Origin of the sequence: Methanocorpusculum labreanum Z (assembly GCF_000015765.1) — an archaeon.
Taxonomy (GTDB): Archaea; Halobacteriota; Methanomicrobia; order Methanomicrobiales; family Methanocorpusculaceae; genus Methanocorpusculum; species Methanocorpusculum labreanum.
The window spans coordinates 1,136,573-1,194,243 of record NC_008942.1 but is presented as its reverse complement, the minus strand read 5'-3'; the positions used below and the strand labels follow the sequence as shown (position 1 = coordinate 1,194,243).

At 53.6% G+C, this 57,671-nt stretch carries 48 protein-coding genes and 2 tRNA genes (2 of these 50 running past the window's edge); 37 read left to right on the top strand and 13 right to left on the bottom strand.

Translation table 11 applies throughout. The features are described 5' to 3' along the window. On the bottom strand, nt 1-606 hold the 5' portion of the coding sequence (locus tag MLAB_RS06175; protein ID WP_281034019.1) for a C45 family autoproteolytic acyltransferase/hydolase. Its footprint begins 417 nt before the window's first position; the window shows 606 of its 1,023 coding nt (coding positions 1-606); it begins with the start codon at nt 604-606; its stop codon lies beyond the left edge, outside the window. 555 nt (nt 607-1,161) lie between these two features. Between MLAB_RS06175 and mutS the strand changes: the two genes are divergently transcribed. Then, entirely contained in the window at nt 1,162-3,756 is a 2,595-nt protein-coding gene (gene mutS, locus MLAB_RS06170; RefSeq protein WP_011833541.1) for a DNA mismatch repair protein MutS, read from the top strand. Next, entirely contained in the window at nt 3,753-5,519 is a 1,767-nt protein-coding gene (gene mutL, locus MLAB_RS06165) for a DNA mismatch repair endonuclease MutL (RefSeq protein WP_011833540.1), read from the top strand. Before mutS ends, mutL begins: the two co-directional genes overlap by 4 nt. A 252-nt stretch (nt 5,520-5,771) precedes the next feature. Here mutL and MLAB_RS09975 read toward each other — a convergent pair whose 3' ends face one another. The 3 genes from MLAB_RS09975 to MLAB_RS06150 all read right to left on the bottom strand — a co-directional run bounded on the left by MLAB_RS09975 (nt 5,772) and on the right by MLAB_RS06150 (nt 8,093). Beyond that, nucleotides 5,772-5,990, bottom strand: coding sequence for a hypothetical protein (locus MLAB_RS09975; protein ID WP_048062070.1), 219 nt, complete (start codon nt 5,988-5,990; stop codon nt 5,772-5,774). 100 nt (nt 5,991-6,090) lie between these two features. Continuing rightward, nucleotides 6,091-7,482 carry an MATE family efflux transporter gene (locus tag MLAB_RS06155; protein WP_011833538.1) on the bottom strand — a complete coding sequence of 464 codons (1,392 nt, stop codon included), beginning with the start codon at nt 7,480-7,482 and terminating at the stop codon, nt 6,091-6,093. A 134-nt stretch (nt 7,483-7,616) separates the two neighbouring features. Beyond that, entirely contained in the window at nt 7,617-8,093 is a 477-nt protein-coding gene (locus MLAB_RS06150) for a phosphate-starvation-inducible PsiE family protein (protein ID WP_011833537.1), read from the bottom strand. 136 nt (nt 8,094-8,229) lie between these two features. On the opposite strand from MLAB_RS06150, the gene MLAB_RS06145 reads away from it, so the two are divergent. The 7 genes from MLAB_RS06145 (at nt 8,230) to MLAB_RS06115 (ending at nt 18,797) form a co-directional block, all read left to right on the top strand. Further along, a tRNA-Lys gene (locus MLAB_RS06145) sits at nt 8,230-8,303 on the top strand. Nucleotides 8,304-8,520: 217 nt separating this feature from the next. Then, a complete protein-coding gene (locus tag MLAB_RS06140; RefSeq protein ID WP_011833536.1) occupies nt 8,521-8,769 on the top strand; it encodes a DNA-directed RNA polymerase subunit H in 249 nt (82 codons plus the stop codon). Nucleotides 8,770-8,784: 15 nt separating this feature from the next. After that, entirely contained in the window at nt 8,785-10,335 is a 1,551-nt protein-coding gene (locus MLAB_RS06135) for a DNA-directed RNA polymerase subunit B'' (protein WP_011833535.1), read from the top strand. Between the two features lies 1 nt (nt 10,336). After that, nucleotides 10,337-12,250, top strand: a complete 1,914-nt coding sequence (locus MLAB_RS06130) for a DNA-directed RNA polymerase subunit B' (protein WP_011833534.1) — start codon at nt 10,337-10,339, stop codon at nt 12,248-12,250. After that, nucleotides 12,247-14,916, top strand: a complete 2,670-nt coding sequence (locus MLAB_RS06125; protein ID WP_011833533.1) for a DNA-directed RNA polymerase subunit A' — start codon at nt 12,247-12,249, stop codon at nt 14,914-14,916. The genes MLAB_RS06130 and MLAB_RS06125 overlap by 4 nt, the downstream gene beginning before the upstream one ends. Before the next feature lies 1 nt (nt 14,917). Next, nucleotides 14,918-16,432, top strand: coding sequence for a DNA-directed RNA polymerase subunit A'' (gene rpoA2, locus MLAB_RS06120; protein WP_011833532.1), 1,515 nt, complete (start codon nt 14,918-14,920; stop codon nt 16,430-16,432). 13 nt (nt 16,433-16,445) lie between these two features. Then, entirely contained in the window at nt 16,446-18,797 is a 2,352-nt protein-coding gene (locus MLAB_RS06115) for a DUF3656 domain-containing U32 family peptidase (RefSeq protein ID WP_011833531.1), read from the top strand. 21 nt (nt 18,798-18,818) lie between these two features. Here the strand turns inward: MLAB_RS06115 and MLAB_RS06110 are convergent, their stop codons facing one another. The 3 genes from MLAB_RS06110 to glyS form a co-directional block, all read right to left on the bottom strand. Next, a complete protein-coding gene (locus MLAB_RS06110; RefSeq protein WP_048062069.1) occupies nt 18,819-19,115 on the bottom strand; it encodes a hypothetical protein in 297 nt (98 codons plus the stop codon). Nucleotides 19,116-19,231: 116 nt separating this feature from the next. After that, nucleotides 19,232-21,523: a DEAD/DEAH box helicase gene (locus tag MLAB_RS06105; RefSeq protein ID WP_011833529.1), complete on the bottom strand. Its 2,292-nt coding sequence runs from the start codon at nt 21,521-21,523 to the stop codon at nt 19,232-19,234. Then, nucleotides 21,520-23,250, bottom strand: a complete 1,731-nt coding sequence (gene glyS / locus MLAB_RS06100; protein WP_011833528.1) for a glycine--tRNA ligase — start codon at nt 23,248-23,250, stop codon at nt 21,520-21,522. Before glyS ends, MLAB_RS06105 begins: the two co-directional genes overlap by 4 nt. 254 nt (nt 23,251-23,504) lie before the next feature. On the opposite strand from glyS, the gene MLAB_RS06095 reads away from it, so the two are divergent. From MLAB_RS06095 to MLAB_RS06075, 5 genes are all read left to right on the top strand, one after another. Next, nucleotides 23,505-24,116: a hypothetical protein gene (locus MLAB_RS06095; RefSeq protein ID WP_011833527.1), complete on the top strand. Its 612-nt coding sequence runs from the start codon at nt 23,505-23,507 to the stop codon at nt 24,114-24,116. A 37-nt stretch (nt 24,117-24,153) separates the two neighbouring features. Further along, entirely contained in the window at nt 24,154-24,813 is a 660-nt protein-coding gene (locus MLAB_RS06090; protein WP_011833526.1) for a metal-dependent hydrolase, read from the top strand. Between the two features lie 65 nt (nt 24,814-24,878). Further along, on the top strand, nt 24,879-26,006 hold the full coding sequence (locus tag MLAB_RS06085) for a FecCD family ABC transporter permease (protein ID WP_011833525.1): 1,128 nt from the start codon (nt 24,879-24,881) through the stop codon (nt 26,004-26,006). Next, a complete protein-coding gene (locus tag MLAB_RS06080; protein WP_011833524.1) occupies nt 26,003-26,770 on the top strand; it encodes an ABC transporter ATP-binding protein in 768 nt (255 codons plus the stop codon). Before MLAB_RS06085 ends, MLAB_RS06080 begins: the two co-directional genes overlap by 4 nt. A gap of 8 nt (nt 26,771-26,778) precedes the next feature. Further along, nucleotides 26,779-27,780 (top strand): ABC transporter substrate-binding protein, encoded by a 1,002-nt coding sequence (locus MLAB_RS06075; protein WP_011833523.1) that lies wholly within the window; start codon nt 26,779-26,781, stop codon nt 27,778-27,780. Nucleotides 27,781-28,124: 344 nt separating this feature from the next. Here the strand turns inward: MLAB_RS06075 and amrS are convergent, their stop codons facing one another. The 3 genes from amrS to MLAB_RS06060 all read right to left on the bottom strand — a co-directional run bounded on the left by amrS (nt 28,125) and on the right by MLAB_RS06060 (nt 30,358). Continuing rightward, a complete protein-coding gene (gene amrS / locus MLAB_RS06070; RefSeq protein WP_011833522.1) occupies nt 28,125-29,141 on the bottom strand; it encodes an AmmeMemoRadiSam system radical SAM enzyme in 1,017 nt (338 codons plus the stop codon). A gap of 39 nt (nt 29,142-29,180) precedes the next feature. After that, nucleotides 29,181-29,897 carry a peptidylprolyl isomerase gene (locus tag MLAB_RS06065; RefSeq protein WP_011833521.1) on the bottom strand — a complete coding sequence of 239 codons (717 nt, stop codon included), beginning with the start codon at nt 29,895-29,897 and terminating at the stop codon, nt 29,181-29,183. A 77-nt stretch (nt 29,898-29,974) separates the two neighbouring features. Further along, entirely contained in the window at nt 29,975-30,358 is a 384-nt protein-coding gene (locus tag MLAB_RS06060; protein WP_011833520.1) for a hypothetical protein, read from the bottom strand. 92 nt (nt 30,359-30,450) lie between these two features. Between MLAB_RS06060 and cyaB the strand changes: the two genes are divergently transcribed. Together cyaB and MLAB_RS06050 are read left to right on the top strand one after the other, a co-directional pair. Beyond that, nucleotides 30,451-31,008, top strand: coding sequence for a class IV adenylate cyclase (gene cyaB / locus MLAB_RS06055; protein ID WP_048062068.1), 558 nt, complete (start codon nt 30,451-30,453; stop codon nt 31,006-31,008). A gap of 11 nt (nt 31,009-31,019) precedes the next feature. Beyond that, nucleotides 31,020-31,574, top strand: a complete 555-nt coding sequence (locus MLAB_RS06050; protein ID WP_011833518.1) for a uracil-DNA glycosylase family protein — start codon at nt 31,020-31,022, stop codon at nt 31,572-31,574. Here the strand turns inward: MLAB_RS06050 and MLAB_RS06045 are convergent. Then, nucleotides 31,561-32,238: a metallophosphoesterase family protein gene (locus MLAB_RS06045; protein ID WP_011833517.1), complete on the bottom strand. Its 678-nt coding sequence runs from the start codon at nt 32,236-32,238 to the stop codon at nt 31,561-31,563. The two genes, MLAB_RS06050 and MLAB_RS06045, sit on opposite strands and share 14 nt — an antisense overlap. Before the next feature lie 106 nt (nt 32,239-32,344). Here MLAB_RS06045 and MLAB_RS06040 point away from each other — a divergent pair, with 106 nt between their 5' ends. From MLAB_RS06040 to MLAB_RS05945, 20 genes are all read left to right on the top strand, one after another. Continuing rightward, the gene (locus MLAB_RS06040; protein ID WP_011833516.1) at nt 32,345-35,119 is read left to right on the top strand and encodes a M1 family metallopeptidase; all 2,775 of its coding nucleotides are present in this window, start codon (nt 32,345-32,347) and stop codon (nt 35,117-35,119) included. A gap of 427 nt (nt 35,120-35,546) precedes the next feature. Beyond that, entirely contained in the window at nt 35,547-35,963 is a 417-nt protein-coding gene (locus MLAB_RS06035) for an S-adenosylmethionine decarboxylase family protein (protein ID WP_011833515.1), read from the top strand. A 299-nt stretch (nt 35,964-36,262) separates the two neighbouring features. Further along, entirely contained in the window at nt 36,263-36,562 is a 300-nt protein-coding gene (gene gatC, locus MLAB_RS06030; protein ID WP_011833514.1) for an Asp-tRNA(Asn)/Glu-tRNA(Gln) amidotransferase subunit GatC, read from the top strand. A 1-nt stretch (nt 36,563) separates the two neighbouring features. Beyond that, nucleotides 36,564-37,838: an Asp-tRNA(Asn)/Glu-tRNA(Gln) amidotransferase subunit GatA gene (gene gatA, locus MLAB_RS06025; RefSeq protein WP_011833513.1), complete on the top strand. Its 1,275-nt coding sequence runs from the start codon at nt 36,564-36,566 to the stop codon at nt 37,836-37,838. Beyond that, nucleotides 37,839-39,272 (top strand): Asp-tRNA(Asn)/Glu-tRNA(Gln) amidotransferase subunit GatB, encoded by a 1,434-nt coding sequence (gatB, locus tag MLAB_RS06020; protein ID WP_011833512.1) that lies wholly within the window; start codon nt 37,839-37,841, stop codon nt 39,270-39,272. Nucleotides 39,273-39,274: 2 nt separating this feature from the next. Beyond that, nucleotides 39,275-42,082, top strand: a complete 2,808-nt coding sequence (locus MLAB_RS06015) for a DNA topoisomerase I (protein ID WP_011833511.1) — start codon at nt 39,275-39,277, stop codon at nt 42,080-42,082. Next, a complete protein-coding gene (locus tag MLAB_RS06010) occupies nt 42,079-42,759 on the top strand; it encodes a phosphoglycerol geranylgeranyltransferase (RefSeq protein ID WP_011833510.1) in 681 nt (226 codons plus the stop codon). Before MLAB_RS06015 ends, MLAB_RS06010 begins: the two co-directional genes overlap by 4 nt. Continuing rightward, complete coding sequence (locus MLAB_RS06005) at nt 42,759-43,505, top strand: RNA methyltransferase (RefSeq protein WP_011833509.1); 747 nt, start codon at nt 42,759-42,761, stop codon at nt 43,503-43,505. Before MLAB_RS06010 ends, MLAB_RS06005 begins: the two co-directional genes overlap by 1 nt. Before the next feature lie 66 nt (nt 43,506-43,571). Next, nucleotides 43,572-43,643 (top strand) — tRNA-Gly (locus MLAB_RS06000). A gap of 45 nt (nt 43,644-43,688) precedes the next feature. Next, nucleotides 43,689-44,132, top strand: coding sequence for a hydrogenase 3 maturation endopeptidase HyCI (locus MLAB_RS05995; protein WP_011833508.1), 444 nt, complete (start codon nt 43,689-43,691; stop codon nt 44,130-44,132). Nucleotides 44,133-44,185: 53 nt separating this feature from the next. After that, on the top strand, nt 44,186-45,088 hold the full coding sequence (locus MLAB_RS05990; RefSeq protein ID WP_011833507.1) for an aldolase: 903 nt from the start codon (nt 44,186-44,188) through the stop codon (nt 45,086-45,088). 132 nt (nt 45,089-45,220) lie between these two features. Further along, the gene (gene pyrG / locus MLAB_RS05985) at nt 45,221-46,804 is read left to right on the top strand and encodes a glutamine hydrolyzing CTP synthase (protein ID WP_011833506.1); all 1,584 of its coding nucleotides are present in this window, start codon (nt 45,221-45,223) and stop codon (nt 46,802-46,804) included. Nucleotide 46,805: 1 nt separating this feature from the next. Then, nucleotides 46,806-48,332, top strand: coding sequence for a glutamine-hydrolyzing GMP synthase (gene guaA, locus MLAB_RS05980; protein ID WP_011833505.1), 1,527 nt, complete (start codon nt 46,806-46,808; stop codon nt 48,330-48,332). 83 nt (nt 48,333-48,415) lie between these two features. Beyond that, on the top strand, nt 48,416-49,054 hold the full coding sequence (locus tag MLAB_RS05975; protein ID WP_011833504.1) for a flavodoxin family protein: 639 nt from the start codon (nt 48,416-48,418) through the stop codon (nt 49,052-49,054). Nucleotides 49,055-49,077: 23 nt separating this feature from the next. Next, the gene (locus tag MLAB_RS05970) at nt 49,078-49,617 is read left to right on the top strand and encodes a flavodoxin family protein (RefSeq protein WP_011833503.1); all 540 of its coding nucleotides are present in this window, start codon (nt 49,078-49,080) and stop codon (nt 49,615-49,617) included. 97 nt (nt 49,618-49,714) lie between these two features. Next, nucleotides 49,715-50,404 (top strand): putative quinol monooxygenase, encoded by a 690-nt coding sequence (locus tag MLAB_RS09615; RefSeq protein ID WP_083755060.1) that lies wholly within the window; start codon nt 49,715-49,717, stop codon nt 50,402-50,404. 199 nt (nt 50,405-50,603) lie between these two features. Then, nucleotides 50,604-51,731: an aspartate aminotransferase family protein gene (locus tag MLAB_RS05960; protein ID WP_011833501.1), complete on the top strand. Its 1,128-nt coding sequence runs from the start codon at nt 50,604-50,606 to the stop codon at nt 51,729-51,731. Continuing rightward, a complete protein-coding gene (gene hisC, locus MLAB_RS05955; protein ID WP_011833500.1) occupies nt 51,709-52,764 on the top strand; it encodes a histidinol-phosphate transaminase in 1,056 nt (351 codons plus the stop codon). The genes MLAB_RS05960 and hisC overlap by 23 nt, the downstream gene beginning before the upstream one ends. Beyond that, complete coding sequence (locus tag MLAB_RS05950) at nt 52,761-53,273, top strand: adenylate kinase family protein (protein WP_011833499.1); 513 nt, start codon at nt 52,761-52,763, stop codon at nt 53,271-53,273. Before hisC ends, MLAB_RS05950 begins: the two co-directional genes overlap by 4 nt. Further along, nucleotides 53,270-53,908, top strand: coding sequence for a CDP-alcohol phosphatidyltransferase family protein (locus tag MLAB_RS05945; protein WP_011833498.1), 639 nt, complete (start codon nt 53,270-53,272; stop codon nt 53,906-53,908). Before MLAB_RS05950 ends, MLAB_RS05945 begins: the two co-directional genes overlap by 4 nt. A 90-nt stretch (nt 53,909-53,998) precedes the next feature. Here the strand turns inward: MLAB_RS05945 and MLAB_RS05940 are convergent, their stop codons facing one another. Both MLAB_RS05940 and MLAB_RS05935 read right to left on the bottom strand, forming a co-directional pair. Further along, nucleotides 53,999-54,418, bottom strand: coding sequence for a hypothetical protein (locus MLAB_RS05940; RefSeq protein WP_143702786.1), 420 nt, complete (start codon nt 54,416-54,418; stop codon nt 53,999-54,001). Between the two features lie 37 nt (nt 54,419-54,455). Continuing rightward, on the bottom strand, nt 54,456-56,888 hold the full coding sequence (locus MLAB_RS05935) for a CDC48 family AAA ATPase (protein ID WP_011833496.1): 2,433 nt from the start codon (nt 56,886-56,888) through the stop codon (nt 54,456-54,458). Between the two features lie 217 nt (nt 56,889-57,105). Between MLAB_RS05935 and MLAB_RS05930 the strand changes: the two genes are divergently transcribed. Further along, on the top strand, nt 57,106-57,671 hold the 5' portion of the coding sequence (locus MLAB_RS05930; RefSeq protein WP_011833495.1) for an SIMPL domain-containing protein. It continues 166 nt past the right edge of the window; 566 of the gene's 732 nt are visible here — the first part of the coding sequence; it begins with the start codon at nt 57,106-57,108; its stop codon lies off the right edge, out of view.

Here is a 57,671-nt window from a genome sequence, read left to right as displayed (position 1 = left end):
AAGCGCCCGGATGCCTGCGTCGAGTCCGTCAAGGTCGGAGAAGTCGAGCATCAGACCGAAGAAGGCGGCGAGGATCTCCTGCCGGTTTTCCGGTGCGGAAATTCCCTGGCCGGAGGCATCGTCGGAGATGTAGAGCCCTTTGCTGTTCATGAGGGTCTCGGGGGCCGCGGCGGCCGGCGAGAATGTGGCAACGCTGTTGCTTCCATCGGTCGGGTTGTAGACGGCAAGGACGTAATACTGGTTGAACGGTTCGAGTTCGTCGGAGGTGTCCCAGTTCCGCGAGACGACGACGGATCCGTTGACGGTGTATTCATCCCAGACGGCGAGGTAGGAGCAGGCGTACGGCGTTGTCAGGTAGAGGATCGGGCCGTAGTAGAGGACATATGCGTCATCTTCTGTGAGGCCGGTGACCTCGGCCATCCCGCGATAGATCTCCTTTATCCGTTCGGGCAGGAACGGTTCGTTGTCCCGGACCAGGGACCTGATCTCGTCGATGGTGTAGCCTCTGGACTGGAGTTCGGTTGTTATCATCGCGTATTCGGCGAGCAGTTCGTCTTTCATGAGCCCGCCATACTGCCGCCCCATCTCCCGGTAGGTTCCGTTCAGGACGATGACAGTGTAGTTCCCGGCAAGATACCGGTCGCCGTTTTCATATGAGGATACAAACTGCAGGGAGGAGTTTTCGACAGTCGCCGTCTGGCTGATTAAGGGGGCAATGCACCCGGAAACGAGGATCGCCGCAAAGAGTCCGGCAATGAGGAAAGTTGTGGTATATTTCGTGGAAATGATCGCACCTTCTGTGGATAATTTGCAGTATTTTCTTTCATGGTATTTACGGGTTTTGTTAGCGGGCTGCCCAATAGGGCAGCCTCAGCTGAGCAAGGCTTTGCCTTGCGAGGGCGGGTTGGACGCTGAAAGCGGACAACCTTAGCCGAGCAAACCGAAGGTTTGAGAGAGCGGGCTACCCCACAGTCGCAAGTCTCTTGCAGAGACTTGCTCCGTTAAGGGCACTTCTATCCCGCAGACTTGGTCAGCCCTTCGGCCTTCCCGCGTCAGTCGCAAGTTTTCGCTTCACTCAAACTTGCTCCGCTGAGGTTGCCCCATCGGGTCAACCCGCGTTCCAAATCATTCATACCCTTTCGCAAACAACATATCATCAGTATGGTCTCTCCCAAAAAACTCACTCCCGCCATGGAACAGGTCAAAACATTCAAGGAAAAATACCCTGACTGTATCCTTTTCATGCGGATGGGTGACTTTTACGAGACCTTCTTCGAAGACGCCGAGATCTGTGCCCGCGAACTCGACATCGTCCAGACCTCCCGCTCCAAAGACCCCGAAGGAAACCCGATCCCTCTAGCAGGCATCCCCTACCACGCAGTCGACCTTTACCTTCCCCGAATGATCCGCAAAGGCTACAAAGTCGCCGTCTGCGAACAGGTCGAGGACCCGAAACTTGCAAAAGGCGTCGTAAAGCGGGACGTCGTCAGAGTCGTCACTCCCGGAACGGCGATCGACGCCGACGTCATCCCCGGTCCTACCGCCCGCTACCTCATGGCGCTGTGTTCCGACGCCAAAAAAACCGTCATGGGTCTTGCCTTCCTCGACATCTCCACCGGCGAATTCTTCGTCCGGGAGATCCCCTTCGAGCCGGGATTTTCCGCCCTCGCCACCGAAATAGAACAGTACAATCCTCTTGAGATCCTCGTCCCGCAGGGCATCTCCGCGGACCTCATCTCTTTCCTCGCCTCAACATGTAAGGTCCTCACTCCCGGCCGCTCCGGTCTCTTCGTTGACGGCACCGCCGAACTCACCGCCGCATTTTGCGTCTCCTCCTTAGACGGATTCGATGTCAGTTCCGCAGAATGCATCAATGCTGCCGCAGCCGCTCTCCGCTATGCAAAAGAGACCCAGAAAACAAGTCTCCCCCACATCCGCGGATTCTCCAGAAAATACGCAAACGACGCGATGATCCTGGACGCGATCACGCTCCGGAATCTCGAGATCCTCAATCCCCTCCGAGGCGACCGGAATGATACGACCCTCTTCGGCTTCCTCAACCGGACCAAGACCCCCATGGGGAGCCGTGTTCTGCGAAGCACCATCACCCGGCCGCTGACCTCGCCGGAAAAGATAAATCATCGTCTCGACGCCGTCGGGTTCTTCACCCGGCGCCCCGTCCTCCTCTCCGGGACCAGGACCATCCTCTCCAGGTTCACCGACATCGAACGGATCGCCGGCAGGATCGCCTACGGAAACGCCTCGCCGCGTGATCTTCTCGCTCTCGCCTCGAGTCTGGCCGCCGTTCCCGAACTCACCGCCGAACTCTGCGGCGCCGAAGGTCTCCTCAAAGACGAACTCGAACAGATCCCCTCCTTTGACGGCGTCGCCGATCTGATCCTTTCAGCGATCGTCGACGAGCCGCCTCTCGTCTACAAAAACGGCGGCGTCATCAGGGAAGGATACAGCAGCGACCTTGATCAAATCAGAAACATCGTCACCAACGGCCGCGACTGGATCGCCGAACTCCAGCAGACCGAACGGGAACGCACCGGGATCCGTTCGCTCAAGATCGCCTACAACAACGTGTTCGGCTACTACATCGAGATCACGAAGGCAAACCTCCATCTCGTCCCAGACACCTACGAACGCAAACAGACCACCGCAAACGGCGAGCGGTTCACGATCCCCGCCCTTCGCGAACGCGAAGCGGTGATGGCCCAGGCCGACGACCGCGTTCTCGCTCTCGAGATCTCGCTCTTCGAATCCCTTCTGACGCATCTCTCGGAGTTCGTCCCGGCTCTCCAGCAGGCGTCCCGTTCGATCGGCACGATCGACATGATCGCCGCGTTCGCAGACCTCTCCCTTTCCGGAAACTACGTCCGCCCCGAACTCGTTCCCGGAACGGAACTCCTCATCCGTGACGGCCGTCACCCGATCGTCGAAAACACCGTTCCCGGAGGCTATGTCCCTAACGACACCGAGATGAGTTCGATCGGCCAGCAGATCCTGATCCTCACCGGCGCAAACATGGCCGGTAAATCCACCTACATGCGAAGCGTCGCTCTCATCTGTATCATGGCCCAGACCGGCTGCTTCGTTCCGGCATCCTTTGCCCGGATCGGGATCGTCGACCGGGTCTTCACCAGGGTCGGGGCATCCGACGACCTCGCCGGCGGGCAGAGCACGTTCATGGTCGAGATGCTCGAACTCGCCAACATCCTCAACAATGCGACCGATCAAAGCCTCATCCTCTTAGATGAGATAGGGAGGGGCACGAGCACCGTTGACGGGTATGCGATCGCCCGGGCCGTGCTCGAATATCTCCACGGAAAAGGAGGGGCGGGTCCCCGCACGCTGTTTGCGACCCACTTCCACCAGCTGATCGGGATGGAGTCCGAGCTTCGCCGCGTGAGAAACTATCACTTCGCCGTGAAAGAGGACCAGCACGACATCACGTTCCTTCGAAAACTCATCCCCGGTGCGACGGACAGAAGCTACGGTATCCATGTCGCAAAGATCGCCGGCGTCCCGAAAAAAGTCCTGGTCCGTGCATCGGACCTCCTGAGAGAAGCTCTCACGCAGGATGCATCCTCCGGCGGGACGAAATACTACACGCAGATGCTTCTAACGGACGCCGAGCCGGCTCCGTCCGCCGTCGAAGAGCGGATCCGCGACGCCGATCCGAACATGATGACCCCTATGCAGGCGCTTATGTTCATCAACGAACTCAAGGCCCTGCTGGAGAAGAAATGAGCCGGGTCAAAATCCTCGACGAGGAGACGATCAGCCACATCGCGGCGGGCGAAGTGGTCGAGCGTGCGGCGTCCGTCGTGAAAGAGCTCGTCGAAAACGCCGTGGATGCGGACGCCCAAATCATCCGGATCGGCATATCGGCCGACAAAACCGGGATAACCAAAATCTCCGTCACGGACGACGGGATCGGGATGGACTTCGACGACGCTCTTCTGGCATTCCGCCAGCACGCAACAAGCAAGATATCCCGCCCTGAGGATCTCGATGGGATCACCACGCTCGGGTTCCGCGGCGAGGCTCTTGCAAGCATCGCGGCGATCTCGAAGGTGACCTTCACGACAAAGGAACGCGGCTCCCCTTCGCCCGAAGCGGCCCGCGTGGTGATCCACGGCGGCGAGCTGATCTCTCACTCGGCTGTTGGTGCGCCGGAAGGAACGAGCGTTCTTATCGACGCTCTCTTTTACAACACTCCCGCCCGGCGCAAGTTCCAGAAGTCCGTTCCAACGGAGTTGTCCCACGTCTACGACATGGTCGAGCGGATCGCCCTTTCGAACAGGAACATCTCGTTTGTTCTGCTGTACAACGGCAAAGAGCGGTTCCAGACCTTTGGGACAGGCTCGTATCCGGACGTGATCGCCGCGGTGTTCGGCTCCACCTTTTCCAAAGAGCTGACCCCGGTCTCCGGCAGTTTCGGGCCGGTGAAAATCGACGGCTGGATCACGCGTCCCGGCTCGGAGATGAAGACGACCCAGACGCGGTTTTATCTCTCGATAAACGGCCGGCAGGTGACGTCCCGCCAGCTGCAGTGGGCGATCCGCGAAGGATACGGCACGCTTCTGCCAAAGGGCATGTACCCTGCGGCGTTTCTTGATATCGTCCTCGATCCCCGGGACGTGGATGTGAACGTGCATCCGACAAAGCGGGAGGTCCGCCTCTCCCGCGAGAGGGAAGTGATGCGGTGCGTTCAGGATGCGGTCTATACATCGCTGCATGAAGAGCGGGTCTTTTCCACCGCCCCCATGCCTACCCTCGCCCGCGAGACTATCACGACCCTTCCGGTAGAGATCGTCGGCGAGCCGGTGCCTGTATATGCCGGGAAGCAGGAGATGCATGAGGCAAGACAGGCCCCTCTCAAACAGACGGAGAAGCAGCTTCGGCGGACCGAGTCTGCGGATCTGCCGGAGACCGATCTGTTCGTCCCGGAAGTCCTCGGGCAGATCGGGGACACCTACATTCTTGCGAAGAATGAATCCGGCGACCTTATCGTCGTGGATCAGCATGCGGCCCACGAGCGGATCATGTACGATCAGCTGCTCGCCCGCTCCTCGTCAGCGGAGGCCGGGCAGGAACTGATCGTCCCCCAGCCGATCACTCTCTCGAAAAAGGAGACCGCCGCCCTTCCCGATTTGCTGGATGTCCTCGCCGCCGCGGGATACCTTCTAGAACCGTTTGGAAAAGACGTCTGGATGGTCCGCTCCGTCCCCGTCGTCTCCTCAACGCTCGGCGACCCGGACACCATCCATGCGATCCTGGACGCGGCGCTGGACGGGGTGGGGAACACCGACGAGGTCCTTGATCGGGTGCTGAAGACCGCTGCGTGCCGTGCTGTTGTGAAGGGGAACACGCCGCTGACGATCGAACAGATGCAGCGTCTCTTACGCCAGCTTATGGCGACAAAATCCCCGTACACCTGCCCTCACGGTCGCCCTACGACGATCGTTCTCTCGAAATCGCGGTTGGCCGGGATGTTTCTGAGAACATAATCCGATCAAAAATCGTTATTGATTTAAATAGGATTTACGAGGTGTTATCCTCAATCCAATTCGGGAAGGGAATTACAGGGTGTGGAGACAAGAGATTATTTAACCGCGAATCTCCGCGAATTAACGCGAATCGCATTTTTCTTGCGCCTTCGTGCTCTGCTCCGGCTGATCGCCTACGCAGGAATCTCACGCCGTCTGGAAAAAATGCTGGGGAAAAACCGGCGTGCCGGTTTTTCTCTTCGTAAAACTTCTCTATGCATATAATCGAAAAAATAATGAAACAACAGAAAAACCCGCATGCGGGTTTTTCCGATAGCATTTTTCAAGAGAGGGTGCGATTCCTGCGTAGGCGATAAGCCGAAGCAGAGCACCCGAACGTAAGGAAAATGCGATTCGCGTTAATTCGCGGAGATTCGCGGTTGGTTTTTCTCTTGCGTCCACATTAATGCCGTACACGAAATCGAAGTGCATCTCGTACGTCAGTTTATCTCGGTCAAGATCACAACACCGCGTAAGTCCTATTAAAAAAAGGTTCACCGGGCCGTGCAGCATTCTGCACCCCGATCGTTTTTCAGTTTTCTGCAGGCGTTTCGTCGCTGTCGATTCTCAGCTTCTTCGTCTTCCAGCCTCCGCGCATATAGAAGAACAGATCGAAACAGAACATCACGACCGTTCCGCACACGACGGCATACCAGATATACTGGATAGAATACCCGCTGAAGGCGAAGAACGCGGCAAGACCGACCTGCACGATTAGCTGGCCGGCGATCGCCGAGTACATCCCCGGCCGCGTCATGCCGGCGCCGTTCATTGCAAAACCCATGGTCATGGCGATCGCCACGAGGAAGTAGGACAGCGGCACGATCTGCATAAACATCGTCCCGTCGGCAAGCGATTCTCCGGTCGCTCCGAAGAACTTCAGGAACTCCGTCGCAAAGACCAGATACAGTGCCGCAACACCGATCATGAATACCGCATTGGCTGTCGCGGCATACCTGACCGTTTTTACCGCCCGCTCGACTTTTCCCGCTCCGAGATTCTGACCCACCATCACGGCGACCCCCGTACAAAGTCCCATCACGATGATCAGGCCCATCATATCCAGCCTGAGGCAGATACCGTATGCCGCCACCGCGGCCGTCCCGTACACGGCGATGATCGTCGTCATCGAGAGGAACGCCACGCTTCGAATACCGCTCTGGATTGCTGACGGTATCGCGATCACGACGATGTCCTTGATCAGCTTCGGCTCGAACGTCCACTTCTTCGGGAACTTGATAGGACTGTTCTTCTTCGACGGCAGAAGATACATCACGCCGATCAGAAGCATCACGCCTATCGCTCTTGAGAGAAGCGACGCATACGCCGAACCGGCGATCCCGCATGCCGGCAGGCCCCCAAGACCCATAATCAGGGTCGGGTTCAGGATAATATTCACTACATTGACCCCAAGCATCACATACATGGGTGTTCTTGAATCTCCCGTACTTTGGAACACCGTCGTCAGCGTAATCAGGATCACCATTACAAAGAGGCCCATAAGCATCGGCGTAAGGAACCTCGCCCCCTCTGCCGCGACATCGGGATACGCTCCCATCAGCAAAAGCAGATTCTCCGAAAAGAACAAACCTATCACTGCAAGGATCGCGGAAAACCCAAGCGCCAGATACAGGGAATGAAGCAGGATGACCTGAATACGTTCAAACTTCTCCGAGCCGTAGGCTCGTGAAACAAATGCGGCAGTGGCCGTCACGATGCCGAAAATCACCGTGGTCAGGACCATTAAAACCATAATGCTCATGGTCCCGCCCGCGATGGACACATCCCCCAGTTTCCCGATGAAATACATGTCCACGACTTCCAGCACGCTTTGAAGAAGATTACTGATGATAATCGGAAGCGCCACTATCAAAAGGGCTTTTCCGACCGGTCCTTCAGTAAGGATATTGCTGGATTCTTTCATCGTCACAGTATCATACTTAAGGAACCGGTACGATAATAAAGCTTAATATAACACACCAAAAATAAGTTGATACTTATGTTTGAATTTCGGATTTTTTTAATGAAAAAAAGAATAATTTGAAAATTTGAGGGGGATTACTCCAGGCTTTCTTCCTTCTCGTTTTTCCCATCTTTTGCTGTCAAAAAGGTGGCAACATCCCGATCCTCACGCCCGAGATAGATCATGGCGACCGTAAGGCCGAGGATCACGATCGTCGTCCCGATGATATCGATAAACGTCAGATCGGTTACCAGAAGTCTTCTTACCATCGTCGTGACGCCCGCTATCAGAATCGGTCTGATCAGTACGCGCCCTGCCCGCACATACGACTGGACCATATCGATTAAGGTCGCGATAACGATGATCAGAAGAATGCCCTGCAGCACGTTCGTGAGGGATCCTTGCGTGGGGCTTTCCAGCGCAATACGGATCAGACCAAGGGTCTCGATCGTTCCGAGAATGGCTGTAATTATCAAAAGAGCTGCAATAAGGACGTATATTGCGATCGTCACCAGGCTGCATCCTTTCACCAGAATCCGCTGGGTCCGTGGGAACATATCCATATCTGCCATAATTTAAGTAGAATACTGTTCTATTTGTAAGTAATAAAACAGTTCCATCGTTCGAACAGGGCATGGATGATGCAAATAGTCAGCTTTATATGTGCGGACATCATTCTATTACCGCTGTTTCCTAGATGAAACACAAGGGCCAGTAGATCAGTCAGGCAGATCGTCGGACTTTTAATCCGCAGGTCGGGGGTTCAACTCCCTCCTGGCCCGCTTCACGCCTTCGGGTTTTTTGACAAGGAAAAATGCTTATAGCATGCCTTATCTCATTTTATTCGATGCGTGTATATCATCCATCACACACCACCGGCGAATGTATTCCCATTGGGCCATTCACAAGCCAAAGAACCAGACTTTTAAAAATTGAACCAGCTACCTGAAAGAATCAGCAGCAAGACCCCGTATTCACACGAATCTGATTAGGAGCTACATGACAAGACTCAATGTATTACTGCATGAGATGGTCCCCGACCATCAGATCATGACTGACGAAGACGTCAAAAATCTTCTCACAACCTTCGACATCACGGAAGATCACCTTCCAAAAATCTATCATGATGACCCGGCTGTAAAAGCCTGCGGCGCAAAACCCGGAAACGTCATTATGATCGTAAGAAAGAGCCAGACAGCAGGCGAAGCCACATCCTACCGCCTTGTCGTTAGAAGGCCGAAAAAATAACCGGAGGCAGAAATCATGATCGACAGAAGTGTATTATCAGGCGCGTACTTTTCCCAGGAACACGTTGCACGCCACCAGCTGGACTCCTATAACAATTTTGTCCAGTTTAACCTCCAGAAAGTCGTAGACGAACAGCGTATCGTCGAGACCGAAATCGTCAACAGAGGAAAGAACCAGGAGGCCGTGTGGGTCGAACTGGGAAAAATCCGTGTTGAAAAACCCATCGTCAGGGAAGCAGACGGTTCGCAGAGCAAGCTCTATCCGGCCGAAGCCCGCCTAAGAAACCTTTCCTATGCGGCCCCGATGATCCTTGAAATGACCCTCCACCAGGGAGACAAAGTCTATCCGGTCCAGGAAACGACCATCGGTCAGCTCCCGGTCATGATCGGCAGTCAGGTCTGTAACCTCTGCGGTCTGTCCCAGGAAGAGAGAACCGAGCAGGGCGAGGATCCGAGCGATCCCGGAGGATACTTCATCGTCAACGGAACCGAGCGTGTATTAATGACGCTCGAAGATCTTGCCAGCAACAAGATCATGACCGAGTTCACCGAGAGATACAACGAGCAGATCCATGTATCCAAAGTGTTCTCCCAGTTCCGCGGCTACCGCGCTCTCGTCGTTGTCGAGAAGAACAAGAAGAACCTCCTCGACGTCTCCTTCCCGAGCGTTGCCGGCCACCTGCGGTTTGCGGACCTCATGCGTGCGCTTGGTCTCGAGTCCGATGAAGAGATCGTATCGGCCGTCTCCCTCTCAGAAGACGTCCTCACCTACATGATGCAGAACCTCGAAGAAAGCGAATGCGCCACCGTCGAGGAGGGTGTCATGTATGTCGGTAAGAAGCTTGCGCCCAACCAGACCAAGGATTACCAGAGAAAACGCGCCGAGTTCGTTTTGGACAGCTACCTTCTCCCGCACTTAAACTACGCCATCCCCGGCTCCTTAAAACCCGGAGACGAAGGCTACGAAGTGTATGCAAAGGATGTCCGGATCGCCAAAGCCGAATTCCTCGGCAGAATGGCAGAGGCATGTTTCGACCTCGCACTCAACAAGAGGAGAATCGACGACAAAGATCACTACTCCAACAAGCGCCTGAAACTTGCAGGTGACCTGATGGAGGATCTGTTCCGTATCTCGTTAAACAGACTTACCCGCGATGTCAAGTATCAGCTTGAACGCGCGAGCATGAGACACAGAGAACTCGCGATCGGAACCGTCGTCCGTGCGGATGTCTTGACCGAACGCCTGATTCACCCGCTTGCAACCGGAAACTGGGTCGGCGGAAGGACTGGTGTCTCCCAGCTTATGGACCGCGTCGACCACATGTCGGTCATTTCCCACCTGCGAAGAGTTATCTCTCCGCTGTCCAGATCCCAGCCCCACTTCGAGGCCCGTGATCTGCACCCAACCCAGTGGGGGCGCATCTGTCCGTCCGAAACTCCGGAAGGACCAAACTGCGGTTTAGTGAAGAACTTTGCCCAGCTTGTCGAGATCAGTAAAGGAACCGATGAGGACGAGGTCCTCCGTGTAATACAGGGCATGAAGATCCAGCCGATCAGGAGCGAATAAAATGGAAAAGAAAATGGCACGTGTATTCGTGGACGGTGCTTTGATTGGCAAAGTCGACGATGCCTACGGCTTCACCAGAAACTTCAGACAGATGCGCAGATCGGGGCACGTCTCGACCGAAGTCAATATTTCATACAAAGATTACAGTAACGAGATCGTCATCAATACCGACCGCGGACGGGCCCGCAGACCCCTGATCGTCGTCGAAAACGGCGTCCCGGCAGTCACCCCCGAAGATATCGAGATCGTCAGATCCGGTGCTGAAGACTTTATGGCACTGGTATCTCAGGGTAAGATCGAGTTCATCGATGCGGAAGAGGAGGATGACCTCTTTATCGCGGTGCAGGAATCCGATCTGACTCCAGAACACACCCACCTTGAGATCGATCCGTCCCTTATCCTCGGTATAGGAGCAGCACACGTTCCGTTCCCGGAACACAACGCATCGCCGCGTGTTACGATGGGTGCGGGTATGATCAAACAGGCACTGGGTTTTGCCCAGGCAAACATGAAGCTTAGGCCCGATACCCGCGGTCATATGCTTCACTACGCCCAGGTCCCGATGGTGCACACGCAGGCAGCCGAACTTATCGGTTCCGACAACCGCCCGCAGGGTCAGAACTTCTGTGTGGCCATCATCTCCTACGAAGGATACAATATTGAAGATGCACTCATCTTCAACAAAGCCTCGGTCGAACGCGGAGTAGGCCGTTCCCACTTCTTCAGAACCTATGAAGGAGAGGAACGCAGATATCCCGGAGGACAGGTCGACAGGATCGAGCTGCCCGAAGAGGATGTCCAGGGTTCCCATGGAATCGGTTCCTACGCAAACCTCGATGTTGATGGAATCATCAACCCCGAGACCGTCGTCAATGAAAAGGATGTTCTCATCGGCAAGACCTCTCCGCCGCGTTTCCTCGAGGAACCGACCGGAGAACTCATCGCCGTTGAAAAACGCCGCGACACGTCCATCACGATGAGAAGTAACGAGACCGGTATTGTAGACACCGTCATCATCACCGAGTCCGAGAACTCCTCCCGCCTCGTCAAAGTCAGAACACGTGATCTCCGTATCCCGGAGATCGGCGACAAGTTCGCATCCCGTCACGGTCAGAAAGGTGTCTGCGGTCTTATCACTCCGCAGGAAAACATGCCTTTCACCGCTGCAGGTATCGCGCCCGATCTCGTCATCAACCCGCACGCAGTCCCGTCCCGTATGACCATCGGTCATATGCTCGAGATGATCGGCGGCAAAGCCGGAGCACTCGAAGGTTCCCGCGTGAATGCAACTTCCTTCCGAAAGACCCAGGTCGAGAAGATCTTCGACTCGTCCTTCGCACAGAACCGTCTCTTAAACGACAAAGAGATCGGCAAAGACGTGAAGTCGAGCACCCTCACCCGTGAGCAGGTCTTACGACACCAGCTTGCCGAGGCAGGATTCGCCCACACCGGCCGTGAAGTCATGTACGACGGTATCACCGGCCGCAGATTCCAGGCCGACATTTACATCGGTGTTATCTACTACCAGAAACTCTACCACATGGTATCTACCAAGATGCATGCACGGTCCAGAGGTCCGGTCCAGGTCCTTACCCGTCAGCCGACCGAAGGACGTGCCCGTGAGGGAGGTCTTCGTTTCGGTGAAATGGAACGTGATGTGATGATCGGTCACGGTGCCGCAATGGCTCTCAAAGAGCGTCTCCTTGACGAATCCGATGCAGTAAAGCAGTACGTCTGCGCACGCTGCGGAATGGTCGCCATGTATGATGCCAAGCAGAAGATGACCCGCTGTCTCGCCTGCGGCGCAGAAACAGATATTTATGAAGTCGAAATGAGTTACGCATTCAAACTTCTCCTTGATGAGATGAAGAGTATGGGTATAGCTCCCAGACTGAGACTGGAGGATATGGTATGACCTCGCCAAAGAGAATCGGCAAGATCGAGTTCGGTATCCTTTCCCCGAAAGCGATCCGCGACATGAGTGTCTGTAAGGTCATCTGGCCGGACACCTACGACGACGACGGATTCCCCTACCCGAAAGGTCTCATGGACCCGAGTCTCGGTGTTATCGATCCGGGACTTCGCTGCAAGACCTGCGGTCAGAAGCAGGGCGACTGTCCGGGCCACTTCGGTCACATCGATCTCGCAAAACCGGTCATCCATGTCGGATACACCCGCCTGATCAGAAAACTTCTCCGTGTCACCTGCCGTGACTGCGGCCGGCTTCTTCTCGACAAAGAAGAGATCGAACGCTTCTCCGCACTTGAAGACGATCCCTACTCTGCCGAAACCATTGGCGAGAAGGATATCAAGAAGGAGCGTATCTGCCCCTACTGCGGTGATCAGCAGTTCAAGATCAACTTCGAGAAGCCGACCTCATTCGTTGAGATCGTTACCGAGATGGGCGAGGACGGAAAAGTCCACAAGTCGGAACGCAAACTGACCTCCGCCGACATCCGTGAACGCCTCGAAAAGATCCCGGACGACGACCTCCGTCTTCTCGGTATCGACCCCGAAGTCGCAAGACCCGAATGGACCGTTCTTACTGTCCTTCCTGTCCCGCCGGTAACGGTCCGTCCGTCCATTATCCTTGAAAACGGTCAGAGATCCGAGGATGATCTGACCCACAAGCTTGTGGATATCATCAGGATCAACCAGCGCTTTAAGGAAAACCAGGACGCAGGTGCCCCGCAGCTCATTATTGAGGATCTGTGGGAACTTCTCCAGTACCACGTCACCACCTACCTCGACAACGAGGTCGCAGGATGCCCGCCGGCAAGACACCGGTCCGGCAGACCGCTCAAGACACTCTCTCAGCGTCTGAAAGGAAAAGACGGCCGTTTCCGCGGATCATTATCCGGTAAACGTGTCAACTTCTCCGCACGTACGGTCATCTCCCCCGATCCGAACCTTTCGATCGGTGAAGTCGGTATCCCGCTTGCGATCGCAAACGAGATGTCTGTTCCCGTAAGAGTGACCAAGCAAAACCTTGAGGATATGCGTGCTCTGATCCGGATCGGCCCGCACAGACCGACCCTTCGCGACCCCTGCGGTGCGAACTATGTCAACAGACCCGACGGCCGCCGTATCAGACTGATCGCCGGCGAAGAAGGAAACTGCGACACGGTTGCGGAAATGATCGAGCCCGGATGGAAGATCGACAGACAGCTGCGTGACGGAGATATCGTTCTCTTCAACCGTCAGCCGTCTCTGCACCGTATGTCCATCATGTCCCACCACATCAAAGTCATGAACGGCAGAACGTTCCGCCTTAACCCGGCAGTATGTCCCCCGTACAACGCAGACTTTGATGGAGATGAAATGAACCTGCACGTTCCTCAGACCGAGGAAGCACGCGCAGAAGCAGAGCTTCTCGTCGCCGTTCAGGAAAACATTCTCTCGCCGCGTTTCGGCGGTCCGATCATCGGCGGTCTTCACGACCACATCTCCGGTATCTTCCTGCTTACAAACCAGCTGAAGTGGTACACGAAGTCCGAGTTCCTCTATCTCCTGAAATATACCGCAATGGAACACCTTCCCGAACCGGGCAAGGTCGAAAACGGTATTCCCTACTGGAGCAACAAACAGGCATTCTCGATGATCCTGCCGAAAGACGTCAACATGTTCTACAAAGCGACCTGCTGCCGGAACTGCGACCCCTGTACGAAGAACACGTTCTGTCCGAACGATGCATTCGTCAGGATCGTCGACGGAGAACTCATCAGCGGAACCATCGACAAGAAGTCTGTCGGAGCAATGGACGGCGCTATCCTTAACAGGATCATCCGTCTCCACGGCACGCAGCGTGCAAAAGAGTACATCGACGATCTGACCAAGCTCTCGATCCGTGCGATCATGCTGTACGGATTCTCCTACGGAATCAACGACACCGATCTCGGTAAAGAAGAGTACAAGCAGATTCGCGATGTGCTCGACACTGCAGAACACGATGTCGCCAACCGTATCAATATCTTCGAGCAGGGACACTTAGAGCCCATGCCCGGAAGAACCCCCGAAGAGACCCTTGAAATGCAGGTCATGAAAGAGCTGGGTAAAGCCCGTGACCGGACCGGTGATATCGCATCCCGTCACTTAGGTTTCGAAAACTCCGCTGTGGTCATGGCCGTTTCCGGAGCTCGCGGTTCGATGCTGAACATCGCACAGATGGCCGGTTGTATCGGTCAGCAGGCAGTGCGTGGTGAGCGTATCGTTCGTGGATACGAAGATCGCACCCTCCCGCACTTCAAACGCAGCGACAAAGGGGCCGACGCACACGGTTTCGTCAGAAACTCCTACAAGTCCGGTCTGAACCCGACCGAGTTCTTCTTCCATGCAATCGGAGGTCGTGAAGGTCTTGTGGATACTGCGGTTCGTACGTCCCAGTCCGGTTACCTCCAGCGTCGTATGATCAACGCACTGCAGGATCTCAAAGTCGCGTATGACGGCACTGTCCGCAGTACCGGCGGAAAGATCATTCAGTTCGTCTACGGAGAAGACGGTACAGACCCCGCCAAGTCAGCTTCCGGTCTGCCGGTCGATGTGAAAGGTATTGCTGAATCCGTTCTCAAGGAGGAGATCTAACATGGTTCCAAACAATGACGAGTTCGACGAGGAGTTCGATACCTTCGAGGAAGTTATCGAAGAAACTCCCGTAACGACCTCAAAGAAATCCCTCGCAGAAAAGGTCGAAGCGGTTCTTGAAACGGAATCTGCCGAGGAAACCCCCGCCGAGTCCGCAGAAAAGAAAACCCGGTCGAAGAAGGCCAAGAAGACCGAAGAGGCCGCAGAAGAGCCCGTGTCACCGATCGCCGCCGAGCTGCACAGCTGGGGTCTTCCAAAGACTCTCTTCCAGCAGTTGAAGACCTGGCTAGAGAGCAAATCCGAAGAGGATCTCGAGGCTATCGATCTCGCCCGCATGAAGTCCCGTGTCCGGAGACTCGTGGATGAGAACATGCCGGTCTCAACGACCACGGAACTCACGAAGATCCTTATCTCGAAGTATGATGCAGGCAAGGAGGTAACCGACGCCAACTTCGAAAACATCGTTGACAGAATCAACACCGAGTACGAACGCACCCGCGTTCAGCCCTGCGAAGCGGTCGGTATCAACGCAGCCCACTCCATAGGTGAACCGGGTACGCAGATGACGATGCGTACGTTCCACTACGCGGGTGTGGCGGAAATCAACGTTACCCTCGGTCTGCCGCGTCTTATCGAAATCATGGACGCGAGAAAAGAGCCGTCCACGCCGACCATGACCATCTTCTTAGATAAGGACTACCGCGAGAGCCGTGATAAGGCCCGTGAGGTCTCCTGGAAGATCGAAGCCGCACCCCTTCACGAGTTCGGCGACATCGAGACCGACATCGCAGAGATGTGCGTTCTCGTTCAGGTCAACAAAGAAGTCTGCAAGAAACGTAAGATCGCCGTATCCGAAGTTCTTGCCCGTGCTCCGCAGAAGATCAAAGACAAGCGTCACTACCGCGACTTCGAGGTCGAGGTCGATGAGGCGAACGGCGTCTTGAAGTTCCTCCCGAAAAACGAGGACTCCTATCAGAATCTCTTCCAGCTCGCAGAACATGTCCGTCAGGTCATCGTTCAGGGTATCGATGATATCAAGAGGGTCGTCGTTCGAAAGGAAAACGACGAGTACATCCTCCATACGGAAGGTTCCAACCTGAAAGATGTCTTCGAGATTGACGGCGTCGACTGTACGAGGACCCGTACAAACAACATCTCCGAGATCGCAAGCACGCTCGGTGTCGAGGCCGCACGTTCCGCCATCATCTACGAAGCATTCACCACCCTGAAAGAACAGGGTATCTCGGTCGATCTCCGCCACATCATGCTTGTCTCAGACATCATGTGCATGGACGGCGAGGTCAAACAGATCGGTCGTCACGGTATTGCCGGCGAGAAGGAATCGGTCCTTTCCCGTGCAAGCTTCGAAGTTACGGTCAACCACCTGCTGGATGCGGCCGTGGCTCACGAATATGATGAACTTTCAGGTGTCACGGAAAACGTTATTGTCGGTCAGCCGATTCTTCTCGGTACCGGCGATGTCAAACTGATGGTCCGCCGCGTGGCACCTCAGTAATCTTTTTTTTATCATGGTTATTCCTGAACTCTTATCTCCTGCGGGTTCGCCCGATGCTTTGAAAGCCGCTGTATTTGCCGGGTGCGATGCTGTTTATCTCGGCGGGAAATCATTTGGTGCACGCCAGTATGCGGCGAACTTCTCAAACGAAGAATTGAAAAGTGCAGTTCTGTTCGCCCATCAGTACGGCGTCAAAGTCTATGTGACCGTCAACACGCTCGCATACGATGATGATATGCCGGGAATCGCCGGGTATCTCCGGTTCCTCTCGGATATCGGCGTCGATGCGATCCTGGTACAGGATGTCGGTCTTCTCTCTCTTGCAAGAGAGATCGTGCCGGATCTTCCGCTGCACGCAAGCACGCAGATGACGATCCATAACGCGGCAGGTGTTCGGTTCGCCGCCGAACACGGCGTCTCGCGTGTGGTGCTCGCCCGCGAACTTCCGTTCGATGACGTGAACAGAATAGCCGAAGCTGCCAAAGAGGTCGGCGTCGAGCTGGAGATCTTCATTCACGGAGCGATCTGCTATGCATATTCAGGCCAGTGTCTCTTTTCGTCCGTGATCGGCGGACGAAGCGGGAATCAGGGGGCCTGTGCCCAGCCGTGCCGAAAACCCTACTCTCTCCTAGCCGATGGAGAGACCCTGCCGACCCAGGGAGATTATCATCTCTCCCCGCGTGATCTGTGTCTGTATCCCTATCTTGAAGAGATCTGCAGTCTCGGGGTCGCGGCGGTCAAGATCGAAGGAAGGATGAAGACACCTGAGTATGTAGGAATCGTCACCGATGCCTACCGCCGGGGTCTTGATACGATCGCCGCAGGCGAAGAGTTCGTTCCCGATAACGAAACGATGGAGGATCTTGCCTTTGCGTTCAACCGCGGGTTTACGAAAGGATATCTTTTCGGCGACAAGTGGGGGACCTTCATCAATGCGAAAAAGCCCGACAACCGCGGTGTCTATGCAGGATTTGTGTCCGGGCTGGACGAGTCCCGCGGCAAGGTGATCGTGAAAATCGAAGGCCCGGTCCCTGATACGGGAGACGGTCTGGTGTTCAAGATCGCCGGCCGCGAGACTGGGTTCGCACTAAATAAAGAGCCGTATATCTTCCCGGAAGGGGACGCCTATAAGATCCCTGCTCCGGCTGACGTTGTCTTAGGCAGCGAACTCTGGATTACCCGCCGGATGAAGACCGAACGAAAAGCGGCCGCGATCCTTTCAAAACCTTCCGCCGGCAGAATCCCACTCGACATCGTCGTCTCGGTCGACAAAGCGGGGCGTCTGACCGTCTCTTCGGATGGTGTGGAGGTCAAAACCGAGATGCCGATGCTTGAGGCGCTGAACAAACCCGTGTCCAAAGAGTCGGTCGAAACCCAGATGCGAAAGACCGGCGGGACTCCGTTCTTTATTCAAACGCTTTCGATGCAGTACGACGGCACGATGTTTTTGCCGATGAGCGTTATCACGGATCTTCGCCGGAAGTTTCTGGATGCGGCGGCTCTGGCCCGAAAACCGGTCCGGACCACCCGTCCATATGCGGAAAAAGGCACGGCGGTCCCGGCGCGGACGACGCCGATCGTTCAGGTCTATACCGACAGCGTTGTCGGGGCAAAGGCCGCCCACTCGGCCGGAGCAGGACAGGTCGTCTACGAAGGATTTGAGGAGATCTACGATCTTCCAATCATCTATAAACTCCCGCGGATCGTTCAGGAACACGAATTTGCTTCCGCTTTTTCAAAGATCCCCCCCGGAGCCGCCGGCGTGATGGTCGACGGTGTCGGGGCTGCCGAGAGTATCAAGGGCGTGCCGAAATACGGCGGGTCGGGTCTGAACATCACGAATGCCCGTTCGGCCGTTACGTATGGAAAGAGCTGCCGTCAGGTCTGTCTTTCGCCGGAACTCTCTGGAAAACAGATCAGAACGCTGATGGAGCATCTTTCTGCATATGCTCATCCGCCGAAGACCGAGGTGATCGTTCAGGGAAGTCTTGAGGTGATGATCTCCGAGAACTGTATTCCTGCAATGGTCCAGGGATGCCGGAGCTGCAGTCAGTCCTGGGCGCTGAAGGATAAAACGAACAGGATATTCCGGGTCAGGACCGATTCCCAGTGCCGGGGTCATATCCTGAACTCGTCTGAGACCTGCCTGATCGAGTATGTCGGCAAACTCGCGTCGGCCGGTGTCTCCGTCATCTCGATCGATGCACGCGGCCGAAGTCCCGAGTATATCCGGCGGATGACGGCAATATACACGGCGGTCGTCGACGGAACCGGCGACCCGAAAGAACTCAAGGAACAGATAAAAGATATCGCTTCCGGCGGCATCACGGCAGGGCATTACCTGCGCGGCGTCGTCAGAGAATAACACTATTTTATTTTTGCCTGATCAGATTATTCTTCTGAAGGCTATTCTACCCTCATTTGGACAGTTTTTCCCGTCGAGAAAGTCGTTCCCCTGCTTGGTGATCCTGTATTCGCCGTCGGCGGGTCTTGTTCCGTAGACATAGCTTCCGCCAAGATATCCCTTTCTCTTTAGATAATCGACCTCCCTGTCAAGATCGACCTCGGGAACGCAAAACTTGTTTGCAAGATGCCCGCAGGAACAGACATGTGAATGCCCTTCGGTGTATGCGTACGCCCGATAAAATCGCAGGATCTCGAGTCTTAATGCATAGCTGTCCATACGGCAATAGGTAAACATGTGGTGTTTTTCTATAATTAATCTATGGAACGGGGTAAAAATGGGAAAAATGCTCTCTTCCTAGAGGAAATTCTGATGGTCTGGGAAATATTGGAGGTTTACCTTTCGCGCCACTCGATGTCGGGCGTCTGTAAAACGGCATTTGCCGTTTTTTCTCCAACACCCTTCACACGGAGAAGATCTTCTTTCGAAGCCGACAGGATGCTTCGAAGAGAGCCGAACTCCCGCAGGAGATCGCGTGCGGCTTTCGGCCCGATCTCGGGAAATGCGGTCAGAATATACTCGACTGCCGCTTTGCCGGATCGTCCGGTCTTCGATTTATGGAGACCCCGCGGTGAACCTGGGCCCCCAGCCTCCCGTTTTGCGAACGCATGGATCATCTCTGCGGTTTCAACCGCATCTTTTGTAAACAAAATCGAGACATCGAAGTCTGCGGCGATCGATGCAAGCGCGTTTCGGATCGCATTCGGGTGAAGATTTCGCAGATTATAGAGGTCGGCGATGCTTCCCCCCTCGATGATCAGGATCGGACGGATCGATGACTCGGCGAGATCCTTCATCTGCCCAAAAAGATCCCGGTCGATCAGCGTATCCACGAAGTCCTGAATCGTTTTTCGTTCGATCAGGATCCGGTCACCGACCGCGTAATCGCCGACGGATAGCTGCGCCAGCGTGATCTTTACGCCGAGATTGCTGAGATGCTCGGCGACCCGCGAATGAGTCTCACGGTTGTCGACGGTGACGGCCGGCCGCTCGTCGTTTTCATCGGAGACTGCCCGTATTACCGCATCCGCAAGGGTCAGCTGTCCCTCTGCCGGGGCATATGCCGCTTCGCCTGCGGGAGGCACCCTCGCCGACTGCGGGACGGGAACGTTTCCGGTCCTCATCGCTTTTACGCCTTTCTGCATCTGCTTTTCGCGGGTATTGCTCACCCACCGGTAGGTCTCGTCCGTCGTCCCGCGGGTCACGAGCACGATGATCTTTCCGGTGGAGTTCCTGCCGGTCCGCCCTTTTCGCTGGATACTGCGGATCTCGGAGGGTACGGCCTCATAGAAGATCACCAGATCCGTCGACGGGATATCGAGTCCCTCTTCGCCGACCGAGGTCGCGACCAAAACGGTGTATTCACCTTCGCGGAACTGGCGGATCGCTTCGATCTGCTCTTTCTGCGAAAGGCCCTTCTCCGTATCGCGGGATGCCTGCCCAACGAACCGTTTTGCCGGAATGCCGGCTTTTGCCAGATGATCGACGAGCATCGAAACACCGTCACGGTAGGTCGCAAACACGATGATCCGGGAATCGGGAGCCGTGATCAGTTGTTCCTGAATGACTCTGACGACTTCATCGGCTTTCGGGTGCAGCTCTTTCGTCCAGTTCTGGCAAAGAGCAAGAAGCCGCTTGAACCGGGCATCCTCATAGATCCGTTTTGCGGCTTTGCTTCCGGCGCCTCCCGCCCCTTCGGTTTCGAGACGGAGAAGGTAGGCCTTGAAGGCGGTTGTTCCCTGCGACTCGGCAAGCGTGACTCCGTGCCGGAGCTTCATCAGCTCGGCATGGATCGAGATCGCCGCATAGGCCGAAGGATCCTTCTCCTGCATCCGGGTCTGGATCTGGGCCATGAGTGCGTTGAGCGCTTTCATCGAAAGGGCCTCGCGTTTCGGCACGCGGTAGTTGAGGGCCGCAAGACTCGTGAGCCGGTCATCGATCATCGTATTCAGAACCGAGACCGCAAGCCAGAGATCTTCTGGGAGATCGACCGTCCGATATTCGATCTCGCGTTCATGGACATACGGCCGGACGTCCGGGTCCGACTCGGTCCGGCTCTCCACGACCGAGATCGAAAGATGCTGACAGATCTCGGCGACCTGCTCAGGGTCCGAACCAGGCGATGCCGTCATGCCGAGAAGAAGCGGGTCAGTTGCCTCGGCATTGTAGCGTTCGGCGATGAAGACATAGGCATAGTTTCCAACCGTCCGGTGGCATTCATCGACGACCAGAAGAGAGACGTCTTTGAGGTCGTATCTCTCTGCGATCAGATCGTTTTTGATGACCTCCGGCGTTGAAATGCAGAACCGTGCTTTTTTCCACTGATCGATACGCTTTGCCGGCGGCGTCGTGCCGGTGAACATGATGATCTCATCTGTGTCGATCAGAAGATTTTTTGAAAAATAGCGGAGATGCTGCTCGACCAAAGGTTTGGTCGGCGCAAGCATCAGGATTTTTCCGACAGGGATCCGCTCGGCAGCCACAAGCAAAGCGACCGCGGTCTTTCCCATACCGGTCGGGAGAACGACGAGCGTGTTTCCCGAAAGGGCATGTTTTGCAATATTCGTCTGGTATGCCCGTTCTTCCAGCGTGTTTTCAGGGATGTTTTTTCTGCTGATATAACTCATAACGAGGATGTATCGAAGGGAAGTTTTCCTTTGAGAAGATCGGGAAGAGCTTTGAGAACGGCTGCGGCGGGACCCCTTATCTGCTGCATAGAATCACGATCCCTTAAGGTCACGGAAGCGTCGTCTTTGGTGTCGTAGTCGACGGTAATACAGTACGGTGTTCCGATCTCGTCCTGTCTTCTGTATCTTCGTCCGATCGCTCCGGCATCGTCGTATTCGGTCTGGATGCCTTCGTTCTGCAGTTCGAGGACAAGGTTCTTTGCGATTTCGTCGAGTCCGTCGCGGGCCATCAGCGGAAGGACGGCGACCTGGATCGGGGCAACGCCTTTCTTGAACCGCATGACCGTGCGTGCTTCTCCGTCGGCAACGTCCTCGGCATAGGCGTGCTCAAGCACCATGTAACACATCCTGTCGATACCGTAGGAAGGTTCGATCACATGGGGCATGACATCTTCGCCGAAGACATCGACGATCTCGTCTTTCACGGTGTACATCTCGGGGCCGACAAGGATCTCCTCTCCGTCTATTGTAAGATGGATACCGTCTGCTTCCGGGGTCGCGGTGAGCATCTGTTCGGAGATCGGCTTTGCCTTTCCTTTGAATGCCGGACCGAGCTTGCCGAAGTTCGGCACGATCGCTTTGTGGTGGACCTTCTTTGCTTCCGGATACTGGACAAAGACGGTGTTTTTCTGACCCGAGACCCGTGAATGGGCTTTCAGATCATAATCAGTCCGGTCGGCGATACCGACGATCTCGACCCACCCGAATCTGTCTGAAAGCGCCTCGGCGTCCCAGCAGTCGGTCGCGTAGTGGGCACGCTCATCAGGCATGTGCTGCCGGAATCTGATCTTGTCGGGGTTGAATCCGACCGTGCAGAGAATGTCGTGGGTCATCGCGACGTAGTAGGCAACGTATTCGTTTGCGATGATCCCTTCGTCGACGGCTTCCCGCATGGATTTGACGACAGCCGGCGTTTCCTTCTCCTGCTGGGCAATGCCCCACAGCGGCATTTTATAGTCCGCATATCTGGAGAAGTTCGGGTGATCCTTTTCTTCGGGGTGGACGAAGATCTCGGCTTCGGCCTGGGTGAATTCCCGGAGGCGGATCATTCCCTGACGGGGGGAGATCTCGTTTCTGTAGGATTTTCCGACCTGCACTGCGCCGAACGGGAGGTGGTCGCGATAGAATCTGAGAAGTCTTGGGAAGTCGACGAACATTCCCTGGGCTGTTTCCGGACGGAGGTAGCCTTTTCTCTGGCCTCCGGGTCCTATCGAGGTGGTGAACATGAGGTTGAAGTCGAAGACTTCCACTTCACCGAGAACTTTTCCGCAGGCCGGGCATTCTTTGTCGACGAGGACGTTCTGGAGTTCCTCTTTTGACATGGTTCCCGCATGGGGGATGCCGAATGCTTCGGCGACGTGGTCGGCCCGCAGGAACTCCTGACAGTGGGGACACTGGAACATTTTATCCGAGAATCCGCCGACGTGTCCGGAGGCGACGTAGATCGGCTCGATACCAACGGTCGGGCATTCGATCTCGTAGTATCCCTCCTGTACTACGTAAAAACGACGCCAGGTCGCTTCGATCCGGCGTTTCAGCATCGCTCCGAGGGGCCCGTAGTCGATGAAGCCGGCTACGGATCCGTATATTTCAGACGAGGGCCAGACAAAACCTCTTCTGCGTGCAAGTTCGATGACCTTTTCATAGGTGTCTTCATATTCTGCCATGGGGATATCTGGATATTTATGGGCTTTGAATCCATATAGAATATACTGTGTTTTCCCGCGTATCCGCTGTATTCTCAATTATAAAATGGCCTGGCCCGATGTCCGTTCTGGAATGGGAGTATCATACCGTTTTCGCGGGTATTAATAATTTGCATCTTCCAATCATGCCCCCTCGATTTTCCGTTTCATTCCATAATCATTATATGGATGCAGATACATGTTGAAGGGATAGTCAATATGGAGGGATACTAAATATGGCACCAAAAAAGAGACAAAAAGATTTGATGCAGTTATTTTCCAATCTGACGCAGAAAACGAAGATTGTCGAACCGATGAAGACGCTTCACGGGACGCTGCGCGACCAGGATGCGGTTGAGCGTGAAATCGCTCTGATTATGCGGGAAATCCAGGAACGCGGTTTTTTCAAGACAAAACTCGAGCCGATCCAGCTCGCGCGCCTGATAACGTCGTTTTATGCGGGGAAGAACGATACGGAGATCGCCAGAGAACTCGGCGACGAGAAACTATCCAAGACCGTGGCACGTGCCAGGGTACAGCTGAAACTGTTTAGAGAACTGGATTTCAATATGCCGTTCGATCAGGATCAGATGAAGACCCTGATGAGTACTGAAATGACCATGAAGGAGATCTCCGAGGTGCTGGGGATCTCTCCGACCACCCTGCGTGAATACCGTCACGTGATCGAGCAGAAAGAGGATACCACGCTCGATCCCTACCTCGAACGCATCAAAGACGTTATGGAGGACCGCGATCTGACGGAAAAAATGACGTCCGGTCTCCAGGAAGATACGCTCGGCGAGTCCATCGACGTTGCCGAGTCGACGGATATGACCGAACTCAACTAACCCTATTTTTTTATTTGCCGAAGACGATTATCTACGCATGCAGATACGATACGCCGGCCACTCCTGTTTCATCATCGAAGGCTCGAAGAAACTTTTATTCGATCCCATGCCGCTCGAAGATCCCGCGGCAGTTGAGGCCGATCTCACCCTGATATCCCACGCGCACGCCGATCATATCGGTGATGCTTTTGCTCGTTTCTCCCTCACGATCGCGGTCCACGAACTGTCCGGCTATCTGAAATCGCTCGGCGTCAAAACGATCGGGATGAACATCGGCGGCTCGGTCGAATGGGAGGGGATCACGGTTCGAATGGTCCCGGCAACGCATTCGTCCTCGATCCGCCAGAAAGACGGCACAAGTCTCTATATGGGGCAGGCCTGCGGATTCGTCGTCGAGATGGACGGGCATGTAATATATTACGCTGGCGACACCGGGCTTTTCTCCGATATGAAACTCATTCGCGAACTCTACCACCCGGACATCGCGATCCTTCCTGCCGGCGGCCGCTATACGATGGGACCCGAAGAGTGTATGATGGCCGCGGCATGGATTGGGGCGAAGACGGTCATTCCGATGCATGTGAATACGTATCCGGAGATCGAGCAGGATATGCCGGCGTTTAAGCGGGCCATCGAGCTGACGACCGTGATGCATGTCGAAATTATGCAGCCGGACGATGTGCTCGAACTGCCGTAAAAATCCAGGTCCGGGTATAAAACCTATCATTTTATTTAAATAGAAAAACCAATCACTACATATTTATGACAAATGTGAAGATTGGTAACACCAGATCCGCACACATTTATCACACTATTCAGAAACGAAAACTGCTTGTTCTGATCACGCTTTCCGTCCTCCTCGTCCTCATCTCAATTCTTGCGGTTGGGATCGGGTCGGTGTACATCCCGCCGGGCGATGTGCTTGCTGTATTCGGACACGCTCTGTTCCCCGGCTCCATAGCCTCTCCCGACGACGGAATGGCCGACCTGATCGTGATGAACTACCGTCTGCCGCGAATCCTCCTCGCGATCCTTGCGGGTGTTGCTTTGGCAACCGCCGGGGCAGTCATGCAGGGTCTTCTCAGAAACCCGCTTGTCAGTCCCTTCACTCTCGGCCTTTCCTCCGCTTCATCGTTCGGGGCTGCCCTTATCATCGTGCTCGGCCCGGCGATCTTCGGCTCGCTTTTTACCGGAAGCATCATCCTTGCCGGTGTTACGTTTTCCGTCAAATCCGTTCTTCTCATCTTTTCGGCTTTCATCTTCGGCTGGCTGAGCGTGGTCCTCGTCTACCTCATCTCCCGGACGAAATACACCTCCCAGGCGATCATGATCCTCGCCGGTGTCGTGATCGGCTATCTGTTTCAGGCAGGCCTGCTCGGCCTCAAGTATGTATCCAACGACGATGCTCTCCGCGATATCGTCACCTGGCTGATGGGCGGGATGTGGGGCGCCACCTGGCAGGCGATCGCATTCCTTTTGCCGGTCGTTCTGATCTGTTTCTTCCTCGTCGAACGGCGGGCCTGGGATCTCAACACGCTCTCGAGCGGCGATGATGTTGCGAAAAATCTCGGCATCAACGTCCAGCGGTTCAGGATCTCCGGTCTTTTGATCGTCAGCTTCGCAGCGTCCGCCTGCCTTGCGTTTACCGGCATCATCGGGTTCGTCGGCCTTATGGCCCCGCACCTCTGCCGGATGCTTATCGGAAACGACTACCGGTATCTTCTGCCGGCCTCGGCTCTGCTCGGCGCTCTGATCCTTCTCGTCTCCGACACGATTGCCCGGGTCATCCTTGCCCCGATCGAGATCCCGGTCGGGATCATCATGTACATCCTCGGCGGCCTCTTCTTCCTCTTCTTGATCACCAGAGGTCACGGGAGGTATCTGGCATGAACATCTCGGTCTCGTCAGTGAGCCAGAAGTACGGCAGTCACGTGGTCCTGAAAGACGTCAGCTTCGAGTCGAAATCGGGCGAGGTCATCGCCCTTCTCGGGCCGAACGGTTCGGGAAAGTCAACGCTGATCAAAACGATCGCCGATATACTGACGCCTTCGTCCGGCTTGATCACGATCGACGGGGTCGATGTGCAGAAGATCGACAGAATCGACCGTGCGAAGATGATCGGCTATGTCCCGCAGTATTTCCACTACACGCCCTTTACGACCGTGCTCGACACCGTTCTGATCGGGCGGCGTCCGTATATGAGCTGGTCCGTGTCAGACGACGATCTCTCCGCGGTGGATGAGGCGATGACGACAATGAATATCGCCGATCTCTCCGACCGGTTCGTGAACGAGCTCTCCGGCGGTCAGCGGCAGCGGGTGTTCATCGCCCGGGCTCTTGCCCAGGATCCGAACTTTTTCCTGTTCGACGAGCCGACGAGTTCTCTCGATCTCCGGCATCAGCTGGAGACGGTTGCGACGATGCGGGAGATCGTGAGAAGAGAAAACTCCGGGATGATCATTGCTCTGCATGATCTGAATCTGGCGCTTCGGTATACAGATAAGGTTCTGCTGCTCAAAGACGGAGAGATGTACGACTACGGGACTCCGGAGGATGTCCTGACGACCGAATCGGTCCGCGACGTTTACGGCGTGGATGCCGAGTTTGTTGAAAATGCGAAAGGGAAATTTATTCTTTCCTACGCTCCATCATAGAGGTTAATATGAAAAAACTGCTGATTGTGTCGGGTGTCATTCTGACAATGCTTTGTATCGTTTTCGCCGCAGGCTGTATTTCCGAGGACCCGCAGGGTTCGATCGTTATTATGAATTCGGACGGGTCGACCGTCACGCTGAACCACACGGCCGAGCGGATCGTTCTGCTGAACTCGAATGCGGGCGAGATCCTGTATCTCCTGGGCGATGCCGATAAAGTTGTGGGTATTTCCCAGTCGATCGCAAACAACGCGGAGCAGGTGAAGATGTATCCGAACGCAACGGTGGTCGGAGCCTGGAACGAGCCGGATGTGGAGTATCTGATTTCGCTCGATGCCGATCTGGTGATTGGGTATGCGACGTCGAAGCCGAAGAATGCCGAGGTTTTGGCGTCTGCAGGGATTCCTATCGTGTATATCGACTGCACGAAACCGAATACGATGACGCAGGATATTGTTGAGATCGGGAAGATCTCGGGCAATACGGAAAAGGCTCAGCAAATCGCGGAGTATTATAATGAGGTGATTACCGAGGTCGAGTCAAGGGTCACTCCGATCTCTTGGGCCCCCACGGTCTATGCGGAAAGTTACACGGCTTACTGGGGACAGGGAACGGATACGGGCATGGGCCAGCTGATCACGATTGCCGGCGGGAGCAATATCATGAACGATGCCGGTTCGAAAAAGCTCTCCGACGAGTGGGTGGTTTCATCCAGTCCGGAGATCATCGTGAAGCTGGTGAACAATATGAACGATCCAAAGGCCGCGTATAACGAGATTGTATCAAGGACCGGATTCAATACTATCAGTGCGGTCGAGAATGACAAGGTCTGGCTTCTCAGAAACGATCTTACCTACGGGCCGAGATCCTGTGCCGCGGCGGTCGCTCTTGCGAAAATGATCCATCCGGAAGTCTTCGAGGATATGAGCGTGGAGAGTGTCCTGACCGAGTTCAACATTCGCTTTGGAACGGACTTCGATGTCACGGGCCTGACCTATCCGGCGTTGTAAGATTTCCTAGGGAATCTATTTTTTTAGTGATTTTTTAGAGAAGGGCGTCTATTTGGATGTGGATGCATAAGAAAAACAACCGCGAATCTCCGCGAATAAACACGAATCGCATTTTCCTTGCGTTCGGCTGCTCTGCTCCGGCTTATCGCCTACGCAGAATCGCACCCTCTCTTGAAAAATGCTGTTGGAAAAACCCGCGTGCGGGTTTTTCTTTTTGTTTGTTATTATTTTTCTGATTTCGGGGTGCGGGGACGCGACTCCGGCGCGGAGCGTCCCGCGGTGGAATATCCCAATTTCAATCTATAAAAGACTCCCTTTTCTAAAAAAATCTCGGGTGAGAGATCTTACAGATCCGCCAGCGAAAAAACGCCCTCTATCTTTCGCCCGCACTTTTTACAGTGTCCCCCCTCAAGCCCCGGTTCGCTCGACGAAAACCCGTTTCTCTCGATCAGCACCGCTCCGCACTTTGGGCAAAACGTCTTCGACCCCGGATCATGGGGCATATTTCCCACATACGGATAATACAGACCGTGCGCCTTTGCCTGATGATAGATCCGATCCAGCGTCGAAAACGGCGTTCGGGGAACGTTCTGCATATGGTACATCGGCATAAACGCCGTGAAATGATGCGGGACTGCCGGCCCGAGATTGGCCGTCACCCAGTCCAGCATCGAATCGATCTCTTCTACACTGTCATTATATCCCGGGATCACGAGCGTCACCAGTTCCAGATGGAGACCAAGCTCTTTGGAAAGCAGGATCGTATCAAGAACAGGCTTCAGCCGTGCCCCGCAGACATCCTTATAAAATTCATCCGTGAATCCTTTCAGATCGATACGAATCGCTCCAAGATACGGGGCAAGTTCTAAAAGAGCCTCTTTTGACATATATCCGTTCGTGATAAAAGCCGAAGTAAGCCCGTGTTCCTTCGCGAGTTTTGCCGTATCATACACATACTCGAATGAGATCGTCGGCTCGTTGTAGGTGAACGAGATGCTTGCTGCTCCAAGCCTTACCGCCTCTTTGACGACTGCTTCCGGAGAAACAAACTCCGCAGGGGCACTCGTCGTCTGCGAAAGCGTATAATTCTGGCAATGCTTACACCTAAAATTGCAGCCGAAACCGCTCACAGAAAACGTCGTCGTCCCCGGCAGAAAATGATACAAAGGCTTTTTTTCGATCGGGTCGAGATTTGCCGCCGTCAAAAGACCATACGAGTCAGCATACAAAACACCGTCCGTATTCTCCCGCACGCCGCAGAATCCTCTCTCGCCATTTGCAATCTTGCATCTGCGGGCGCAGACCCCGCAGGAAATCTTGTCACCGGAAACTTTCCAGAGACGTGCAGGATATCGGGTCATTGACGAATAATAGGATTCGTCAGAAAAAAAGAGTATGGGTTATTCAGCTGCCTGCTCTTCAGCAGGGGCGCTCTCTTCTTCGGTCTTGTAGTTCGGGCGTGGGAAAGACTCGACGAACTTCACGTTTTCGATCTCCGGGAAGATCGCGAATGCTTCCTGGGAAACCATATACTGGGTCATAAGCCAGTTCTGGTTGTACATTGCCATCATTGCGGGGATCTCGATGGAGACAAAGGTCTTGTCTTCAGCATCGACTTTCATATCGCGGCCGGTGAGGAGCTTGATAATGCCGGCGAGTTTCTCGGCGCCGTCCTCGACAACACCTTCGATGGTGTAGACGTAGGAAACTTCCTGACCTGCAAGCGGGTGGTTGAAATCGACGATGTATCTGTTACCGACTTTGTTCACAACGACACCTTCGCGTCCTTCGATCGTTACACGCTCGAAGACTTCGGGTTTCTTCTCGAAGGTTTTTTTGTCGAAGGCTTTCATCTCTTCGGTTTTGTGCTCGCCGAATGCCTTTGCTGCCGGAAGAACGAGGGTGTATTCCGTGCCGATCTCTTTGCCGGCAAGATCCTCGTCAACACCCGGAAGGACATGACCTGCGCCGACTTTAACGACAGCAGGGCCGTAGAGTGCTTTTTCGCGGAAGATTCCTGCGGTCTTTGCAACTTCAGCGTCGGTTGTATCGAAGGGGACACCGTTTACAGATCCGGTGTAGCTGAGTTTAATATATGTACCATTTTCGATAGCCATACGAATTCCTTAATATATGTGCCTTCATTGCTTATGAGAGTTGGGGAATGCTTTGAGGTATATGCGATAAAAAAAGGTTAGATCTTGGTGTACGTATCGCCGTACTGATCCGTCAGAATCTTTCCGTCGGCAGATAACGTGTGGGGGTAGACCTTTGATGTGTCTGTTGTGTAGGCAAAGACATATTTTCCGTTGTCGTTGCCCCAGAAAATATCGAGCTTCTTTGCTTCGGTTGAACCGGCCTCCGCCATCATCGCATATCCGGTGTTGTCGTCTTTTATTTCATAGAGGAGGTAGACTTCTTTACCGTCCACAGTATAGGACTGGGTGCTCTGCCATGTCCCGACGATCGGATCGGTCGTCGTCGTGTTGTTTACCGCCGGAACATCAGGACTAATACATCCTGCACAGGCGACAAAGAGGACCGCGAGAAGGCCGAGTAAAACTATCAGCTTTTTCATGTAACGTTTATCTTACTTTTATCGTATAATAAGTTCCCGCCGTGTCAAATATGCAAATGCTTATGACATTTCCTCGTGCACATAATATTTCAATGGCTCTGGAAATAGAGATAAAAGTCAAGGTCCCCTCGCTTGATCCGATCCGGGAAAAACTCATCGCAAGCGGAGCGGAACTGATAGCCGACCAGGTAGAGCATGATCTGTATTATAATGCTCCCCACCGGGATTTTGCCGTGACCGACGAAGCGCTCAGGATCCGGTACCTGACCAACCAGATCTGCGGGAAAGCCATGCCGCCGAACGTGACCTACAAGGGTCCAAAAGTCGGCCGCGAGGGTTTCAAATCCAGAGAAGAACTCATCGTTGACCTCTCCTCGGCCGAAGAATACTGCACGATCCTCGAGCGGCTCGGATTTTGTCTGACCGCCGAGGTCGTCAAACACCGGGAGATGTATCAGTGCGAGAATGCGCTCGTCACGCTGGACACGCTGCCTGGGATTGGGACCTTCTCGGAGATCGAAGCCTCCTTCGACCTTTCCGAGGACGAGGCGATCGCAGTTATCAATAAAACGGCAGAGATGGCAGGAATCGTCGGCGAACGTCTGACAAAATCCTATCTCGAGATCCTGCTGGACTCCAGAAAAACCTGAATATCAAAAACATGACCCCTCAGCCGCCTGAGATATTCGTCGATCCTGCATCCGTGTACGTCGTGATGATCAACGAAGTTGTCCCAAAAGATCCCAAAGAGGATTTTTACGGAAGCGCAGGGGCCTCGTATGCAGAGTCGGCGATCGCGTTGTTCCGGCAGGCGGGCGTTGATGTTTCCTCTGTTTCGGATCTCCTCGACCGCGGGATCTATCTTACAAACGCGGTAAAATATCCTAAAACCGGATACGCCGTGGAACTATCCGCGATAAAACGCAGTCTGCCGCTGCTGGAGGAAGAGCTTTCCCGCTTCCCCAATCTCCGCGTTGTCATGCTCATGGGCGATACGGCAAAAAAGTCGTTCAATACGATCGCAAAAAAGCAGACCGGTAAAAACTGCATCCCGTCCGGTGCGACCTACAAACTGCGGGCCGGCGAGTTCTATTTTGGAAACGTGCGGGTTATCCCATCGTATATCATGACCGGCGGGAATCTTCTGATCGAGAAATCCAAGACCCAAATGATCACTGAAGATATAAAAAAGATGATGGAGATTATTCTTTCGTGACTTCTATTGGGTCGCTGATGTTTTTCAGCACGATTTTTGGTTCGTCCTCATCATCATCCAGTGTGATGAGTGCATAATTCCCATCGTATGCCGGCCCGGGGTTCACGCAGATGCGCTTTTCCAGTTCGCAGATGCCTTTCTGCTCGTGGATATGTCCGCAGCAGATGATGTCGAAATCCTTTACGATTTTTGCGATCGGAAATGCGCCGACATGTACGTCCGGGGCGACCTCGTCAAGAGCCCCGAACGGCGGCGCATGGGTGATAAGGATGTTCCACCGGTTCTTTCCGGTTTTCGCGGCGACCTCCTTGGTGATTGCCGTAAGCTCCTCTTCGGTGTGTTCAAACGGCGTGGAAAACGGCGTGGCGTTCGAGCCGCCGATCCCCGAGATGGTCAGTTTTCCAAGATCGATGCTTTTTCTGTGAATGGGGATTGCGTCGGATGCCTCGAGCACGGTGAGGATATTACGATTGTCACAGTTCCCGGGAACGACGAACGTCGGCGCAGGAATGTCTTCCATAAAGGGTATAACGCCGTCGAGCGTCTGGCCGAGATCGGTGACGTCTCCGCCGATGAAGACATAGTCCGGGTTTTCTCTATTGAAGATCTCATAGACGGTATCGAACTTCCCGTGAATATCGGTGATGAATACAATCTCTGTCATTGGTTGTATATATCCGCGTCATAGGATATCAACTTTGCAAATGGGTCAAATCCTTCGCCGTCGGATTTTATCTGATATCACGCCCAATGGAAATAACAGTATAATTATGGCAGATACCTACCGATACCACCCGGCCGAGTTTCCCGAACCGCTCGTACAGGTCAAACACATCACCGCCACATTCGATATAACCGAAGAACGCGTCGGAGTCTCCGCCGAAACCACCTTCCTCGTCCGTACCGACAAGCTCAGCGAAATCGTCCTGAACGCCAGGGATCTGGAAATACAAAGCATCCGGCAGAATACCCGGCCGGTCCATTACATCTATGAAAACGACCTCATCACCGTAACTCTCCAGCGTCCCTTGTCCAGAGGAGCTGAATTCAAACTCGTCACCTACACTATCTGCCATCCCACTTCTCACATCCTTGAAGGAATCTACTTCGACGTCACCCCGCCGGGTCTGCCCCGGACCATGATAACCCAGTGCCAGCAGTGGGGATTCCAGCGGATGGCCCCCTGCCTGGACGACATGCGGGCCAAATGCACCTGGACCACGACGATCATCGCCGATTCCCGGTACACGAATCTCATTTCAAACGGCAATGTGATCCGCGAACGGATGCGGTACGACGAAACACGCGACACTATCACCTACCAGAATAACGAACCCATGCCGCCCTACCTGTTTTTCCTCGGGGTCGGAACATGGGACACGTTTTCCCGAGACTTCATCTACCCGGACGGCAAAACTGTGCGGCTCGGACTCCTCGCCCCAAAGGACTCGGACCCGTCATCCGCCAAAAATGCTCTCGGCATCATGGCCGACTGTATTTTATGGACCTATCTCTACACCGGCCCGGAACGCTACGAGTCCATCGATCTGAGAAACGAGATCTACCGGCTCTGCAAAGTCCGGGATGCTTTAGCCCGCGAAGCAGAGCCTGCGGAACTGGAAGAGGCGATCGATCCGGTCCAGCGGCAAATCAGCGCTCTCATGAAGCGTCTCGTCTGCGGGTATCAGTACCCGTATGAAGTCTACCGGGAGATCGCCATGCAGAACTCCGATTTCGGCGGCATGGAAAACACCGGCAATACTACGATCATCGCAAGCCGGATCATGCCGGATATGGAGATAACGGATGCATCGTATGAGTATCTGATCGGCGTCAAGCAGCACGAGTTCTATCATAATCTGAACGGATCGAGCGTCACCGGCGACACGCCGTTTTCCATCTGGCTCAACGAGGCCGTGACGGTAATGATCGAAGACGAGTATCTTGCTTTCCTCTTTGGAACCGAGTATGTCCGGCTTCAGAACATCCTGCAGATGTACACCCCAGGGACAGGCACCTTTTCTCTCGACACCGGCGTTGTCGCGATGCCGATTGAACCGTCAGGCTTCAACGACCCTAACGATCTCATCAGCTCCGTGACCTATGTCAAAGCTCCGGAGTTTACCCGGATGATCGAGACGATGCTTGGAAAGCGGGCCTTTGCCTGGGCGCTCGATCTGTATCACAAACGGTTCGCCGGGAAAAACGCCTCTCCCCGCGACTGGCTTCATGCGATGGAGGATGTCGGCCGGACCGACTTTTCCTTCATGGCGGACAGGTGGCTCAAACAGACCGGCTACCCTATCGTCTCCGCATCTGCGAAGTATGACGCCGAAAACGATGTCGCCGAGATATTCGTCTCGCAGAAGATCCCTTCCGGCAAAAATCCCTGGATTTTTCCATTCACTGGACGCTTGATCAACGACAAAGGCGAGATCGTTGCCGAGTTCATCAAGAAGATCGACTCTGAAAGGCTCACGTTTCAGGTCCCGTGCACGGGAGCTTTTTCATTTGCCGTCTGGAACCTGAATCATGCCGCCTATCTGCGTATGGAAACCACTGCCTCCGACGACGAACTCTATCTCCAGCTTAAGTACGACACGGACATCGTTGTCACGTTTTTGACCCACTGCACGCTGTTCGAGCGTGAGATGGTGAAACTCTGCCGCGATGAGGCCGCCGAGGTTTCGCCGCGTCTGGTGGACGAGTACATTGGTTTGCTCTCCAACGCGGCCGTGATGGAACGCGTGGGCGCACTTCCTCTTACTCTCTTTGAGTCGGTGAGCGATCCCGAATACATGTACTCCTATACAAAACTCTACGAAGCAAAACGGCGGTTCATGTCGGCGGTCGCCTCTTCGCATCGGGATCGGCTGCATGTCCTTCTTTCGGCCTACTCCTCATCACCTGCGAAGACGAACTCTCCTGCGAAGCTTGCCAGGATTTTCAAGACCCGAAGCGTGAAAAATCTCATTTTATCTCTGCTTGCAACACTGGATACGCCTGATATCCATGCGATGCTGAAGGAACGATACGAAAAAGCGGTGTGTGCGACGGACCGGATGGCGGCACTTTCGTTGTATCTTTCGAGCAGTGCCCAAGACAGGATCACGATGCTGGAGGCCGAACTTGCCCGCGCCAAGGATAATCCGATCGCATTCGAAAACTTCACAGCAGCCGTGTCGACAACGAGTTCCCCTGACACTGTTTTGTATCTGAAAACCATCGAGGCCTCCTCCGCCTTCGACCCTGAGCAGGCCGGTGTGAGCCGTGCCCTGTATCTGCGGTTTTCCCAGAACAGAAAGATCTCTATCGAGACGGCGGCAGGAAGAGAGTTTCTGGAAAGCTCCATCCTGCGTCTTGCACCCGTGAACGAGTATGTGACGACCGGAATGCTTTCTGCCTTCTCGCATGTGAACAGGTATGCGGACGAGGTGAAGCTGCCTCTTGTTTCGATCCTTGAAAATCTCCGGGATACAATCGACGAGAGCAAGGCGCCTTCCGTTCACCGCACGATTCTGCAGATCCTTGGAAAGATCAGCTGACCATTTTCGGGTTGTCCTCCCCTTCTCTATTTTCAGGGCGTTCTCCGCGCATTTTTCCAGGGCGCACCGGCTGAAATGACGTGATTTTTTTATTCGCGTTTAATCGTGCCGATTTCGATTTTGTGCCCTATTATTGGGCAAATTTCAATTTCATGCGAAAATGGGTCTTAGATAGCCAAAATGAGAAAAATACGTCAGCAGATGGCGAATCGGGCAATTATGCGCGGACTTTTTTCTGGGAAAAGTTTAAATGCTGACCTGCTAACCTATTATTATCCAACGTGTGCTGTAAAGAGTAAATAAGCCGTGTTCCAAAACCCAATATAACCGGTGCTAAACCTCATAGATGAAGCCCCAGGCGACGGAGTCTGAGGCGGTATGCAGCCCGACAGGGAGGCAGGCACGCCACGCTGGAAGGACTTTATCTATGAAACAGATGACAGCAAACCACCTGACCGATGCAGAGGTCATTGCAGAGTTTAAGAAAGACGATTGCTGGGGTCTTTGCACCTCTATCGACCTGAAAGAGTGCGACCCGGCAACAATCCGTGACGCAGAGAAGATCCACCAGTTCGTTCTCGAACTGGCGGACCTGATCGACATGAAACGCTTCGGCGAACCGCAGATCATTCACTTCGGACCAAACGAGAGAGTCGCCGGGTATTCGATGACCCAGCTCATTGAGACCTCTCTCCTCTCGGCACACTTCGCCAACGACACCAACGCAGCCTATATCGATATCTTCAGCTGCAAAGAGTATGCCCCCTCGGTTGCCGCAGAGTTCTGCCGCAAGTTCTTCGGTGCGAAGAGAATGAACAACACCGTGTTCTTCCGCTCCATCTAAGTGCGCTCTCTGCCCCCTCAAAATATTTTTTTTATTTCTTTTATGTTCTGGTCTTTTTTCGGGGACCTCTCTTCCTGCTGCATGCCGGTATCATCGCAATCACAATATCCGTCAACGTCCTGCGCGATATAATCGTCCCCTGGATATCCGTTTTTTTCGCTGTCTTCCAAACCGCACTATAATATGAGCCATGCGCTTTTGGTTTTGCCTGGAAGCTTTGGTGTGAATAATCTGCGTTGTTCCCCCTGTTTTTCATGCCTGAGTGACAATCCTTATAACCCCATAAGCACTCACCACAAATGTACCAATTCGAAAAAGGACATTTCATCATGGTCAAAGAAAACGAAGTACTCCATATCGCCGAGCTAGCGGATATCGGCATTTCATCCGCAGAACTGGGTAAGTTTACCGAACAGTTCAACGCAATCCTTGAATATTTCGACATTCTCGATACGTTAGAGGCATCGGAACCTCTGATGCGTTCCCTTGTGAACGTCTTCCGTGAAGATGAGGTAAAGCCCTCCATTTCCCAAGAGGATGCACTTCGAAACTCTCACAACCCCGAAGACGGATATGTACGTGCCCCCAAGGTGATCTGAGATGACCGATATCTATAATGCATATATCAATACGACCGAAGTGAAAGGAAACGGTTCGGGCATTCTTTCCGGCATCCGCGTCTCCATAAAAGACAATATCTCTACAAAAGACATCGAGACGACCTGCGCCTCCAAAATACTCAAAGGATACATCCCTCCCTATGATGCCCACGTCATCACCCGCCTGAAGGCGCAGGGGGCAGTTATTGCCGGAAAGACCAATATGGATGAGTTTGGTATGGGATCGACCACGGAAAACAGCGCTTTTGGCGCCGCTTTGAATCCGCATGACGTGACCAGAGTTACCGGCGGAAGTTCCGGTGGTTCTGCCGCGGCGGTTGCCGGCGGTCTCGTCTCAATGGCTCTTGGAAGCGACACGGGGGGCTCGGTCCGCTGTCCGGCCGCATGGTGCGGTGTTGTCGGTCTGAAACCTTCGTACGGCAGAGTCAGCAGATTCGGTCTGATCGCCTATGCCAACTCTTTTGAGCAGATCGGCCCGATGACGACCAATGTCCGCGACGCGGCAAAACTGTTCTCCGTGATCGCGGGTCACGACATAAAGGATTCCACGTCCGTGAACAAACCCTATGACGGAAACGTCGTTCCCGAGATCAGCGGAAAAACGATCGGCATTCCAAAGGAGTACTTCGGCGAAGGCGTCGACGCCGGCGTTGCGGCCGAGGTCCGTAAAGCGATCGGCAAGCTCGAGGAGCTTGGTGCGAATATCGTGGATGTATCGCTTCCCTCGATGAAGTATGCACTTCCCGCCTACTATGTGACCTGCACCTGCGAAGCGAGTTCGAATCTCGGCAGGTTCGACGGGGTCAGGTTCGGTCCGGAGCCGGAGATGAACCTTCCCTGGCACGATGCCTACACCAAAGTCCGCGAGGCAGGTTTCGGTGCTGAAGTCCGGCGCCGGATCCTTCTTGGGACCTTCGCTCTTTCCGCCGGATACTACGGAAAATACTACGTCAAGGCCCAGCACGCAAAGCAGCTCATCGCAAAGGATTTCGCAGCGGCTTTAGAGACCTGCGATATGCTCGCCGGCCCGACCATGCCCAACATTGCGCCCAAGATCGGCGAACTGACCGCCGATCCTCTGCAGATGTATCAGGCGGATATCCTGACAGTCCCCGTAAATATCGCCGGGATCCCTGCGATCTCGGTCCCCTGCGGCATCGCCCACAAAATGCCGGTCGGTCTCCAGCTGATGGGAAGAATGTTCGGCGAGGAGACGATCCTGAATGCCGCTCTTGCCTATGAGGAGGCGGTTTAAATGGCGGATGAGGATTTCACCGTCATCATCGGTCTGGAAGTTCACTGTCAGCTGGATACCGCGTCCAAGCTTTTCTGCGGATGTTCGGCCGATTTCCGCGCCGATGCCCCGAACACGCATGTCTGTCCGGTCTGTCTCGGCCTCCCGGGCGCGATGCCCGTCCTGAACAAAAAGGCGATCGAGTATGCGCTGAAGGTTGGAAAGGCGCTTAACTGCCGGATTCCGGAAGAAGGCGAGTTCTGCAGAAAGAACTACTTCTACCCCGATCTGGTCAAGGCATATCAGATCACGATGGGCGACAACCCGCTGGCTCTCGGCGGCTACATCGAGATCGAGGACGACGCAGGCAACCCCAAAGTCGTCAACTTAACGCGGATCCACGTCGAAGAAGATCCAGGTCGTCTTGTTCACATGGGGAACAAGGAACGCGGGCACTACACCCTCGTTGACTATAACAGATCAGGTATCCCCTTAATCGAAATGGTCACCGAGCCGGAACTCTCCTCTCCCAAAGAGGCACGCCGTCTCTTAAACAAACTGCGGGCGACGCTCGAGTATCTCGACGTCTTCGATCCGGAAAAGGAAGGAAGCATCCGTGTCGATGCGAACATCTCGATCAAAGGACACGAGCGTGTCGAGATCAAGAACATCTCCTCCTACAAAGGCGTGGAGAAAGCGCTGACCTTCGAGATCACGAGACAGAAAAATCTGATCAGAAGAGGCGGCACGATCTCCCGCGAGACCCGTCACTTCCAGGAAGGAAAAGGCACGACCACCTCTGCACGTTCGAAAGAGGTCGCGAATGATTACCGGTACTTCCCCGAACCGGATCTGCCTGTGATCAGGGTTTCCGACTGGGTGGAAAAGATCGCGCTCCCGGAGCTGCCGGATGCACGCCGCGACCGGTTCATGTCACAGTACGGCATCGCCGTAAACCATGCGAGAACCCTTACGGGTGACCTGCATCTTGCGGAGTTCTACGAACTCGTTGCACCGGTCGGAGCCCAGATCACGGCATCCTGGGTCGCCGACATTCTGATCGGCGAACTCAACTACCGCGACATGCCGCTGTCGAAGGTAACCTCCCATGCGGATCAGTTCAAAGAGCTCGTCATCCTTGTCCGGGACAAGACGATCACCGACAAAGCCGGCGTCGATGTCCTGCGTGTCTGGCTCGATTCCCTGAATGCGGACGGTTCGGCCGAATCCCCGGCTGGAATCGTTGCACGCCTAGGGCTCATCCGCGAAGCGGGAGAAAGCTTCCGCGGCATCGTTGAAAAGATCCTCGCCGCAAACCCGCAGGCGATAGCCGATCATAAAGCAGGTAAGAAAGGCGCGTTGAACTTTATCGTCGGTCAGGTTATGAAGGAAACCAAAGGGAAGTCCGATCCCCGTGAAATCCACGCGATGATTGCTGAAATCCTCGGAGAGTAAGTATGCATCTCATCATCGCCGAAAAGAATATTGTTGCCGAGCGAATCGCAGCATTTCTTGCAGGCAAAGCGAAGGTCCAGGTCACACGGGACGGTGCCGCGGCGCATTACGTCTTCGACGACACCGTGGTCATGGGTCTTCGCGGTCACGTGGTCGAGGTCGACTTCGTGGAAGGCTACAACAACTGGCGAAGCGTCGAACATCCTCCAAGATCTCTGATCAATGCGGACATCGTCAAGAAGCCGACGGAAAAAAAGATCGTCGGCCTTATGCAGAAGTTTGGGAAGAAAGCGACCCGCGTGACGATCGCAACCGATTATGATACCGAAGGAGAACTGATCGGCAAGGAGGCGTTCGAACTCATCCGTGCGGCCAATCCCAAGGTCCCGATCGACCGTGCCAGATTCTCCGCGATCACGAAAGACGAGATCGTCAAATCCATCAAGGAAGCGACGTCTCTCGACTTCAATCTCGCCTCCGCGGGCGAATCCCGTCAGATCATCGATCTCGTGTGGGGAGCTTCGCTTACCCGTTTTCTTTCGATAACCGCCCACCGCGGAGCAGACAGCATTCTTTCCGTCGGACGCGTGCAGAGTCCGACCCTTGCTATGATCGTTGACCGCGAACGCGAAATCGAAGCGTTCGTTCCAACCAAATACTGGATGCTTTCGCTGGCAACGGAGAAATCCGGGATCGGCGTCGAGGCACGCCATGTACACGGAAGATTCACTGACTCCGCCGAAGCAAAGGCCGCATACGACGCGACCGTCGAACCCCTTCGGGTAACGGACGTCATCACCGGCCATAAGGTCGACCGTGCGCCGACTCCTCTGGACACGACTGCTTTGATCGTCGGCGCGAGCAGGCTTGGCATTTCTGCATCGTATGCGATGAATCGTGCCGAAGATCTCTATATGCGCGGATTCATTTCGTATCCGAGAACCGACAACACCGCTTATCCGAAGAGTCTGAAAATCTCCGAGCAGCTGGCAATCTTTGCCCACGGCGCATTCTCGAAAGAGGCCGGATACGTGAAGGATCATCTGCGTTCCGTTCCAACACGCGGCAAAAAAGAGACGACCGACCACCCGCCGATCTATCCTACCTCGCTTGCAAACCGCGAGGAGATCGGGGACGACGTGTCCTGGAAACTCTACGAGTTCATCGTGCGGAGATTCTTTGCGACGATATGTATCGATGCGGAGTGGGAGACGATGAAGGTGAATCTGCTTGCAGGCAGTGAACCCTACACGATCACGGGCGGCAGGATCCTCGAGGCCGGCTGGCGCGGTATCTATCCATACAGCAAAGCGGAGGAGAATCTCCTTCCGGCGTTCACACTGGGAGAGACCCTCCCGCTTCTTGCAAAAACGTCCGATGAAAAGGAGACGCAGCCGCCCGCACGTTACTCCCAGAGCCGGCTTATTCAGAGGATGGAGGAGCTGGGGCTTGGGACGAAAAGTACCCGCCATGAGGTCATCAGCAAACTTTCCGGCAGAAAGTACATCGAAGGCAACCCGATGAAGCCGACGATCGTCGGCCGGGCAGTGACCGAGTCGCTCGAAGAGTTCGCCGGCACGATCACGGAGCCGACGATGACCAAGACGCTTGAAGAGCACATGGGAGACATTGCCGCCGGGACCAAGACGATCAACGCGGTCCTTTCCGAATCGAGAAAAATGCTTACCGGCATCTTCGACGATCTGGAGAAGAACGAGGCCGCGATCGGCAGAGATCTGATGGAGCGGACCCGCGAAGAGCAGACCATCGGCCCCTGTCCCGTCTGCGGCAAGCCCCTTCGGATAAAACGGGTCGGCAGCTCCCAGTTTATCGGCTGCTCCGGGTATCCCGACTGTACTTTCAATACGGGTCTGCCGCCGGCGACCTGGGGGAATGCCATCAAGATGGATGAGGTGTGCGGGATTCACGGGCTGAACCATGTCCAGCTGCTTCGAAAAGGAGCTCCCGCCTGGAAGATCGGCTGCCCGCTCTGTTCTCACATAAAATCCAATACCGAATCCTTCCTGCTGATGCCCGGCATGACGGCGGAAGGCGTGCAGAAGCTGAATGCCGTTCACATCTATACGTTATCCGAACTGATCTCCCGAGGTCCCGAGGAACTTTCGAAGAGTCTGGGCCTTTCCAAGTCCGAGGCGGAGAAGCTTATCCGGGAAGCCGGATCCGTTCTGGCTCTCTTAAAGAAACGGACCGAACTGAAAAAGTTCGTATCGTCTCATGTCGCTCCCAAGAGGGGCCGCGGCCACTCCAAAGTTAGTGCTGCCCTGATCTCGCTTGGGGTCGTCGATGTGGAAGCTCTGTCCCGGGCGGATCCCAAAGATCTTCTCGAAACAAAACTCAGCGAGGCGGAGGCCGCATCGCTCGTGGCCGAGGCGAAGAGCATGGTCAATATCTCCCGCATGAAGGAGTACGGCGTTCCGGCGATCACGCTGAAGAAGTACGTCAATGCGGGATTCGATGACCCGGAAAAGTTCATCTCGGTCCATCCAGCGGGTCTGTCGCTTGCGACCGGCGTGTCGGTCACAACGATCTGCAATCACCAGAAACTGGTTGCAGAAAAGCTCTGCCGGCCGTGTCCGGAGAAGATCAGCAAAGCTGCTTTCGAGGAGGGTATTGCTCCCCTTAGAAAAAAAGCCGAGCCCGAACTTCTGACCCCGCTGGCACTTGCGGGCGTTTACAGTCCTGATCTGCTGGTAAAGGCCGATGCGAAGACACTTGCAAAAGTTACCGGTATCGATGAAAAACAGATTGTTAATCTGCAAAAGTATGCACAAAAGGTGTTAGAAAAATGAACTGGCAAACCTGGCGCCACATCACGAAGCTTGACCCCGACAAGGTCATAACCAAAGAAGAGATCGCAGAGATCGCGGCAAGCGAAACGGACGCTCTCATGCTTTCCGGGACTCTCGACGTTACTCCTGAAAACCTCGCCGAGCTGTATGACAATGTTCGGGATGCGGGTCTCCCGCTCACCGTCGAACCGGCGGATCCCTCCTGTGCGAGATTCGAAGGGATCGACTATGTGTTCGTTCCAAGCGTGTTCAATGCGGGTCATCCGGCATTCATCACCGGACTGCACAAAGAGTGGGCACAGCATGCGGATATCCTGTGGGACAAAGTCGTCCAGGAAGCGTATGTGGTTTTGAACCCGAACTCGTCCGTGGGCAAACTCACCCGTGCCAAATGCGACCTCACCCCGGCAGAGGTGGCGGCCTATGGTATCGTTGCTGAGAAATACTACTCGATGCCTGTGTTGTACATCGAGTACAGCGGGATGTACGGCGATCCGGCGGTCACTCGTGCCGTTTCCGAAGCCCTTTCAACGACCCGCGTCTTTTACGGCGGAGGGATCAACTCCGGCGCAAAAGCTGCAGAAATGGGTCAGTATGCCGACACGATCGTTGTCGGAAACGCGGTCTACGAGGCCGGCCCTGCTGTTTTGAAAGAGACGGTGAAGGCGGTCAAATAATGCCCCAGATCGACATCGTGCTAGTGGAACCTCTGTACGAAGGGAACATCGGCTTTGCCGCCCGGGTAATGAAGAACTTCGGTTTTCACAACATGGTCCTCGTCAACCCGCCTAAACTCACGATGGAATGTACAGCCCGCTCATCCCACGCGAAGGATGTTCTGGAGAATGCCGAACGAATTTCCCTTGAAGAGGTCTTTGCACGAAGCGATCTCTGTATCGCGACGACCGGCGGCCTTTCCAAATCCGTCTCAAATCCGATGAGGATGCCGTATTATTCGGTCGCCGAGCTTCGCGAGATGATCGAGGGGATCGACGGCAGGATCTCGATCCTGTTCGGTAGGGAAAACTGGGGACTGAACAATGAAGAAATCGCCAAGTGTGATATCGTCTGCACGATTCCGACCAGCGATGAATATCCTATCATGAACATCTCTCATGCGATCGGTATCGTCTGCTATGAACTCGCTCATCTTCAGCGCGGCGAGTATCTTCTCGCAAACAAGACTGAGATGAATGCTTTGTATGCCCACATCGAACGGTTCCTCGAAGGCATCCAGCATCCGATCGAAAAACGCGAGACGACGGTCCTTCTGGCAAGAAGAGTGCTTGGAAGAACGAGACTTACGGTCCGCGAAGCAAGCACGTTACATGGTATCATGCGCAGAACCGAGTGGCATCTCAAACACCCCGGTCAGGCCTACGATGCCGAAGACCGTGAATACTGGCCTGGAGACGAGGATTAATCCTCCCTCTCCGTGACAACGAATCGTAATCCTTTTAATGTTTATACGTCCTTGTAATTAGTGCAAGCATCGATAGTGTAGTGGTTATCACTAGGCGTTGCCAACGCCTAAACTCGGGTTCGAGTCCCGGTCGATGCATCTGTTTTTGGCATCTAAAACTGGTATGTTGTTACGAAGGTTGGTATGAAAGTAGTTCTTCTCGGCGTCGGCAATTCTCTTCACTCCGACGACGGCGCCGGCCCCCGTCTTGCGGAAATGTTTTTGGATTCACATGATGTCACGTCGTTCAACTGCGGGACCGCCCCTGAGAATTTCACCGGTCTTGTGCGAAAGTTGAACCCTGATCTTCTTCTCATCGCCGACGCTGCAGATATGGGCCTTCCTGCGGGTTCAGTCAGGATCATTCCGCCGGAAAAGATCCGCGACACCGCAATTGGAACCCATATGCTTCCTTTGTATCATCTGGTCGATTTCCTGGCCGAGTCATCGCGCGAAATCTCTATCATCGGAATCCAGCCGGCCAGTCTTTCTTGGGGCGACCGGCTGAGCGACCCTGTAGCTTCGTCATTAATCGAAACAAAGATGTTGATTGACGAAAACAATCTTCGGAATATCCCTGTTTTGTAAATTCAGGTAAAGATAAAGTTAATCTCTGTCGAACTACAGAGAGTAATACAATCATGTCCGATATAAAGGTCCCCCTCGACGTTCCCAAAGCCATGCGGGAAGCATATATTGCCAATTACGATCTAATTACTGCCGGATCGGGTCGCCTGATGCTCTTTGCCGGAGATCAGAAAATAGAACATCTGAACGATGATTTCTACGGCGCCGGCATCCCCGAAGATGACGCCGATCCCGAACACCTCTTCCGCATTGCCTCCAAGGCAAACATCGGCGTTCTGGCAGCTCAGCTCGGTCTTGTTGTCAGATACGCGATGGATTATCCGGAAGTCCCCTATCTGGTGAAGATGAACTCCAAGTCGCATCTGGTGAACGTGTCTCAAAAGGATCCGGTCTCCCCGCAGCTCTGGAGCGTCGAACAGGTTGTCGAGATCGCTCAGGAGCATGGCATCAAGATCGCGGGTATCGGGTATACGATATATCTCGGCAGCGAAAAGGAGGCCGACATGCTCGCAGAGGCAGCCCAGCTCATCAACGAGGCTCACTTCTACGGTCTTGTAACCGTTCTCTGGATCTATCCGAGAGGAAAGGCGGTCGGGGACGAGAAGGATCCGCATCTTATCGCAGGGGCAGCTGGTGTGGCCGCATGCCTCGGCAGCGATTTCGTCAAGGTCAATGCACCCAAAAAAGACGGTAAATCCTCTCCCGAACTCCTCCGCGAGGCGGTCCTTGCGGCAGGACGCACCAAACTGGTTTGTGCCGGCGGCTCGGCCACAACTGAGGAAAAGTTCATTCGCGAACTCTACGAACAGATAAATGTCGGCGGGGCATCGGGCAACGCTACGGGCAGAAACATCCATCAGAAGTCACTGGACGAGGCGGTAAAGTTCTGCAATGCGATCTATGCGGTCACCGTTGAAGGAAAGAGCGCCGAAGAGGCGCTCAAACTTCTTCAATAATCTTTTTTCGCGAGTATCTCTCTTCTCCACAATCTCCTGCACCGTCTCTTTCTCCTCTCGATTCCGCATTCTTAATAGCCTTTAAAGTCAATAGATAGACATTATTTGATTTCGGAAAAGGAAGGGCAAAAAATGAAATATGTAGTAGTAACCGGAGGAGTAATGAGCGGACTAGGAAAAGGCATCACTGCCGCTTCCATAGGCCGCATTCTCATCAACAGAGGATATCATGTCACGAGCGTAAAGATCGATCCGTATCTGAATATCGATGCGGGGCTGATGAACCCGGCCCAGCACGGTGAGGTCTTTGTGTTGAAAGACGGCGGTGAAGCCGATCTTGACCTTGGAAACTATGAGCGGTTTCTTGACATCGAACTCACCAGCGATCACAATCTGACCACGGGAAAGATCTACTCATCGGTCATCTCGAAGGAGCGCCACGGCGATTATCTGGGTGCCACCGTTCAGATCATCCCCCATATCACCGACGAAATCAAAGACCGGATCAAACACGCCGCCGAGTCATGGGTCGACAAAGACGGCAATCATGCCGAAATATGTATCGTCGAGGTCGGCGGGACCGTGGGCGATATCGAAAGTATGCCGTTTTTGGAAGCTGTCCGTCAGATGCACTGGGAGTATGGAAACGGAGACTTTGCCCTCGTCCACGTCACCCTTCTGCCTGCCGATACGATGGGCGATCTGAAAACGAAACCGACCCAGCACTCAATAAAAGCCCTTCGCGAACTCGGTCTCGAAGCCGACATCATTGTCGGGAGAAGCAATTTACCGGTCTCCCTTTCCACCAAACGAAAGATCTCCTCCTTCTGCGATGTTGACGTCCACGCGGTCATCAGCGCTCAGACGGCACCGGATACCTATCTCGTTCCAATGGAACTCGAGAAAGAGGGAATGGCCGATGTCCTGTTAAAGCAGCTCCATCTCGAGTCCGGAAAAACGGACAACGGCTGGTATTCTCTGGTTGCACGCGATTACACGAGCCGCATCACTGTTGGAATCATCACCAAATACGGTGTTGAGGATGTGTATATTTCCATAAAAGAGGCCCTCAAGCACGCAGGCCGCCACCTCTCCACCGAAGTCGTCATCCACTGGCTGGATGCTGAACTCTACACTCCTGAAGACCTCGCCGATCTTGACGGGATCCTGATCCCGGGCGGATTCGGCAACCGCGGTATCGAAGGAATGATCTCGGCGATCCAGTATGCCCGCGAACACAAAAAACCTCTTCTCGGTCTTTGTCTTGGATTCCAGCTCTGCGTTATCGAGTTCATGAGAAATGTCGTCGGCTACTGGGATGCGACGAGCGAAGAGATGGGGGCGGGAACCCACGCGATCGCGCTTCTTCCCGAACAGGAAGGCGTTGAAGATCTTGGCGGGACGATGCGTCTTGGCGACTACCCGGTCACTCTCGATCCGGCTTCCCGCCTCGCAGAGCTTTACGGTGCGACAGAGATCGTGGAACGCCACCGGCACAGATACGAGGTCAACCCAACCTACATCGACGAGATCGAAGCAAAGGGCATGAAGTTCGTCGGCAAAAACGGCAGACGTATGGAGGCGCTCGAACTGGCCGACCACCCATATTTTGTTGCGACCCAGTTCCACCCGGAGTTCAGATCACGTCCGGCCCGTCCGTCGGCCCCGTTCATCGGTTTTGTAAAAGCCTGCCGTGAGATGAAGAGAAAGGAGTAACATGGAATCGATATTAGTCCTTGATTTCGGCGGCCAGTACAACCAGCTGATCTCCCGCCGCGTCAGAGAAGCACATGTTTTCTGCGAAGTAAAGCCCTGCACGATCCCCCTTTCGGAAATAAAAGAAGGAAACTATGCGGGAATTATTTTCACCGGCGGACCGGCGAGCGTGTATGCGAAGAACGCTCCGACCGTTGATGCCGGTATCTTCGAGCTAGGAATCCCGATTCTCGGGATCTGCTACGGCGCACAGCTCACGGCATATCTCCTTGGAGGAAACGTCGCTTCTGCGACGACCCGCGAGTACGGCAAAACTTCCATTTCAACGGAAGAGTCCCCTATCTTCAAAAATGTCCCAAGAGAGACGACCTGCTGGATGAGCCACACGGATTACATCAGCGAGGTCCCTGCCGGATTCGTCAAGGTCGCCCACACGAGTGTGTGCCCGGTCGCCGCCATGGCAAACCCCGCAAAGAAGATCTACGCGGTCCAGTTCCACCCCGAGGTCATGCACACCCCTGAGGGCATGACGATGATCAAAAACTTCCTTTACGATGTCTGCGGGTGCAAAGGAACCTGGCATATGTCCTCTTTTGTCGAGGATCAGGTCCTGCAGCTTCGCGAGAAGATCGGCGACAAAAAAGTCCTCTGTGCCCTCTCCGGCGGCGTCGACTCATCCGTTGCCGCTGTTTTGATCAACAAAGCGGTCGGCAAACAACTGACCTGCATCTTTGTCGATCACGGTCTTCTCAGAAAGAACGAGGGTAACGAGGTCGAAGAGATCTTCAGAAATCAGTTCGATATCAATCTGATCCGCGTCAATGTCGAGGACCAGTTCCTCGGAAAACTCGCCGGCGTTTCCGACCCTGAAAAGAAACGCAAGATCATCGGCGAGGAGTTCATCCGCGTCTTCGAAGCAGAGGCAAAAAAGATCGGCACGGTCGATTTCCTTGTGCAGGGAACGATCTATCCCGATGTGATAGAGTCAGGACCGGGCGCGGCTGCCGTGATCAAAAGCCACCACAATGTCGGCGGTCTGCCGGACAATGTGGATTTCAAGGAGATCATCGAGCCGCTTCGTATCCTTTTCAAGGATGAGGTCCGCCGGGCCGGTCTCGAACTCGGCATCCCTGAGAAGCTTGTCTGGCGTCAGCCGTTCCCGGGCCCGGGTCTTGCTATCCGGGTGATCGGCGACATCACAAAAGAAAAACTCGAGATCGTCCGCGACGCCGATGCGATCTACCGCGAGGAGATCGCCAAAGCCGGAATCGATCGGGACATCAATCAGTATTTTGCGGCCTTAACGAATATGCGCAGCGTCGGTGTGATGGGCGATGAGAGGACATATGACTACGCCGTCGTTTTGCGGGCCGTAACAACGACCGATTTCATGACTGCCGACTGGGCCCAGATCCCGTTTGCGGTGCTTGAAAAGGTTTCAAGCCGGATCATCAACGAAGTCAGGCACGTGAACCGGGTCTTATACGACATTACAAGCAAGCCTCCGGCAACGATCGAGTACGAATAAATTACCTGATGCTGCAGAGACTAATCTTTGCAGATATCCATCCCGGGATTAAAATCCGGGAAGATGATTAGATGGTGTAACGTATGAAAATAATCGGATTCATCGGAAGCTATCGGAAAGGCGGGAATACCGATACGGCTGTAAGAACCGTTCTTGAGGGGGCGATGAATCTGGGTGCAGACGTTGAAGCCGTCTATCTGAAAGATTACGAAATAGCGGATTGTGTCGGGTGCGAAGCGTGTAAAACGACATTCGAGTGTGTTATCCGCGACGATATGCAGAAAATATATGCTAAAATACAGGAGGCTGATGGTATTATCATCGGGTCTCCAACCTATTTTTACAACGTAACCGGGATCATAAAAAATATGATCGACCGGCTCTACTGCTATGAGGTTTTTGATGAAGACGACCGGTCGGTATGGATGGGCATACACGAAGCAACGGGAATTAAATATGCAACGGTCGTTGCCGTTTGCGAGCAGAAAGATCCGGAGGATATGGGGTATACTACCGTCACAATGACCAAATCCCTGCAGGCTCTCGGATACAGAGTCGTGGATGAGCTTAAAATCTATAATGTGTATAACAAAACCGATCTGCTGCTGGATACGGATCAATTAAGCGAGCTGGAAGAAGCCGGGAAAAAATTAGTCAAAACGATTCGGCTCAAAGAAAAAATACAGAATATTGTGAATATAAAAAATGAGCAGATAAACTAAAACAACATATTAAAGAGGAAAACATGAGCAATATTGCAGTAATTGTTGGAAGCGTTAGAAAAAACGGGAATACAGAAATATTAGCGAAGGCCTTTGTTGATGGGGCAAAGAAAAATAATAACGTGGAAATTATTTCCGTTGCCGATTATACGGTACATCCATGCATTGGTTGTAATGCTTGTTTTTCGAGAGAGGGGAATACATGTTTTCAGGATGATGATATGCCGAAAATTTATGAAATATTGAGAGAAGCAGACATCATCATTATTGCATCTCCGGTCTATTTTTACGGAATCAGCGCACAATTAAAGGCAATCGTTGACCGCTTACATTCGCCTTTAAGAAAAACGTTTAACGTTAAAAAATTAGGATTATTATTAGTTGCAGGGGAAACACTTCCGGCAGTATTTGATTCGATAGAATTGCAGTATCAATTAATTTTAGATTATTTCAATCTCCAGGATGCGGGAAGGGTTGTTGCAAAAGGCTTAAAAAATAAAGGCGACATCAAGGGAAATCAGGCGCTGGCAGAAGCTTTGAAGTTAGGCGAACACATTCGATGAAAAATAAATTTTTCGTGCGATTTAATTCCCGTTATGATCAAAATGATAAATAAAACATGCGAACGTGTATGTAATTACTAATGATGGAGGAGTATGTATGAGCAGCAAATTGGAGTTTGATTCGGAATTTTGTAATGTAAGATATATGAAAAATGAAAAGGTGGTGTTTCTAACATGGAAAAAATCTGCACGTTTGAATGATTACAGAAAGCCTACCTTATTTGCATTAGATTTATTGAAGCAATTTCCGCATAGTAATTTTGTTGTTGATGCAAGGAATGGATTTGAGGATGACAAAGAAGATGTAGAATGGGGGGTTTCTGAGTTGCTTCCCAATATATCAAAAACTGATTGTGAATACGTTGCATTCATCATGCCAGAGACGGAGGATATTCAAGACGAAATGGATATGTGGACAAAAGAGTTCGGAAAGTATTTTGCAGTTGTTAAAGCAAAAAGTTTTGAGCAGGCTTTAAGTAAAATTAATGACCGAATTCTTGTAAATGTCAAATATGCAGTTATTCCAGGCAAAAGGGATGAGTTTCTTGAAAAAGTTGTTGAAAATGATATTATTACAGCTTCAAGGGCAGAGCCGGGCAATTACAAATATGAATGCTATAAACCCGTAGATTCAGAAGACATCTTGTTTTTAATGGAAATTTGGGTAAGCAATAAAGCTCAGACATTACATAGTAAAACAGAACATTATCAACGATTACAGTCATTGAAAAAAGAGTATGTTACCAATGTAACTATCGAAGAATACAGCATAAACACAATAGTATGACGTACGTTGGTCTACCCTCTTGTTATGGACACAATGAGCCAAGCGAGAGCAAAAACGAACTTCGAAGTATACCTGGATTACCCCCGAAGCGCTAATCCATAGAAAAACCCTCGAATTTGCCGTATTTTTTCCAGGCCGACATGCAGTTTCAATACACAGAACGACAAATACTTATCTAAATATCCAGGGAGAAAAAATCATGTCCACCTACAAAGAACTTGATGCAAAATACTACATGCCCTGCTTTGGACGGTCGATGGAGATCGTCAAAGGCGAGGGATGTAATGTTTGGGACGATAATGGGAAGAAATACCTCGACTTAGTCGCAGGTATCGCGGTCTGCAGTACGGGACACTGCCACCCGCAGGTAGTGGACGCAATATGCCGCCAGGCACACGAACTTATTCACTGTTCCAATCTTTACTACATACCGGGTCAGGCCGAACTCGCAGAAAAACTGAGCAAAGCAAGCGGCATGGGAAAGGTCTTCTTCGGAAATAGCGGGGCCGAAGCAATAGATGCGGCTCTCAAACTCGCCAAAGTCCGCTCAGGACGCAAGAACTTTGTTTCATTCAATCATGATTTCCACGGCAGGACCATCGGGTCTCTAGCCGTCACCCACAAACCCCAGATCAGGGAACCCTTCGAGCCGCTCGGCATTCACTGTGATTTCCCCGACTACGGCGACCTTGAGGGACTCAAAGCTGCCGTCAATAAAGATACCGCCGCTGTTGTCTTCGAACCCATTCAGGGAGAGACCGGCATCATCATCCCGCCCGAGGACTTCCTGCCTGGAATCAGGGATATCTGCGACGACGCCAGAGCTCTTATGATCTGCGATGAAGTCCAGTCCGGTATGGGACGGACCGGCAAATGGTTCGCATTCCAGCACTCGAAGGTGCAGCCCGATATCATCAGCATTGCAAAAGGAATCGCTTCCGGTGTCCCGATGGGTGCGATCATCGCCCGGGAAGGACTCGAGTTCACGAAAGGCGAACACGGCAGCACCTTTGCCGGCGGTCCGATCGCCTGCGCCGCGGGAAATGTCACGTTTGGCATCATCGAACAGCTCCTCCCGGGAATTGCAGCAAAAGGCGAACTTTTCAGAAAAGGTCTGGCCGCATTCAACCCGCGGGTACGGGGTCTGATGGTTGGGTTCACGCTCGGAGAAGCCGCTCCCAAACTTGCCGAACTCTGTATGGAAAAGGGCGTTCTCATCAATGTTGCCGGTGACGGCAACATCAGGATCGTCCCGCCTCTGACAATCTCGGCCGACGAAATCAACTATGCAGTCGGAGTGATCAATGAAGCCGCGGGTCAGATCTGAGTTCGTCAAATCAGGCTACGTCTTTGCAAAATCCCCGGCCGATATCGCAAAGGAATACGGGTTCACCGAAGTTGCCATGCTCGGCAGCAACGAAAACCCCTACCCTCCTTCGGACAAGGTCCTTCGGGCAGCAGAAGCTGAGCTTTCAGGCGTAAACCGGTATCCGGATCCAAAAGCCGCCGCATTTCACGCCGCGCTCCGTACATACATCTGCGATTGCCCCGTCGTTACGTCTGGACTCGGTATGGACGGCGTTATCGAGACCGTGATTCGAACGATCGTCGAGCCGGGTGACAAAGTTGTCATCTCCACGCCGACCTTCTCTATGTACGGCCTTGCAGCAAAGGCCGCATCTGCCCGTGTGGTCAATGTCTCGCGAAGCGCCGACTTCTCGGTCGATCTCGACACATTCCTGAACGAAGCCAAAGATGCACGTCTTTCGTTCCTCTGCACGCCGAACAATCCAACAGGGACCGTGACCCCGGTTGAGGACATTGAATATATTCTCGATAGGATCGAGGGAGTTTTATTCCTGGATTGTGCCTACGTAGAGTTTTCAGACATCAACTATCTGCCGCTTCTTTCCCGCGACAACCTGATCATCGGCCGGACCATGTCCAAAGTGTATGGTCTTGCAGGTCTTCGGATCGGCTACGCATTCGTCCCGGAATGGCTGGAGGCTCCCTATAATATTGCCGCCACGCCGTTCACGATGAATCGTCTTTCTGAAGCCGCGGCCTCCGTGGCCGTTTCAGATGCCGCCTACCGCGAATCATTCATCGCCCATGTTCAAAAATGGCGGGATGTTTTCATGCAGGAGATCCCGTTCCCGGTTTACCCAAGCGGGTCGAACTTCATACTCATCAATGTCGCCCCGCAGAAAGGCGACGCTGCGGCCGAATCCCTGGCAAAACACGGCGTGCTGGTTCGTTCCTGTACCAGTTTCCCGGGTCTTGGAGATACGTTCATTCGCGTAAGCGTAGGTGCCGACTGGGAGAACGAGCGGTTCCTCGCTGCGGTGAAAAAACTATGATGATCGGGATCACCGGAACCCCGGGATGTGGGAAGACGACCGTCGCAGACCTCCTTCGGGATATGGGGTATCCGGTTCTCGATCTGAAAACCACCGTCGGCCCTTTTGTTCTGGAACATGATGATGCATCGGGTTCGGATATCGTGGACGTGGATGCCTGGGCGGATGCGTTTCCCTATACCGAAGGGTTTGTCGAGGGAGGGTTCGCCCATTATCTCCCCTGCGATAAGATCGTCATTTTGAGATGCCGGCCCGATGTTTTACGTGAACGTCTCGCTTCACGGGGCTATTCAAAAGAAAAGATCCGTGAAAATCTGGAGGCCGAAGCTTTGGATGTGATCCTGATCGAAACGGCGGATGCTTTTGCATCGGAACAGATTTATGAGATAGACACTACAAGTACAGAGAGAGAGTCTGTGGTCCGGCGTATCATCTCTTTTGCAAAAGGAGAGACTCCCGCATCGTTTGGATCGCTTGACTGGTCAGAATATATAGCAGATGTCATATGAGTCTTGATTCGCTTCGTCCGAAAGTCCAGTGGATATTAACGCCTATCGCAGAGGCATTTTCAAAGCTTCCGATAACGCCGAATATGTGGACCGTTGTCTCGCTTTTCTGCGCACTCATCGCCGGGATATTTTTCGGATTCGGCCTGCCGCTTTTTGGCGTGCTTTTTGTTGTCCTGAACTCGTTTCTGGATGTTTTAGACGGAGCGCTGGCACGACACACCGGAGCGGCAAGTCCTATCGGTGACTATCTGGACCACGTCTTCGACCGGTATGCGGATGTGTTCATCATCACCGGCATCATCGTCTACGGGGTCCAGACCTGGCAGGCTCCGGTTCCGGCATGGGTGATCGGCCTCTTTGCTATCACCGGCGTTCTGCTTTCCTCCTACATGGGGACCCAGGCCCAGGCGGTCGGTCTTAAGCGAAACTACGGCGGGGTCCTCGGTCGTGCCGACCGTCTGGTCCTTCTGATGCTTTTCGGTCTGGCCGAGGTCATCTATCCGGCTCCGATCCTTTTCGGCCTGCCGTTTTTGGGATGGATGCTTGTCGTGTACGGCTTCTTCGGGCACATCACGGCGATCCAGCGGTTCGTTATGACGCTCAAAGAACTGCTGAAAGATGCCCGCGCTCAGTAAAGCAGAAGATATTCCACAGTAATTCGAAATATTATAAAAAAAGTCTGCGGCCGTTGTATTTCGGCCGCACATGTTTCCCAGTTTCTTTTATTATTGGACGGCTTGTTCCAGCTTCTTGTAACAGATGATCTCCAGCACACCGTTTTTCAGGTGTGTCTGGGTCTGTGACGGATCAATTCCGGCAACCGGGATCACTGCTGAGTATTCACGGTTGGTGCCGGCATTGAGCTGGAGTTTTCCGTCCTGATAGGCGATGAAGAAATCATCCTGACATTCGGAGGGGAGTTCGGTCTGGATGATTACAGTTCCCTTGTCCTCGAACATCTCGATCGGGATCGTCTTATTGTGGACCTCGTCGGGTGTCAGATGGATCTTACCGCCGGAGAGGACGAACTTCACGCCGACGACCGGCGGGAGTTTGCCCTCATTCTCTCCAGAAACGTGATTGATCAATATCTTATGGATAATATCCATTAATTCCCTGTATGCATCATCTGGTGTTTCCGGCATTCTGTTTCATCTCCGAGGTGAAGAGTGTGGTTTCTCTTCACGCATCTGCTGTCTTAATTATCTCTTTGATTCTGCTAAAGTCTTTCTGATGAGCCATCAGCAGTTCGTCGAGTTCCCGCAGTTCCGGCGTGGATCCCGCGTCTTTGTATTCGGCGGTTTCCACGACGGAAATGCCCTTTTCGAGAGTCTTTCTCTCCTCTTCATTGAATCTGTACTGCCAGGAGCCTCTTTCGGCGCTGCGTCTTCCTTCTTTGTCGAGGGAGGGTCTGACCCGCTTCAACGCGGCATCGAAGTGCCTTCCAAAGACCTTGACGCTTGATACGGCAAGCGTGATCTCGGCAGCGTCGTGGCCGGCCATGACTTTCACGAACTCGCGGATCGCGACCATCTTTGCTTCACGGACGAGTGCCTCGATATCGGCACCGACGAACCCTTCGGTTTTGTCGACGAGTTCGTCCAGATTCACATCTTCTGCGAGCATCGAGCTGATGTCTTTGATGTAGACATCGAGGATCTGTTTTCTTCCCTCGCGGTCCGGCGGGGGAACGAAGATGTGCTGCTCGAGACGTCCTGGCCTCAGAAGTGCCGGGTCGATCATGTCCGGGCGGTTTGTTGCGCCGATCACGACGACATTTTTCAGCTCCTCGAGTCCGTCGAGTTCGGTCAGGAACTGACTGACGACGCTTTCGGTCACGTGGGAGGAGCCTTCGTAACTTCCTCTGCGTGGAACGATCGAGTCGATCTCATCGAAGAAGATGATCGAAGGCGAGGCAAGCCGGGCTTTCCGGAAGATCTCACGAATGCCCTTCTCGGACTCTCCGACCCATTTCGACATGAGTTCCGGCCCTTTTACGGAGATGAAGTTACACTCCGACTCATTTGCGACGGCCTTGGCAAGGAGCGTCTTTCCGGTTCCGGGTGGCCCGAACATCAGGAAACCCTTGGGGGATTTGGTGGCGAACTGTTTGTAGACCTCTCTGTATTTGAGCGGCCACTCGACCGCCTGCTGAAGTTCTTCTTTGACGGAGTCAAGGCCGCCGACGTCTGCCCAGTGGATGTCGGGCACTTCGACGAGGACCTCCCGCATGGCGCTCGGCTGAACCATTTTCAGAGCTGATTCGAAGTCCTCTGCGGTGACTTTGAGGTTTTCAAGCTTTTCTGCGCTGATCTCCTCATCGGGATTCATGCCTGGGAATGCCCGGCGAAGGGCATGCATTGCCGCCTCTTTTACCATCAAAGCAAGGTCTGCTCCGACAAATCCGTGGGTGGTGTTTGCATACTTTTCCAGTTTGACATTCTCGGACAGCGGGACGTTTCTTGCATGGATCTGCAGGATCTCGCGGCGTCCGTCTTTGTCCGGGACACCGATCTCGATCTCACGGTCGAACCGTCCGCCGCGGCGAAGTGCCGGGTCGATGGAGTCCGGGAGGTTGGTTGCGGCGATCACGATAACTTTCCCGCGGCTCTTTAGCCCATCCATCAGGGAAAGCAGCTGGGCAACGACACGGCGTTCCACTTCGCCTTTCGACTCTTCACGTTTCGGGGCGATCGAGTCGATCTCATCGATGAAGATGATCGATGGGGCATTCTCTTCTGCTTTCTCGAAGATCTCACGGAGCTTTTCCTCTGAGTCTCCGTAGTATTTAGAGATGATCTCAGGTCCCGAGATCGTGTCGAAGTAGGCTCCAGCTTCATTTGCGACCGCACGGGCGATCAGGGTTTTACCCGTTCCGGGCGGACCGTAGAGAAGAACTCCCTTCGGCGGTTCGATCCCGAGCTTTTCGAATACTTCCGGATGTCTGAGCGGGTACTCGATCATCTCCCGCACGAGCGAAAGTTCACGGCCAAGACCGCCGATATCCTCGTAATGGATGTTTCCTGCGGATTTTCCTTTAGGAGCGTCCTCGCCTTTATAGACACTGTCTTTGTAGTTGACGGTCGTCTCTGAACCGATGATCGCAACATCACCGGGGGAGACATCCGAAACGGCGAAGTCGACGTACTCGGTGTTGTAGTTGGAGAATCCTCCCCATCCGGAGAAGAACGGATCCTCCGACTTGGTCTGGAACCCGAAGGTCATGATCTGACCTTTCGTGATCGGCCGGCCGGCGAATTTACTCTGGATCGTCTGCTCGAGTGCCCGGCTGTCGAGACGGATGCTCTGAGAGATCGGCTGCAGCGTGATCTTTGCAGCGGTTTTTGGAACGACCTTCTCGACGGTAACGGTGTCCCCGATACCTGCACCTGCAGATCTGCGGATATCACCGTCGATTGCGATCCCTCCCGAACCAGAGACGGAGGAACGCATGACTTTGGCGGCTCCCATGCGTTTTCCGGTGATCTTGATGAAATCACCGGACTCGACGCCGAGTTTTGCCATGACGTCATTATTTATTTTTGCATATCCGCGTCCAACGTCATTGTAGTCTGCCTCCTGTACAATTAATGAAATTTTAGTATTCTCTGTCATTTTTTATCACTTCCAGGTTGCTATAGGTATATGTAATCCCCATCGTCTATTTAAAGTATTGTTGGGGGCAACGCAAACTGGTGCAATAGAATATTATTTATAGACTTGCAATGCAGAAAAACACCAAGCGCGCAGATGGGCACGTAATAATTACAATAATTTTCGTAGTTTTGGATAGGTATATGTCAATCCAGGGACTATTACTGTAGTGATACATATGAAAAAGAATGTAATTGCAATCCTGCTTCTCTTTGCGGTGTTTGCGATCTTTGCTATCCCAGCGGCAGCAGAAGATTCACAGACCGACAAAGTCATTCTGGTTTCCGGATACGGCGTTTCGACCACAACTCCCGACAAAGTAACGATCAGTTTCGGCGTCGAGACCGAAAACCCTGATGCAAAAATCGCCCAGAGCGAAAATGCAGCACTGATGGAAAAAGTAGTTGCCGCCCTCAAAAATGCCGGCATCAAAGACTCCAACATCCAGACGACCGGTTACAACATCTACTCCTATGTCATTGGAGATTATAATCCAGGTAAATGGGCAAATGGAACTACTGTCTACAAAGTAACTAACACCGTGCAGATCATCTCCTATGATGTCGATCAGGCCGGTTCATACATCGATGCCGCGGTCTCTGCCGGAGCAAACAGTGTGAACAGTCTTCAGTTCGGTCTTTCCGACGAAAAACTGATCATTGAAAGAAACGCCGCGATCCTCTCGGCTGTCAAGTCGGCACGTGCCGATGCGGATTCAGTCTCTTCAGCACTCGGTCTGAAGAT

Bases quoted from the DNA above. Each gene is read 5' to 3' on its own strand.
- mutS (WP_011833541.1), top strand. From the start codon at position 1,162: ATGGTCTCTCCCAAAAAACTCACTCCCGCCATGGAACAGGTCAAAACA.
- cyaB (WP_048062068.1), top strand. From the start codon at position 30,451: ATGGCTCTGGAAATAGAGATAAAAGTCAAGGTCCCCTCGCTTGATCCG.
- MLAB_RS06085 (WP_011833525.1), top strand. From the start codon at position 24,879: ATGACAAATGTGAAGATTGGTAACACCAGATCCGCACACATTTATCAC.
- mutL (WP_011833540.1), top strand. From the start codon at position 3,753: ATGAGCCGGGTCAAAATCCTCGACGAGGAGACGATCAGCCACATCGCG.
- MLAB_RS06015 (WP_011833511.1), top strand. From the start codon at position 39,275: ATGCATCTCATCATCGCCGAAAAGAATATTGTTGCCGAGCGAATCGCA.
- MLAB_RS06060 (WP_011833520.1), bottom strand. From the start codon at position 30,358: ATGAAAAAGCTGATAGTTTTACTCGGCCTTCTCGCGGTCCTCTTTGTC.
- MLAB_RS06080 (WP_011833524.1), top strand. From the start codon at position 26,003: ATGAACATCTCGGTCTCGTCAGTGAGCCAGAAGTACGGCAGTCACGTG.
- MLAB_RS06135 (WP_011833535.1), top strand. From the start codon at position 8,785: ATGATCGACAGAAGTGTATTATCAGGCGCGTACTTTTCCCAGGAACAC.
- MLAB_RS05935 (WP_011833496.1), bottom strand. From the start codon at position 56,888: ATGACAGAGAATACTAAAATTTCATTAATTGTACAGGAGGCAGACTAC.
- rpoA2 (WP_011833532.1), top strand. From the start codon at position 14,918: ATGGTTCCAAACAATGACGAGTTCGACGAGGAGTTCGATACCTTCGAG.
- MLAB_RS09975 (WP_048062070.1), bottom strand. From the start codon at position 5,990: ATGCACTTCGATTTCGTGTACGGCATTAATGTGGACGCAAGAGAAAAA.
- MLAB_RS06140 (WP_011833536.1), top strand. From the start codon at position 8,521: ATGACAAGACTCAATGTATTACTGCATGAGATGGTCCCCGACCATCAG.
- glyS (WP_011833528.1), bottom strand. From the start codon at position 23,250: ATGGCAGAATATGAAGACACCTATGAAAAGGTCATCGAACTTGCACGC.
- MLAB_RS05945 (WP_011833498.1), top strand. From the start codon at position 53,270: ATGAGTCTTGATTCGCTTCGTCCGAAAGTCCAGTGGATATTAACGCCT.
- MLAB_RS06130 (WP_011833534.1), top strand. From the start codon at position 10,337: ATGGAAAAGAAAATGGCACGTGTATTCGTGGACGGTGCTTTGATTGGC.
- pyrG (WP_011833506.1), top strand. From the start codon at position 45,221: ATGAAATATGTAGTAGTAACCGGAGGAGTAATGAGCGGACTAGGAAAA.
- MLAB_RS06005 (WP_011833509.1), top strand. From the start codon at position 42,759: ATGCCCCAGATCGACATCGTGCTAGTGGAACCTCTGTACGAAGGGAAC.
- MLAB_RS05950 (WP_011833499.1), top strand. From the start codon at position 52,761: ATGATGATCGGGATCACCGGAACCCCGGGATGTGGGAAGACGACCGTC.
- MLAB_RS06095 (WP_011833527.1), top strand. From the start codon at position 23,505: ATGGCACCAAAAAAGAGACAAAAAGATTTGATGCAGTTATTTTCCAAT.
- MLAB_RS06090 (WP_011833526.1), top strand. From the start codon at position 24,154: ATGCAGATACGATACGCCGGCCACTCCTGTTTCATCATCGAAGGCTCG.
- MLAB_RS05995 (WP_011833508.1), top strand. From the start codon at position 43,689: ATGAAAGTAGTTCTTCTCGGCGTCGGCAATTCTCTTCACTCCGACGAC.
- gatB (WP_011833512.1), top strand. From the start codon at position 37,839: ATGGCGGATGAGGATTTCACCGTCATCATCGGTCTGGAAGTTCACTGT.
- MLAB_RS05940 (WP_143702786.1), bottom strand. From the start codon at position 54,418: ATGCCGGAAACACCAGATGATGCATACAGGGAATTAATGGATATTATC.
- MLAB_RS06125 (WP_011833533.1), top strand. From the start codon at position 12,247: ATGACCTCGCCAAAGAGAATCGGCAAGATCGAGTTCGGTATCCTTTCC.
- MLAB_RS06065 (WP_011833521.1), bottom strand. From the start codon at position 29,897: ATGGCTATCGAAAATGGTACATATATTAAACTCAGCTACACCGGATCT.
- MLAB_RS09615 (WP_083755060.1), top strand. From the start codon at position 49,715: ATGAGCAGCAAATTGGAGTTTGATTCGGAATTTTGTAATGTAAGATAT.
- MLAB_RS05970 (WP_011833503.1), top strand. From the start codon at position 49,078: ATGAGCAATATTGCAGTAATTGTTGGAAGCGTTAGAAAAAACGGGAAT.
- MLAB_RS06075 (WP_011833523.1), top strand. From the start codon at position 26,779: ATGAAAAAACTGCTGATTGTGTCGGGTGTCATTCTGACAATGCTTTGT.
- MLAB_RS06010 (WP_011833510.1), top strand. From the start codon at position 42,079: ATGAACTGGCAAACCTGGCGCCACATCACGAAGCTTGACCCCGACAAG.
- amrS (WP_011833522.1), bottom strand. From the start codon at position 29,141: ATGACCCGATATCCTGCACGTCTCTGGAAAGTTTCCGGTGACAAGATT.
- MLAB_RS05975 (WP_011833504.1), top strand. From the start codon at position 48,416: ATGAAAATAATCGGATTCATCGGAAGCTATCGGAAAGGCGGGAATACC.
- hisC (WP_011833500.1), top strand. From the start codon at position 51,709: ATGAAGCCGCGGGTCAGATCTGAGTTCGTCAAATCAGGCTACGTCTTT.
- MLAB_RS06040 (WP_011833516.1), top strand. From the start codon at position 32,345: ATGGCAGATACCTACCGATACCACCCGGCCGAGTTTCCCGAACCGCTC.
- MLAB_RS06110 (WP_048062069.1), bottom strand. From the start codon at position 19,115: ATGGACAGCTATGCATTAAGACTCGAGATCCTGCGATTTTATCGGGCG.
- gatA (WP_011833513.1), top strand. From the start codon at position 36,564: ATGACCGATATCTATAATGCATATATCAATACGACCGAAGTGAAAGGA.
- MLAB_RS05960 (WP_011833501.1), top strand. From the start codon at position 50,604: ATGTCCACCTACAAAGAACTTGATGCAAAATACTACATGCCCTGCTTT.
- MLAB_RS06045 (WP_011833517.1), bottom strand. From the start codon at position 32,238: ATGACAGAGATTGTATTCATCACCGATATTCACGGGAAGTTCGATACC.
- MLAB_RS05990 (WP_011833507.1), top strand. From the start codon at position 44,186: ATGTCCGATATAAAGGTCCCCCTCGACGTTCCCAAAGCCATGCGGGAA.
- MLAB_RS06155 (WP_011833538.1), bottom strand. From the start codon at position 7,482: ATGAAAGAATCCAGCAATATCCTTACTGAAGGACCGGTCGGAAAAGCC.
- MLAB_RS06105 (WP_011833529.1), bottom strand. From the start codon at position 21,523: ATGAGTTATATCAGCAGAAAAAACATCCCTGAAAACACGCTGGAAGAA.
- MLAB_RS06150 (WP_011833537.1), bottom strand. From the start codon at position 8,093: ATGGCAGATATGGATATGTTCCCACGGACCCAGCGGATTCTGGTGAAA.
- MLAB_RS06050 (WP_011833518.1), top strand. From the start codon at position 31,020: ATGACCCCTCAGCCGCCTGAGATATTCGTCGATCCTGCATCCGTGTAC.
- MLAB_RS06035 (WP_011833515.1), top strand. From the start codon at position 35,547: ATGAAACAGATGACAGCAAACCACCTGACCGATGCAGAGGTCATTGCA.
- MLAB_RS06115 (WP_011833531.1), top strand. From the start codon at position 16,446: ATGGTTATTCCTGAACTCTTATCTCCTGCGGGTTCGCCCGATGCTTTG.
- guaA (WP_011833505.1), top strand. From the start codon at position 46,806: ATGGAATCGATATTAGTCCTTGATTTCGGCGGCCAGTACAACCAGCTG.
- gatC (WP_011833514.1), top strand. From the start codon at position 36,263: ATGTACCAATTCGAAAAAGGACATTTCATCATGGTCAAAGAAAACGAA.